The sequence below is a fragment of the Croceicoccus gelatinilyticus genome, from assembly GCF_018398395.1.
Lineage (GTDB): Bacteria > Pseudomonadota > Alphaproteobacteria > Sphingomonadales > Sphingomonadaceae > Croceicoccus > Croceicoccus gelatinilyticus.
The window spans coordinates 334,244-376,040 of the sequence record NZ_JAHCBF010000004.1; the positions used below are offsets into that span (position 1 = coordinate 334,244).

At 63.4% G+C, this 41,797-nt stretch carries 53 protein-coding genes and 1 tRNA gene (1 of these 54 only partly in view); 32 read left to right on the forward strand and 22 right to left on the reverse strand.

The features are described 5' to 3' along the window. Positions 1 to 176, forward strand: partial view of a sterol desaturase family protein gene (locus KIH45_RS11080; RefSeq protein WP_213176046.1) — the end only. 361 nt of this gene lie to the left of the window's left edge; the window shows 176 of its 537 coding nt (coding positions 362–537); the start codon falls outside the window, past its left edge; it ends in the stop codon at positions 174 to 176. 73 nt (positions 177 to 249) lie between these two features. On the opposite strand, the gene KIH45_RS11085 is transcribed toward KIH45_RS11080, so the two are convergent. From KIH45_RS11085 to KIH45_RS11130, 10 genes are all read right to left on the reverse strand, one after another. After that, the gene (locus tag KIH45_RS11085; protein ID WP_213176047.1) at positions 250 to 465 is read right to left on the reverse strand and encodes a hypothetical protein; all 216 of its coding nucleotides are present in this window, start codon (positions 463 to 465) and stop codon (positions 250 to 252) included. A 244-nt stretch (positions 466 to 709) separates the two neighbouring features. After that, positions 710 to 1,132, reverse strand: coding sequence for a SufE family protein (locus KIH45_RS11090; RefSeq protein WP_213176048.1), 423 nt, complete (start codon positions 1,130 to 1,132; stop codon positions 710 to 712). Positions 1,133 to 1,187: 55 nt separating this feature from the next. Next, positions 1,188 to 1,415 carry a hypothetical protein gene (locus KIH45_RS11095; protein WP_213176049.1) on the reverse strand — a complete coding sequence of 76 codons (228 nt, stop codon included), beginning with the start codon at positions 1,413 to 1,415 and terminating at the stop codon, positions 1,188 to 1,190. Between the two features lie 28 nt (positions 1,416 to 1,443). Next, a complete protein-coding gene (locus KIH45_RS11100; protein WP_213176050.1) occupies positions 1,444 to 1,704 on the reverse strand; it encodes a hypothetical protein in 261 nt (86 codons plus the stop codon). Then, on the reverse strand, positions 1,701 to 2,024 hold the full coding sequence (locus tag KIH45_RS11105) for a hypothetical protein (RefSeq protein ID WP_213176051.1): 324 nt from the start codon (positions 2,022 to 2,024) through the stop codon (positions 1,701 to 1,703). The genes KIH45_RS11100 and KIH45_RS11105 overlap by 4 nt, the downstream gene beginning before the upstream one ends. A 6-nt stretch (positions 2,025 to 2,030) precedes the next feature. Beyond that, positions 2,031 to 2,324, reverse strand: coding sequence for a hypothetical protein (locus KIH45_RS11110; protein WP_213176052.1), 294 nt, complete (start codon positions 2,322 to 2,324; stop codon positions 2,031 to 2,033). A gap of 33 nt (positions 2,325 to 2,357) precedes the next feature. Then, complete coding sequence (pspC, locus tag KIH45_RS11115; RefSeq protein WP_213176053.1) at positions 2,358 to 2,732, reverse strand: envelope stress response membrane protein PspC; 375 nt, start codon at positions 2,730 to 2,732, stop codon at positions 2,358 to 2,360. Then, positions 2,729 to 3,022: an envelope stress response membrane protein PspB gene (pspB, locus tag KIH45_RS11120; RefSeq protein WP_213176054.1), complete on the reverse strand. Its 294-nt coding sequence runs from the start codon at positions 3,020 to 3,022 to the stop codon at positions 2,729 to 2,731. The genes pspC and pspB overlap by 4 nt, the downstream gene beginning before the upstream one ends. 4 nt (positions 3,023 to 3,026) lie before the next feature. Continuing rightward, positions 3,027 to 3,914 carry a phage shock protein PspA gene (gene pspA / locus KIH45_RS11125; RefSeq protein ID WP_213176055.1) on the reverse strand — a complete coding sequence of 296 codons (888 nt, stop codon included), beginning with the start codon at positions 3,912 to 3,914 and terminating at the stop codon, positions 3,027 to 3,029. After that, positions 3,911 to 4,069 carry a hypothetical protein gene (locus tag KIH45_RS11130; RefSeq protein WP_156521614.1) on the reverse strand — a complete coding sequence of 53 codons (159 nt, stop codon included), beginning with the start codon at positions 4,067 to 4,069 and terminating at the stop codon, positions 3,911 to 3,913. Before KIH45_RS11130 ends, pspA begins: the two co-directional genes overlap by 4 nt. A gap of 154 nt (positions 4,070 to 4,223) precedes the next feature. Between KIH45_RS11130 and pspF the strand changes: the two genes are divergently transcribed. The 7 genes from pspF (at position 4,224) to KIH45_RS11165 (ending at position 11,995) form a co-directional block, all read left to right on the forward strand. Beyond that, on the forward strand, positions 4,224 to 5,255 hold the full coding sequence (gene pspF / locus KIH45_RS11135) for a phage shock protein operon transcriptional activator (protein WP_213176056.1): 1,032 nt from the start codon (positions 4,224 to 4,226) through the stop codon (positions 5,253 to 5,255). A gap of 44 nt (positions 5,256 to 5,299) precedes the next feature. Further along, entirely contained in the window at positions 5,300 to 5,599 is a 300-nt protein-coding gene (locus KIH45_RS11140; RefSeq protein WP_213176057.1) for a hypothetical protein, read from the forward strand. 146 nt (positions 5,600 to 5,745) lie between these two features. Continuing rightward, positions 5,746 to 6,321, forward strand: a complete 576-nt coding sequence (gene rimP / locus KIH45_RS11145) for a ribosome maturation protein RimP (protein ID WP_213176058.1) — start codon at positions 5,746 to 5,748, stop codon at positions 6,319 to 6,321. 2 nt (positions 6,322 to 6,323) lie between these two features. Next, positions 6,324 to 7,976 carry a transcription termination factor NusA gene (gene nusA, locus KIH45_RS11150; RefSeq protein ID WP_213176059.1) on the forward strand — a complete coding sequence of 551 codons (1,653 nt, stop codon included), beginning with the start codon at positions 6,324 to 6,326 and terminating at the stop codon, positions 7,974 to 7,976. Continuing rightward, positions 7,957 to 8,691, forward strand: a complete 735-nt coding sequence (locus KIH45_RS11155) for a DUF448 domain-containing protein (protein WP_213176060.1) — start codon at positions 7,957 to 7,959, stop codon at positions 8,689 to 8,691. Before nusA ends, KIH45_RS11155 begins: the two co-directional genes overlap by 20 nt. A gap of 87 nt (positions 8,692 to 8,778) precedes the next feature. Then, positions 8,779 to 11,376 (forward strand): translation initiation factor IF-2, encoded by a 2,598-nt coding sequence (gene infB / locus KIH45_RS11160; protein ID WP_213176061.1) that lies wholly within the window; start codon positions 8,779 to 8,781, stop codon positions 11,374 to 11,376. Between the two features lie 82 nt (positions 11,377 to 11,458). Then, complete coding sequence (locus KIH45_RS11165) at positions 11,459 to 11,995, forward strand: DUF1697 domain-containing protein (protein ID WP_213176062.1); 537 nt, start codon at positions 11,459 to 11,461, stop codon at positions 11,993 to 11,995. Positions 11,996 to 12,056: 61 nt separating this feature from the next. Here the strand turns inward: KIH45_RS11165 and KIH45_RS19370 are convergent, their stop codons facing one another. The 3 genes from KIH45_RS19370 to KIH45_RS11180 form a co-directional block, all read right to left on the reverse strand. Beyond that, positions 12,057 to 12,506, reverse strand: coding sequence for an RcnB family protein (locus KIH45_RS19370; RefSeq protein WP_273544181.1), 450 nt, complete (start codon positions 12,504 to 12,506; stop codon positions 12,057 to 12,059). A 298-nt stretch (positions 12,507 to 12,804) separates the two neighbouring features. Next, a complete protein-coding gene (locus tag KIH45_RS11175; RefSeq protein ID WP_225899827.1) occupies positions 12,805 to 13,200 on the reverse strand; it encodes an RcnB family protein in 396 nt (131 codons plus the stop codon). Between the two features lie 101 nt (positions 13,201 to 13,301). Next, positions 13,302 to 13,616 carry an RcnB family protein gene (locus KIH45_RS11180; protein WP_213176063.1) on the reverse strand — a complete coding sequence of 105 codons (315 nt, stop codon included), beginning with the start codon at positions 13,614 to 13,616 and terminating at the stop codon, positions 13,302 to 13,304. A gap of 107 nt (positions 13,617 to 13,723) precedes the next feature. Here KIH45_RS11180 and rbfA point away from each other — a divergent pair, with 107 nt between their 5' ends. Beyond that, complete coding sequence (gene rbfA / locus KIH45_RS11185; RefSeq protein WP_213176064.1) at positions 13,724 to 14,119, forward strand: 30S ribosome-binding factor RbfA; 396 nt, start codon at positions 13,724 to 13,726, stop codon at positions 14,117 to 14,119. Positions 14,120 to 14,148: 29 nt separating this feature from the next. Beyond that, positions 14,149 to 14,727, forward strand: a complete 579-nt coding sequence (locus KIH45_RS11190; RefSeq protein WP_213176065.1) for a thymidine kinase — start codon at positions 14,149 to 14,151, stop codon at positions 14,725 to 14,727. Here the strand turns inward: KIH45_RS11190 and KIH45_RS11195 are convergent. Further along, positions 14,705 to 16,279, reverse strand: coding sequence for an AbgT family transporter (locus tag KIH45_RS11195; RefSeq protein ID WP_337925465.1), 1,575 nt, complete (start codon positions 16,277 to 16,279; stop codon positions 14,705 to 14,707). The genes KIH45_RS11190 and KIH45_RS11195 overlap by 23 nt on opposite strands. Positions 16,280 to 16,378: 99 nt before the next feature. On the opposite strand from KIH45_RS11195, the gene KIH45_RS11200 reads away from it, so the two are divergent. From KIH45_RS11200 to KIH45_RS11225, 6 genes are all read left to right on the forward strand, one after another. Next, entirely contained in the window at positions 16,379 to 17,062 is a 684-nt protein-coding gene (locus tag KIH45_RS11200; RefSeq protein ID WP_213176067.1) for a site-2 protease family protein, read from the forward strand. Then, positions 17,062 to 17,946, forward strand: a complete 885-nt coding sequence (truB, locus tag KIH45_RS11205) for a tRNA pseudouridine(55) synthase TruB (protein WP_213176068.1) — start codon at positions 17,062 to 17,064, stop codon at positions 17,944 to 17,946. The genes KIH45_RS11200 and truB overlap by 1 nt, the downstream gene beginning before the upstream one ends. A 24-nt stretch (positions 17,947 to 17,970) precedes the next feature. Continuing rightward, positions 17,971 to 18,240 carry a 30S ribosomal protein S15 gene (rpsO, locus tag KIH45_RS11210; protein WP_213176069.1) on the forward strand — a complete coding sequence of 90 codons (270 nt, stop codon included), beginning with the start codon at positions 17,971 to 17,973 and terminating at the stop codon, positions 18,238 to 18,240. 177 nt (positions 18,241 to 18,417) lie between these two features. Further along, positions 18,418 to 20,709 (forward strand): polyribonucleotide nucleotidyltransferase, encoded by a 2,292-nt coding sequence (gene pnp, locus KIH45_RS11215; protein ID WP_213176070.1) that lies wholly within the window; start codon positions 18,418 to 18,420, stop codon positions 20,707 to 20,709. A gap of 71 nt (positions 20,710 to 20,780) precedes the next feature. Beyond that, entirely contained in the window at positions 20,781 to 21,452 is a 672-nt protein-coding gene (locus KIH45_RS11220) for a spermidine synthase (RefSeq protein WP_213176071.1), read from the forward strand. Between the two features lie 83 nt (positions 21,453 to 21,535). Then, positions 21,536 to 21,799: a hypothetical protein gene (locus KIH45_RS11225; protein ID WP_213176072.1), complete on the forward strand. Its 264-nt coding sequence runs from the start codon at positions 21,536 to 21,538 to the stop codon at positions 21,797 to 21,799. A 14-nt stretch (positions 21,800 to 21,813) separates the two neighbouring features. Here the strand turns inward: KIH45_RS11225 and KIH45_RS11230 are convergent, their stop codons facing one another. The 3 genes from KIH45_RS11230 to KIH45_RS11240 form a co-directional block, all read right to left on the reverse strand. Continuing rightward, a complete protein-coding gene (locus KIH45_RS11230) occupies positions 21,814 to 22,050 on the reverse strand; it encodes a hypothetical protein (protein WP_213176073.1) in 237 nt (78 codons plus the stop codon). A gap of 89 nt (positions 22,051 to 22,139) precedes the next feature. Next, positions 22,140 to 23,276, reverse strand: a complete 1,137-nt coding sequence (locus tag KIH45_RS11235; RefSeq protein ID WP_213176074.1) for an NAD(P)-dependent alcohol dehydrogenase — start codon at positions 23,274 to 23,276, stop codon at positions 22,140 to 22,142. Positions 23,277 to 23,421: 145 nt separating this feature from the next. After that, on the reverse strand, positions 23,422 to 24,090 hold the full coding sequence (locus KIH45_RS11240; protein ID WP_213176075.1) for a GcrA family cell cycle regulator: 669 nt from the start codon (positions 24,088 to 24,090) through the stop codon (positions 23,422 to 23,424). Positions 24,091 to 24,193: 103 nt separating this feature from the next. Here KIH45_RS11240 and KIH45_RS11245 point away from each other — a divergent pair, with 103 nt between their 5' ends. Then, positions 24,194 to 25,048: an ABC transporter permease gene (locus KIH45_RS11245; protein WP_213176076.1), complete on the forward strand. Its 855-nt coding sequence runs from the start codon at positions 24,194 to 24,196 to the stop codon at positions 25,046 to 25,048. On the opposite strand, the gene KIH45_RS11250 is transcribed toward KIH45_RS11245, so the two are convergent. Both KIH45_RS11250 and hspQ read right to left on the reverse strand, forming a co-directional pair. Then, positions 25,005 to 25,658: a hypothetical protein gene (locus KIH45_RS11250; protein ID WP_213176077.1), complete on the reverse strand. Its 654-nt coding sequence runs from the start codon at positions 25,656 to 25,658 to the stop codon at positions 25,005 to 25,007. The two genes, KIH45_RS11245 and KIH45_RS11250, sit on opposite strands and share 44 nt — an antisense overlap. Positions 25,659 to 25,714: 56 nt before the next feature. After that, complete coding sequence (gene hspQ, locus KIH45_RS11255) at positions 25,715 to 26,149, reverse strand: heat shock protein HspQ (RefSeq protein ID WP_213176078.1); 435 nt, start codon at positions 26,147 to 26,149, stop codon at positions 25,715 to 25,717. 171 nt (positions 26,150 to 26,320) lie between these two features. On the opposite strand from hspQ, the gene KIH45_RS11260 reads away from it, so the two are divergent. The 8 genes from KIH45_RS11260 (at position 26,321) to KIH45_RS11295 (ending at position 29,842) form a co-directional block, all read left to right on the forward strand. Continuing rightward, a tRNA-Ser gene (locus KIH45_RS11260) sits at positions 26,321 to 26,410 on the forward strand. A gap of 59 nt (positions 26,411 to 26,469) precedes the next feature. Further along, positions 26,470 to 26,997 carry a DNA-deoxyinosine glycosylase gene (locus KIH45_RS11265; protein WP_337925466.1) on the forward strand — a complete coding sequence of 176 codons (528 nt, stop codon included), beginning with the start codon at positions 26,470 to 26,472 and terminating at the stop codon, positions 26,995 to 26,997. Positions 26,998 to 27,038: 41 nt separating this feature from the next. After that, positions 27,039 to 27,197 carry a hypothetical protein gene (locus KIH45_RS11270; RefSeq protein WP_337925467.1) on the forward strand — a complete coding sequence of 53 codons (159 nt, stop codon included), beginning with the start codon at positions 27,039 to 27,041 and terminating at the stop codon, positions 27,195 to 27,197. 71 nt (positions 27,198 to 27,268) lie between these two features. Further along, complete coding sequence (gene leuD / locus KIH45_RS11275) at positions 27,269 to 27,865, forward strand: 3-isopropylmalate dehydratase small subunit (RefSeq protein WP_213176079.1); 597 nt, start codon at positions 27,269 to 27,271, stop codon at positions 27,863 to 27,865. Between the two features lie 21 nt (positions 27,866 to 27,886). Further along, entirely contained in the window at positions 27,887 to 28,210 is a 324-nt protein-coding gene (locus KIH45_RS11280; RefSeq protein WP_213176080.1) for a DUF1476 domain-containing protein, read from the forward strand. A 73-nt stretch (positions 28,211 to 28,283) separates the two neighbouring features. Then, positions 28,284 to 28,517: a BolA family protein gene (locus KIH45_RS11285; RefSeq protein WP_066761407.1), complete on the forward strand. Its 234-nt coding sequence runs from the start codon at positions 28,284 to 28,286 to the stop codon at positions 28,515 to 28,517. 34 nt (positions 28,518 to 28,551) lie between these two features. Next, on the forward strand, positions 28,552 to 28,881 hold the full coding sequence (gene grxD, locus KIH45_RS11290) for a Grx4 family monothiol glutaredoxin (protein ID WP_213176081.1): 330 nt from the start codon (positions 28,552 to 28,554) through the stop codon (positions 28,879 to 28,881). Between the two features lie 196 nt (positions 28,882 to 29,077). After that, positions 29,078 to 29,842 (forward strand): NUDIX hydrolase, encoded by a 765-nt coding sequence (locus KIH45_RS11295; RefSeq protein ID WP_213176082.1) that lies wholly within the window; start codon positions 29,078 to 29,080, stop codon positions 29,840 to 29,842. Between the two features lie 111 nt (positions 29,843 to 29,953). On the opposite strand, the gene KIH45_RS11300 is transcribed toward KIH45_RS11295, so the two are convergent. Together KIH45_RS11300 and KIH45_RS11305 are read right to left on the reverse strand one after the other, a co-directional pair. Continuing rightward, positions 29,954 to 30,124 carry a hypothetical protein gene (locus KIH45_RS11300; protein ID WP_170235018.1) on the reverse strand — a complete coding sequence of 57 codons (171 nt, stop codon included), beginning with the start codon at positions 30,122 to 30,124 and terminating at the stop codon, positions 29,954 to 29,956. A gap of 80 nt (positions 30,125 to 30,204) precedes the next feature. Beyond that, positions 30,205 to 31,803: an isocitrate lyase gene (locus KIH45_RS11305; RefSeq protein WP_213176083.1), complete on the reverse strand. Its 1,599-nt coding sequence runs from the start codon at positions 31,801 to 31,803 to the stop codon at positions 30,205 to 30,207. A gap of 187 nt (positions 31,804 to 31,990) precedes the next feature. Between KIH45_RS11305 and KIH45_RS11310 the strand changes: the two genes are divergently transcribed. Further along, on the forward strand, positions 31,991 to 33,400 hold the full coding sequence (locus KIH45_RS11310) for a helix-turn-helix domain-containing protein (protein ID WP_420481935.1): 1,410 nt from the start codon (positions 31,991 to 31,993) through the stop codon (positions 33,398 to 33,400). Here the strand turns inward: KIH45_RS11310 and KIH45_RS11315 are convergent. Then, positions 33,397 to 34,665, reverse strand: coding sequence for a multidrug effflux MFS transporter (locus KIH45_RS11315; RefSeq protein ID WP_225899828.1), 1,269 nt, complete (start codon positions 34,663 to 34,665; stop codon positions 33,397 to 33,399). The genes KIH45_RS11310 and KIH45_RS11315 overlap by 4 nt on opposite strands. A 105-nt stretch (positions 34,666 to 34,770) precedes the next feature. Here KIH45_RS11315 and dinB point away from each other — a divergent pair, with 105 nt between their 5' ends. The 6 genes from dinB to KIH45_RS11345 all read left to right on the forward strand — a co-directional run bounded on the left by dinB (position 34,771) and on the right by KIH45_RS11345 (position 41,387). Beyond that, a complete protein-coding gene (gene dinB / locus KIH45_RS11320) occupies positions 34,771 to 35,892 on the forward strand; it encodes a DNA polymerase IV (RefSeq protein ID WP_213176085.1) in 1,122 nt (373 codons plus the stop codon). Positions 35,893 to 35,959: 67 nt separating this feature from the next. Beyond that, the gene (locus tag KIH45_RS11325) at positions 35,960 to 36,544 is read left to right on the forward strand and encodes a nitroreductase family protein (protein WP_213176086.1); all 585 of its coding nucleotides are present in this window, start codon (positions 35,960 to 35,962) and stop codon (positions 36,542 to 36,544) included. A 172-nt stretch (positions 36,545 to 36,716) separates the two neighbouring features. After that, positions 36,717 to 38,159, forward strand: a complete 1,443-nt coding sequence (locus tag KIH45_RS11330) for an efflux transporter outer membrane subunit (protein ID WP_337925469.1) — start codon at positions 36,717 to 36,719, stop codon at positions 38,157 to 38,159. Then, positions 38,156 to 39,469: an efflux RND transporter periplasmic adaptor subunit gene (locus tag KIH45_RS11335; protein WP_213176087.1), complete on the forward strand. Its 1,314-nt coding sequence runs from the start codon at positions 38,156 to 38,158 to the stop codon at positions 39,467 to 39,469. The genes KIH45_RS11330 and KIH45_RS11335 overlap by 4 nt, the downstream gene beginning before the upstream one ends. Continuing rightward, positions 39,469 to 40,179: an ABC transporter ATP-binding protein gene (locus KIH45_RS11340; protein ID WP_213176088.1), complete on the forward strand. Its 711-nt coding sequence runs from the start codon at positions 39,469 to 39,471 to the stop codon at positions 40,177 to 40,179. Before KIH45_RS11335 ends, KIH45_RS11340 begins: the two co-directional genes overlap by 1 nt. An 8-nt stretch (positions 40,180 to 40,187) precedes the next feature. Beyond that, positions 40,188 to 41,387 carry an ABC transporter permease gene (locus KIH45_RS11345; RefSeq protein WP_213176129.1) on the forward strand — a complete coding sequence of 400 codons (1,200 nt, stop codon included), beginning with the start codon at positions 40,188 to 40,190 and terminating at the stop codon, positions 41,385 to 41,387. Positions 41,388 to 41,797: the final 410 nt, after the last annotated feature.

Sequence of the window (41,797 nt, forward strand, 5' to 3'; positions counted from 1 at the left end):
TGGTCCAGGCGCATAACCTGCACCACGCGACGCACGGCAAGGAAGGCGGAGTCAGCTTCGGCTTCGTGATCGCCCGCCATCCCGACAGGCTGAAGCAGGACCTGATGCGGCAGAAGCGGCTGGGCCAGGCACAACTGCGCAAGTCGCAAGCCAGCGACCAGACCTCATCGATTTGATTGCAAAGGAAAAGGGACGCGCAGGTCCGGCTTGGCTCCGGCCCATACGCGTCCCTTTATAGTGTTCTGCTCGTCAGTGCGTCGTCAGCAGGTCATCGTAACTGTGCGCGTCGAACAGCCGGCGGCCGTTCTGGGCAACTGAACGATACGGAAAGGCATGATCTTCGATCTGCCTTCCGAAGCTTTCCGCTTCCCTGCAATGCTGAACCCGCTCTGCCTGCGTCTTGGCGCATTGGGCGCGGATCAGCTCGACCTGCTCATTGAGCAGGAGGATGTTGAAGTCTTCCATGGTGCCGCTCTCCCTCGGCAGACATGTTGGCATCGGCCCGTCCTTGGGTGAACGGGTCTGGTTGAAGGCTTGCTTGTAAATTGATGTACTCGCGCGCCGATTACCCTTGTAGCACGAATGATGCGCGGAGTCCCGCATTTTGCGCACTTATGTTGCGCGTGCGAGGTCAGGCGCCCGTTTCGCGGGGCAAGGCGTGAAAATCGCCGCTCCAGTTCGCAGGTGCAGCGTGAAAAGCGCGGAAATCCTAGCTTTCCGACGCGATCCGGGCCGCCGTTTCGCGAATCAGGGCGATCATGTTGGGCACGCCCTGCGTCCGGTTCGACGACAGCTGATTCTTGAGATCGAACGGGTCGAGACAGGCGGCAATGTCGGTCCCTGCCACTTCGCTGGCCGGACGGTCCTGCACCGCCGAAATGACGAGAGCGACGATGCCCTTGGTGATCGCGGCATTGCTGTCGGCCAGGAAGTGCAGCTTCTCCTCGCTGCCTTCGCCGACGCGGGTGGGATAGACCCAGACCGCGGCGGAGCATCCCTTGACCTGCGTCGCCTCTGTCTTGAGCGCGTCGGGCATGGGTTCAAGCTCGCGGCCCAGTTCGATGAGGAGGCGGTAGCGTTCGTCCCCTTCGAGGAACTCGTACTCTTCGGCAATGTCGTCGATCGATCGCATGGCCCACCCGCTAGCGAGCCGCGCGCAATCGATCAACGCTTCATAGTTCCCCGCCTTATAGTTCGACGCCGGCCGCGATGGCCTCAAGCTGGCGGACGCGTTCCTTCAGGTCTGCCAGTTCGATGCGGGCGGCAGGCACGCCGTCACCGGGACGGTCATCGGCGCGGCCGATTTCCTGCATCCGCAGCGCAAGATACCCCTGCCAGCCGCGCAGTGCGGCCATGGTCACGATGGCGACAGCGGCAAGGGCGGCGATCGCGATGGTCAAAGTTTCAAAGGCCATGTCCTGTTCCCCTTCCTTGCATTGGCGCTCAGTCGCGCAGGCTTTCGATTTCGTCGGCAAGGCCAAGCCGCTTGCGGTCGTCATATGCGATCCGCTCCAGCACCTTGATCCGCTCTTTCAGTTCTGAAACTTCGTTTTCCAGCTCACGCTCACGCCCGGTATCGGCGCGCGGCACGGCATTGCCGTCCTTGTCGGAGCCGAAACCGGCTGCCGAATTGTGGCGTGAGCGGATGGCCTGGCCGATTGTGACGATGGCCACGATAACGACGATGGCAGTCCAGAAACTCACTGAACTTTCTCCTTTTCGCCCGACAGGCGAAGTTGTTCGATTTCCTGCGTCAGGTGATAGCCGCTGTCGGTGACGATGCGTTCGACATTGGCGAGACGATCCTTCATCGAACCGATCTCGGCGCGAAGCTGGGCGTTCTCCTGCGTCATCAGCTTCAGGCGTTCGGCGGTCTCGGCATCCTTCTTGGGATAGACCGACCGACCCCAGCTGTTTTCCAGCGGATAGCCGTGGCGCACGCGGATCGCGGTGTTGATGATCCAGGCAGCGCTAAGGGCGACGATACCGGTGCCGAGAACGGCGGGTGTAAGCAGTTCGAGCATGTTTGATCAGACCTCGTGGCGGGGACGTTCGATGGGTGCGTTCAGGCGAAGATCGCTTTCTTCGCCGCGCAGCGCCTCGATCTGGTGGGCAAGGTCATAGCCCTTGTCGGTGACGATGCGTTCCAGGACGCGGACCCGTTCTTCAAGCTGCGAAGTGTGCTGCGCGTACTGAGCCGCTTTCTCGGCGGAAAGCTCGCTCGTCATCTGAAGTTCCTTCTGCTTGTGCTTGGTCCAGATCAAAAGTCCGGCCAGCATGAATGGTGCGAGCAGGACCACCATCACTACGGTTTCAGGATTCATTTTTCGATTTCCCCCTCGAAAATTCGTAATTGATCAGCGCAGGCTTTCGATTTCTGCCGAAAGCGCGCGATTGTTGTCGACGTAGTGCTCTTCCACGCGGGCAAGGCGGCGGTCGATCTCGCGGAAGCGGCTGCGCACTTCGCGGGCCGAGCGGGCCGGCGACTGGCGTACGCCCTGCCAGAACTTTTCTTCCTGCTTGTCGGCGTAGAGCGCGGTCGGCTTCTTTTCGGCGAACATGCCGATCGCGAAGTAGACGAAGATCGGCCAGCCGAGCGTGAACATCGCGACCAGGAAGCCCAGACGGATCCAGATGGCATCGACCCCGGTGTAGTCGGCGATGCCGGAGCACACGCCAAGGAACTTGCCTTCCGCCTTGTTGCGATAGAAGCGGGTGCGGGGCGTGTTCATCGTGCGGTCCTTTCCTTCAGCTTGCGCTCGATCTCGGCGAGCGAGGCGTTGTCTTCTGCATTGTCCGCGATCAGGCGCGGGGCATCGAATTCCGGGCTGTCGGCAGCGACAAGGCGTTCGACAGTATCCATGCGGGCATCGAGGCGGCGGGCGAGCTGGTAGAGTTCTTCCAGCATCTGTTCGTCACCGTCGGTCAGCTTCGGTGCGGTCTTCCACTTGGTCACGTAGTGAAGCACGAGCCACGGCAGAGCGATGAACAGAATGGGTACGGCAAGAAATTCGATGTCCATCGGATCAGTCCTCCTTGGCGTCGCCCTTGAGGGCGCGCTTCATGTCTTCGAGTTCGGCATCGACGGTGTCGTCGATGTTTAGGGCGTCGATCTGTTCAGCCAGGCTCATCTCGCCCTTGGCGGCGGACAGGCTGATCGCCTCTGCCCGGCCCTCGGCATAGTCGACGCGGCGTTCGAGCTGGTCGAAACGGGCCATCGCCTCGTCCACCCGCTCGGTCGAAAGCAGCGTGCGCAGCTTGTAGCGGTTTTCCGCGCTTTCGAGGCGGGCCGCGATCTGGCTCTGCCGGCTGCGGGCTTCGCGAAGGCGGCCCTGCAGCTTGGAGATGTCCTCTTCATAGGACCGCAGGCTTTCGTCGAGCAGTTCGATTTCCGCTTTAAGCTGGGTCGACAGGTCGCCGGCCTTGCGCTTTTCGACAAGAGCGGCGCGGGCCAGATCCTCACGCTGCTTCGACAGGGCGAGCTCGGCTTTTTCGCCCCAGTCGGACTGCAGCTTTTCCAGGCGAAGCTGGTGGCGCTGCATTTCCTTCTGGTCGGCGATCGTGCGGGCCGCGCTGGCGCGGACCTCTACGAGCGTTTCTTCCATCTCGACGATGATCATGCGGATCATCTTGTGCGGATCGTCGGCCTTTTCGATCAGGTCGGCGAAGTTCGCGGCGATAATGTCACGGGTACGGGAAAAGATGCCCATCAACGGCGCTCCATACTGGCTAATGTCCATGTTCCTGCGGCTTTCGGGGCGGACGGCGTCCTGTCCCTCGGCCTTGTTTCCGTTGCGAAGACGCGCGACCTCGCTGTCGATCCGCGACGAGGCCCGCTCTTCGCGGTTCGTCACGCGAGCGGCGCGACGGCGACGTTCCTCGCGTTCGGGTTCGAGGTCGAACGGTTCGCTCATGCCAGCGATCCCTCTACGATCGTGGCCGGCGCAGCGAACTGCGGGGCCTCGTGCAGCTGCTGGCTCAGCGCGAAGACGTTGAGCGACAGCATGGCCACCAGGCTGGCCATCGAGGACCAGGCTACGGGGCTTTGCTTTGCAAGACGGTTGAACATGGTGTCCCTTCCTCCAATCGGGTTCACCGAGCATTCAGCAAGAGGTGTGCCAGTTTCAATTTATGTCGGAAAAACAGTGCTTTGAGCAGTTTTTCCGCCATACCAACATCTGGGCATATTGCCATCACTTGGGAATTTTCGCTAATGTTTGGGCATGGAGCGGGAAAACCAGTTCGTCGGCCAGTCGCAGTCGATCCTCGACGCGGTAGAACGCGCCAGCCGCGCCGCCGCGCTCTCGCGCCCGGTCCTCGTCATTGGGGAGCGCGGGACCGGCAAGGAACTGATTGCCGAGCGCCTGCACCGCCTGTCCGACCGCTGGGGTGAACCGCTGGTCGTGATGAACTGCGCCGCCCTTCCCGAGACGCTGATCGAGGCCGAACTTTTCGGGCACGAGGCAGGTGCATTCACCGGCGCCACGAAAGTGCGCGAAGGCCGGTTCGAGGAAGCCGATGGCGGCACGCTGTTCCTTGACGAACTGGGCACGTTGTCGATGGCCGCGCAGGAACGCCTGCTGCGCGCGGTCGAATATGGCGAAGTTACGCGCATCGGCTCTTCGCGGCCCAAGCGGGTCGACGTGCGTATCGTCGCCGCCACGAACGAGGATCTTCCCGCGCTTGCCGAACAGGGCAAGTTCCGCGCCGACCTTCTCGACCGGCTGAGCTTCGAAGTCATCACTCTCCCGCCCCTGCGCGCGCGTGAGGGCGACGTGCTTGTCCTCGCTGACTTCTTCGGCCGCCGCATGGCCGCAGAGCTCCGATGGGAGGAATGGCCCGGCTTTTCCGACAGCGTCATGGACCAGCTCGAAGATCACGACTGGCCCGGCAACGTGCGCGAATTGCGCAACGTGATCGAACGCGCGGTCTATCGCTGGAACATGTGGGACATCCCGATCGGCGAAGTCGTGTTCGATCCCTTCGACAGCCCCTGGGCCCCGAAGTCCTCGCCCGTCGCGCAGGCCCCCGCCGCTGCCGCTGCCGCTGCTCCTGCACCTGCCGCGAAGAAACCCGCCTTCGACTATTCCGCGGTTACCGACCTTCGCCTTGCCGTCGACGGCCACGAAAAGGCGATCGTGGAGGCCGCGCTCGACCGCAATCGCTGGAACCAGCGCAAGACGGCAGAAGCGCTGGGCGTGACATACGACCAGCTGCGCCACTGCATGAAGAAGCACGAGATCACGGCAAGTTAACGCCTTTGCCGTACAAGGCCCGCCGGGGAATTGCGGGGGATTTGATGCGTAGTCTCAGGATAGCCATGCGTGTCATGGCGGTTGCCAGCCTTCTCGTGTCGATCGCGGGCGGCTCGCTTTACATGAAATACAGGGACGATCCGGTCGTCATGCAAAAGCTTCAGGCCGCGGCGATCTCGCAATATGGTGGCGAAAACGCGGGCGAACTGGGCGCGCAGGTCAGCCGCATGGGCGAAATGATGGCTTTTCTAGGCAATACGCCCGCCGATGCGGAGGGTGACGATGATCTGGCCGCATGGTATGCCGCCGATGCCGCTGTGGAAGACCCCCAACCGATCGAATAGGTGATTGCCGCGCGCACTTGTAAATCGCGCGCAAAGCGCCTAATTGGCGACTCATCCCGACATTGTCGCAAGCAAGGCCGGGCCGGAGCGGACACGCCCCGGCACGATTTCTCGCATGCATACGGGACCTGACAACCGGAGACCGAATGACCGACATCGCACGCGCAACCGACCTGATCGAGCAGGAAGTAAAGGCTTCCGGCTTCGACCTCGTGCGCGTGAAGCTGTTCGGTCAGGACGACGAACGCACGCTGCAGGTCATGGCCGAGGACCCGGCGACGGGCCAGCTGGTGATCGACCAGTGCATGGCGCTGTCCCGCCGCATCTCCAGCGCGCTGGACGCCAAGGAAGAAGCCGGCGACGACCTGATCGACGGGGCCTATCGCCTCGAAGTCAGCAGCCCGGGCATCGACCGTCCGCTTACCCGCGCGAAGGACTATGCCAACTGGGCAGGTCACGAGGCGCGGATCAACATTTCCAAGGATGCCAAAGCGCCGACGAGTAACCGCCGCACGTTTCACGGCGACCTCATCGGTCTGGAAGGCGATAACGTTGTCGTCGAAGACCGCAAGAACGGGCGGGTCGAAATCCCGCTTGCCACCATTCATTCGGCCAAGCTCGTCCTTACCGACAAGCTGATCAAGGCCACCGTGCCGCTGGACACGACCGGCGCGGATGAAATCATCGAAACCGAAGACGATCTTCAGGAACAGGAAGACTGATAATGGCCAGCCCGATTTCCGCAAATCGCGCCGAACTGCTCGCCATCGCCAACTCGGTGGCGAACGAGAAGATGATCGACAAGTCGATCGTCATCGAGGCGATGGAAGAGGCGATCCAGAAGTCCGCCCGCAACCGTTACGGTGCGGAAAACGACATCCGTGCCAAGCTTGACCCGAACACCGGCGATCTTCGCCTGTGGCGCGTCGTCGAGGTTGTCGAAGAGGTCGAGGACTACTTCAAGCAGGTCAGCGTCGAGCAGGCCCAGAAGCTTCAGGACGGCGCAGCCGTGGGCGACTTCATCGTCGACCCGCTGCCCCCTGTCGACCTTGGCCGCATCGACGCGCAGTCGGCAAAGCAGGTGATCTTCCAGAAGGTCCGCGATGCCGAGCGTGAGCGTCAGTACGAGGAATTCAAGGATCGCGCGGGTGAAATCATCACCGGCGTCATCAAGTCGGTCGAATTCGGCCACGTGATCGTGAACCTCGGTCGCGCCGAAGGCATCATCCGCCGCGATCAGCAGATCCCGCGCGAAGTCGCCCGCGTCGGCGAACGCATCCGCGCATGGATCAGCAAGGTCGAGCGTTCGAACCGCGGCCCGCAGATCTTCCTGTCGCGCGCCCACCCCGAGTTCATGAAGAAGCTCTTCGCGCAGGAAGTGCCCGAAATCTACGATGGCATCATCGAGATCAAGGCAGCCGCCCGCGATCCGGGCAGCCGCGCCAAGATCGGCGTGATCAGCCATGACAGCTCGATCGACCCCGTCGGCGCCTGCGTCGGCATGAAGGGCAGCCGCGTTCAGGCCGTCGTGCAGGAACTGCAGGGCGAGAAGATCGACATCATTCCGTGGAGCGAGGACACCGCGACCTTCATCGTCAACGCGCTGCAGCCCGCCACGGTCAGCCGTGTCGTTCTTGACGAAGAAGAAGGCCGCATCGAAGTCGTCGTTCCCGACGACCAGCTTTCGCTTGCCATCGGTCGCCGCGGTCAGAACGTGCGTCTCGCATCGCAGCTGACCGACAGCCAGATCGACATCATGACCGAGGCTGAATCGAGCGAGAAGCGCCAGAAGGAATTCGCCGAGCGCTCCAAGATGTTCGAGGAAGAGCTCGACGTCGACGAAACGCTCTCGCAGCTGCTGGTGGCCGAAGGCTTCACCGAACTGGATGAAGTTGCTTACGTCGAGATGGCCGAACTGGCCGGTATCGAAGGCTTCGACGAAGAACTCGCCGAAGAACTGCAGTCACGTGCAGTCGAAGCGCTGGAACGCCGCGAGGCGACCTACCGCGAGGCTCGCCTCGAGCTTGGCGTCGAGGACGCACTGGCCGACATCCCGCACCTGACCGAGGAAATGCTCGTCGTGCTAGGCAAGGGTGGCATCAAGACGCTGGACGATCTCGCCGACCTCGCCACCGACGAACTGATCGCGAAGAAGCGCGAAGCGCCGCGTCGCCGCAACAACACCGACGGCCCGCCGCTGAAGCGCAACGTGCGCGAAGGCGACAAGGGCGGCGTGCTGGGCGAATTTGGCCTTTCGGAAGAGCAGGGCAACGAGATCATCATGGCGGCCCGCGCTCACTGGTTCGAAGACGAGGAGCCGGCCGAAGCTGCCGCTCCCGCAGCAGAGGAGGCCGCCGATGCGGAATCCTCACAATGAGCCGCTAAGCGAAAGCTTCGATGACGGATCGGTGCGCTCTGCCAAGAGCGCGCCGGAACGCCGCTGTGTCCTGACCGGGCGCACCGAGCCGCGTGAACGCCTGCTGCGTCTCGCCATCGGTCCCGAAGGCCAGGTCCTGCCCGACGCCCATGCCAAGGCGCCGGGCCGAGGCGCGTGGATCGGTGTCAGCCGCGAAGAGCTTGAAGAAGCAATGGCCAAGGGCCATCTGAAGGGTGCGCTGGCCCGCGGGTTCAAGGGTGCGCCCCTGTCGATCCCCGCGGATCTTCCCGATCTTGCCGAAGCGGCCCTGCGCCGTGCATTTGCCGACAGGCTCGGGATCGAGTGGCGTTCGGGCAATGTGCTTGCAGGGTCCGATCGCATTGCCGAACAGGCCCGATCGGGCCGCGTCGCCTGGCTTGCCCATGCATCCGATGCGGGCGAGGACGGGTCGAAGCGGCTGGACCAGGCCTGGCGCGTGGGAAGCGATGCGGAAGGCACCGGAAAGACGGGCGTGACCTTGCCTCTGGACCGGGCGGCTCTCTCTGTGGCATTGGGCCGCGAGAATGTCGTCCACCTGGCATTGACCGATCGAGCCGCCGCCGGGCGTGTTGAAGCCCAACTGGCACGATTGGCGCGTTTTCTGACTGCCCGTACCCCGGGACATGACAGCCCGCCCGTCGGTGACGACCCGCCCCGTGAGGGTCAGGCCGTTTAACCGGCCGCGACCGAAGATGGGAAGCGCCGGTCCAGTCCGTTGGACCGGTGGACGAGATGAAGAATATTTGAAGGACGTTTTGACCGTATGAGCGATACCAACGACACCCCCCGGACCCGCAAGCCGCTTGGCCTCAAGCGCTCGGTGGACGCGGGCGAGGTCAAGCAGACCTTCAGCCACGGCCGCACCAACAAGGTGGCGGTCGAGGTCAAGCGTCGCCGCAAGATCCTGAAGCCGGGTGAAGCCCCTGCGGCTGCCCCGACGCCGGAGGCAGAAGCCCCCGTCGCGGCCCCCGCACCTGCGCCCGCGCCGGCCCCGAAGCCCGCGGCCAAGAAGCCCGCCACGCGCGAAAGCCGCCAGGAAATGCAGGCCCGCCTGCTGCGCGAGGCCGAAGAGGCACGCCTTGCCGCCCTGGAGGAAGCCAACCGCCGCGAACAGGAAGAAAAGCAGCGCGCTCTCGACGAAGAGAAGCAGCGTGCCGAAGACAACCGCAAGGCCGAGGAAGAGGCCGAGAAGGCTGCTGCTGCAGAGGCCAAGGCCGCTGCAGAGAAGCCCAAGGCAGAAGCCAAGGAAGAGCCCAAGGCCGAGGAAGCACCGGCCGAGGAAGCTCCTGCCGCGCCTGCCGAAACCGAAGAGACCAGCGACGAGGCATCGCCCGCGCCGCGCCGGTTCACGCCGGTCAAGCGCCCCGAGCCCAAGCGTCCGCCGGCCGAGAAGGACGCCAAGAAGCCCGCTCGCGGCGCCGAAAAGCGCGACGACCGTTCGGCCGAGGCCAAGCCCGATCGTCGCCGCAGCGGCAAGCTGTCGGTGTCGAAGGCCCTGAACGAGGACGAAGGCCGCCGTGCCCGCAGCCTCGCAGCGCTGAAGCGTGCGCGTGAAAAGGAACGCCGCATGCAGGGCGGTGGTGGCGGTTCGCGCGCACCCCGCGAAAAGCAGGTCCGCGACGTTATCGTCCCCGAGGCGATCATGGTGCAGGAACTGGCACAGCGCATGGCCGAGAAGGGCGCCGACCTTGTGAAGGAGCTCTTCAACCTGGGCATGATGGTCACCGTCAACCAGACGATCGACCAGGACACCGCGGAACTTCTGGTCGAACAGTTCGGCCACAACGTGCAGCGCGTGTCCGAGGCCGATGTCGACATCGACACGACCGTGGACGTCGATCCGGAAGAGTCGCTGAAGCCGCGTCCGCCCGTCGTCACGATCATGGGCCACGTCGACCATGGCAAGACCAGCCTGCTGGACGCGCTGCGCGGTACGGACGTGACCCGCGGCGAAGCCGGTGGCATCACGCAGCACATCGGCGCGTACCAGATCACCACCAAGGACAAGCAGAAGATCACGTTCCTCGATACGCCCGGACACGAGGCGTTTACCGAGATGCGTGCGCGCGGTGCCAATGTCACCGACATCGTCATCCTTGTCGTGGCAGCCGACGACGGCCTGATGCCGCAGACGATCGAGGCCATCAATCACACGAAGGCCGCGGGCGTTCCGATGATCGTCGCGATCAACAAATGCGACAAGCCCGAAGCCAATCCGCAGAAGATCCGCGAGCGTCTGCTCGAACACGAGATCATCGTGGAAGCCATGAGCGGTGACGTTCAGGACGTGGAGGTTTCGGCCAAGACGAAGCAGGGTCTCGACAAGCTTCTCGAAGCGATCAACCTGCAGGCCGAACTGCTCGAACTGAAGGCCAACCCCGACCGCGACGCCGAGGCGACCGTGATCGAGGCGAAGCTCGACAAGGGCAAGGGTCCGCTGGCCACCGTGCTCGTCACGCGCGGCACGCTCAAGCGCGGCGACATCTTCGTCGTCGGCACCGAAAGCGGCCGTGTCCGTGCGCTGCACGACGACAAGGGCAAGCAATTGAAGGAAGCCGGTCCGTCCATGCCGGTCGAGGTCCTGGGCCTCGGCGGTGTGCCGAATGCCGGTGACCAGCTTGCCGTCGTCGAGAACGAACAGCGCGCCCGTGAGGTTTCGGCCTATCGTACCGAGAAGGCGAACGAGAAGCGCACCGCGATCGCACCTGCAAGCTTCGAGAACATGTTCTCGGCGCTGAAGAGCAACGTAATCGAGTACCCCGTCGTCATCAAGGCCGATGTCCAGGGCTCGGTCGAGGCGATCAGCAATGCGCTTGCCAAGATCTCGAACGACGAGATCAAGGTCCGCGTGCTGCACTCAGGCGTGGGCGCGATCACCGAAAGCGACGTGACGCTTGCCGCTTCGACCGGCGCGCCGATCATCGGTTTCAACGTGCGTCCCAACGCCAAGGCACGTCAGCAGATGGAGAAGGACAAGGTCCGTCTGATGTACCACGACGTGATCTATCACCTGACGGAAGAGATCACGAAGGAACTTGCCGGCGAGCTTGGTCCCGAGCGGATCGAAAACGTCGTGGGCCGTGCGCAGGTCAAGCAGGTCTTCCCGGCCGGCAAGAAGGACAAGGCAGCCGGTCTGCTCGTCGAGGAAGGCGTCATCCGCAAGGGCCTGTTCGCGCGTCTTACCCGCGACGACGTCATCGTTTCGGCAACGACGATCGCTTCGCTGCGCCGCTTCAAGGACGACGTGGACGAAGTCCGCGCAGGTCTGGAATGCGGTGTCGTGCTGACCGACACGAACGACATCAAGGCTGGCGACCAGCTGGAAGTCTTCGAGGTCGAGGAACGCGAACGCGTCCTCTGATCGCAAAGGTCTGACTGATGAGAAGCGGGGCGCCGGGCTTGTGGTCCGGCGCCCCGTTTCATTTTTACTCGGGAGAGCTTGAATGCCCCGCTACTGCGCCTTCTTCGCCAGCATGAATGTCGGCGGGAATCGTCTGAAGATGACCGACCTGCGCGACGCGCTGGAGCGGGAGGACCTGGAAGACGCGGAGACCGTCGTCGCCAGCGGGAACGTGCTGTTCTCTTTCGACGACCGCCCGTCGGACGGCCTGTCCGAAATGCTGGCCTTCATCGTGAAGGACCGCTTCGGCTTTGCCACCTTCGCCGCCGTGCGCAACGCGGACGAGGTGCGCGCCGCGTTCGAGGGCAATCCCTTCCACGGTGAAGGCGAGGACAAGATGGTCCATACGCTCTTCCTCGACGAACCGGCGGACCCGGCCAAGTTCGAAGCCATGGTCGAGGCCTACGAAGGCCGCGGGCCGGAGCGGATGGCCTTGGGCGATGGCTGCATCTATGTCGATTACATCGAGAGCGTGGGCAATTCGAAGCTGACCGGCGCCTTCATCGAACGGCGGCTGGAACGGCGGGTGACGGGCCGCAACATGAGCTCGCTCAAGCGCATTCACGAAAAGATGGTCTGATACGAAAAAGGGCGAGCCGCGAGGCCCGCCCTTGTCCGTTTGCTCACGCTATTCGCGCGTGTCAGCGATAGAACGCGTTCGACACGATGGCCGAAACGATCCCGCTGGTAATGCCGATCAACAGCGCATCGTCATTCGCACGCACCCAGCGATAGCCGCGCGGCGGAGCGTAAAGGCGGCGATAGTCGCGGTAATAGACCGGACGGTAATGGTGGACATAGCGCCGATCGAACCGGTCGCCGCGGCGCCAGTGTCGCCTGTCGGAATAGCGGCGGTAATCGCGATAATCGCGCCGTGCATACCTGTCGCGCCGATCGTAACGGTGGCGCCGGTCATACCGGTCGCGCTTCGAATAGCGCCGCTCATAGCGGTCGCGGCGGTCATGCCGGCGTTCGTATCGATCGTGGCGGTCGCTGCGTTCGTAGCGGTCCTTGCCGCGCGCTTCGGCAGGGGTGGACACGGCGGGCACGATCATGGCCGCGGCAATCGCGGCAGCAATCAGTTTCTTCATAGGGGTCTCCCTGATGTCTTTCGTCTTTCCAGGTGCCCGGATGGCACCTCGGGAGGTCGCAGAATGTATCATGCATCAAGGAGCCGCGGTTTTCCCGCATTGGGCGGCACGCCGCGCCCCTGTCGGGACGGGTCGAGCCACCCGCACGGCCGGTTAATCCGGCGCTCATTTTCGAGAGCATCCGGACACGCAAAAGGCGGCCCCGCCGTGGCAGGACCGCCCTCCGCCCTCGCGGGCACGATAGTGTGGGCCGGGGCTATCGCACGTCGCCCCGGCCCGGGCCCGCTAACGCGTCTCGTCAGTTCAGCAAATTGCTCACCACGGCGGACACGATGCCGCTGGTGATCCCGACGAGCAGCACGTCGTTGCCCGACTGCACGTAGCGGTATCCGCGCGGCGGCGCCTTGAGCGAGCGGTAGTCGCGGTAGTCGATGACGCGGTAGTTCCTGGCCTGGCGGCGGTCGAACCTGTCGCCCTTGCGGAACTTGTGCGCGGCCTGCGACACGCGCTTGCCGTGGTTGTTCGACGCGACCTTCACGACGCGTACCTGCTTGGTATTGCCACGCGTGTCGCGTCGGTCGTTCTGTTCGTACCGGTCCTTGTCGCGGTTGTTGTCCTTCGCAAAGGCGGGCGCTGCCGGAAGCAGCATGGCGGCAGCGACGGCCGCGGCGATGGTCTTTGACTTGAAGTTCATGGGGTAATCTCCTTTCCTCACACCCTCAATGTAGAGCATCGGGGGAGGAATAAACGTCTCGGATTGCTCGATATTGTCGCCTCCTGATGCTTATCTGGGATTCAGAAAACGCTGCTGACGACGGACGAGACGATGCCGCTGGTAATGCCCACCAGCACGGCATCATTGCCCGAGCGGACCCAGTGGTAGCCCGAAGGCGGGGTGGACAGGCGCTTGTTCGAACGCGCGTCAATCACGCGGTAATTGCTCGCCTTCGACCGGTCGAACTTTTCGCCCTTTGCAAACTTGTGCTGGCCGGCATTACTCTTGGCTACGTGGCTGACGGCGGCTCCGTGGTTGTCGGGCTGCTTGGCAAGGGCCGGCGCGCCCGGAATGGCGAGAGCGATGGCGATTGCGGCTGCGGTAACGGTCTTCATGTCTGGTCTCCTGATTGGTTTTCACAGGACCAACGGGACCGGGCGGGGGATGGCTCCGTCGCAGTTTGTTGCAAATTGTCGCAGCGTCCCCCAAATCGGGGGCAATCATGGCACGCCAGAATTCCAGCCCCGAAGACCGCTCCGTCCGCCTGCTCAAGGTGGGTGAGCGTGTGCGCCACGTCCTGTCGGAGATCCTGACCCGTCAGCAGGTGCACGACGATACCCTGTCCGCGCACACCGTTTCGGTGACCGAAGTGCGCATGTCGCCCGACCTGCGGCAGGCCAAAGTCTATGTGAAATCGCTGATGGGCGCGGACGAGGACAAGGTTCTGAAGGCGCTTCAGACGAACACCGCTTTCTTCCAGCGCGAGGTTGCCAAGCGGCTGGGCCTGAAGAACGCGGCAAAGCTTCAGTTCCGCGCGGACGAGACGTTCGATGAGGCCAGCCGCATCGACCAGCTGCTCGACGATCCGCGCGTACGCCGCGATCTCGAAGAAGAGTGATCTGCTGATCCAGCCATAACGGGGGCCGCGTGGCGAAGCTCTATTTCTACTATGCCAGCATGAACGCGGGCAAATCGACCACGCTGCTGCAGGCCAACTTCAATTATAGAGAGCGGGGCATGAACACGATGCTCTGGACCGCCGCGCTCGACGACCGCAGCACCGGCAAGCCCATCGCCAGCCGCATCGGGCTTGAGGCAGAGGCGCATCGTTTTACGCCTGAGACCGACCTTTATGGACGCGTCACGGCCGCGCACCATGTTGAACCGCTCGCCTGCGTGCTGATCGACGAGGCGCAGTTCATGACGAAGGACCAGGCGTGGCAATGCGCGCGGCTGGCGGATGAGGCGAACATCCCCGTGCTCTGCTATGGCCTGCGCACCGATTTCCAGGGCGAGCTGTTCCCCGGTTCGGGCGCGCTGCTCGGCATGGCCGATGCGCTGATCGAGCTTAAGGCGGTGTGCCATTGCGGGCGAAAGGCAACGATGAACTTGCGCGTCGATGCCAGCGGCGCGGCGGTAAAGGCAGGCGCGCAGACCGAGATCGGCGGCAACGACCGCTATGTCGCGCTATGCCGCCGGCATTTCAGCGAGGCGCTGGGGAACTGAGCGGTTCGATGAAGATCGACGCCCCAGGCCCAGGCGGCACTTCCAGCACGACCCAGCCGACGATCAGCAAGAGCCCCGCCACCATGATGCCCACGCCATAGGGCACCATCGTCGCGGTGAGGCTGCCGATGCCGTAGTCCGCGACCCAGCGGCGGCAGAAGATCAGGACGAGCGGGAAATAGACCATCAGCGGCGTAAGGATATTCGTCGCGCTGTCGCCCACGCGATAGGCCGCCGTGGTCATTTCCGGACTGATCCCCAGTAGCATCAGCATCGGCACCAGCACGGGGGCAACGACTGCCCATTTCGCGCTAGCCGACCCGATGAAGAGGTTGAGCACGCCAGCGAAGACGACGATCGCGGCCAGCATCGCCCATGCCGGAAGCCCGCTGGACCGCAGCAGGTCCGCGCCTTCGACCGCCATGACAAGGCCAAGGTTCGACCAGCCGAACATCGCCACGAAATGCGCCGCCACGAATGCGAGGACGAGGTAATAGGCCATGTCCTCCATCGCGCCGGTCATCATCTTCACCAGATCGCGGTGATCGCGGATCGTGCCGCTGACGCGGCCATAGGCCCAACCGGGAATGAGGAAGACGAAGAGGAAAAACGGCAGCAGGCTATGGAAGAACGGGCTCAACTGCGCCTCGGGCGTGGCGCTTTCATCGATCAGTGGCGTGCCCGGCCCAAACGTGAATAGCGTCCACGCCCCGATAACGGCCAGCGCGGCGAGCCCTGCGTGCACCATGCCCTTGCGCACGACGGCGGGCGGCGTTTCCTCCACCGCCTCTGCATTGTCGGCCAGCGCGTGACCGATCCACGGCCCCATGCGCGGTTCGACGATGCGGTCGGTCACGAACCAGATCACCGGCGTATAGATGATCGCCATCGCCGCGATGACGTACCAGTTGCCCGCGATGTTCGCGGTCCACCCCAGCATCACGGTATGAACCGCCTCTTCGGTAATGCCGAGCAGCAGCGCATCGAGTTGCCCCGGCAGGAGATTGGCCGAAAAGCCGCCCGAGACACCGGCAAAGCTGGCCGCGATCCCGGCCAGCGGGTGGCGCCCGGCGGCGTGGTAGATCACGCCTGCCAGCGGGATCATCACGACGAAGGCCGCATCGGCGGCATGGTTCGCCATCATCGACACCAGCGCGACCGCCGGGGTCAGCAGCGCGCGCGGCGCCTTGGCGACAGAGGCGCGCATGGCCGCGGCAAACAGGCCCGAACGCTCCGCCACGCCTGCGCCCAGCATGACCGTCAGCACGTAGCCCAGCGGCGCGAAGCCGGTGAAGGTGTGCGGCATTTCGGTCAGCAAAAGCTGGATATTGGCGGCGGAGATCAGGCTTTCGACCGCAACGATCAGCGGCCTGCCCGCATCGTCCAGCGCAGTGGGATGCGGCACGCCCCATCCGGCCAGCGCGCCTGCAACTGATATCGCGATCAGGAAACCGATCAGCCAGACGAAGATGAATACAGGATCGGGCAGCCGGTTGCCGACGCGTTCGATCCATCCAAGGATGCCCGAAGTTCCCTGCTGAGTGCTACTCACACACGTTTCTTGGCGTAGTCCGGCACCGCATTGCAAGCCGCGAGGCCGATTGGCCGACATCTCTTTACCCGCGCGGCCTAAATCCCCATCTGTCAGGCGATGTCCGATACCCTGATTCTCGCGGCGATCCTGATCCCGATCCTCGTCGTCTCCATCGTGTTCCACGAAGTGGCGCACGGCTGGGCCGCGCTTGCGCTGGGCGACACGACGGCCAAGGAACGCCGCCGCCTGACGCTCAATCCCGTCCGCCATGCCGATCCGGTCGGCACCGTGCTGGTTCCGGGCGCGCTGGCTTTGTTCGGCGGGCCGATTTTTGGCTGGGCAAAGCCGGTGCCGGTGAACAAGTGGCGGCTGAACAACCCGCGATACGGCATGATGGCGGTCGCCGCCGCAGGTCCGGGTACGAATTTCGCGCTGGCTCTAATCGCGGCGATCGGGCTTGGCCTGCTGGGCCGTGATTTGACCGCAGAACCGACCGGGGCGCTGGAATGGACGTTCCTGGCGCTCAACTACATGGTCATCATCAACCTGTTCCTCGCGCTGTTCAACCTGCTGCCGATCCCGCCGTTTGACGGGTCGCACATCGTCGAAGGGCTGCTGCCGCGAAAGTGGGCCGCCGCTTATGAAAAGCTGCGCCCGATCGGCATGGTCCTGCTCGTGCTGCTGATCGCGGCGACGTGGGCCTTTCCGCAATTCGGGCTGATCGAGAAGATCATTCTGCCACCGGTCGAATGGATCCGGATGCATTTCATGAACCTCGCGCTGGCCATCGCGGAAAGCTGATGCCCAACGGCTGGATCATTCTCGACAAGCCGCTTGAACTCGGCTCGACGCAGGCTGTCGCGGCGGTGAAGCGCAACTTGCGGCAAGCGGGCTTCGGCAAGGTCAAGGTCGGGCACGGCGGCACGCTGGATCCGCTGGCGACGGGCGTCCTGCCCATCGCGGTGGGCGAAGCGACGAAGCTGGCCGGGCGGATGCTCGATGCGACGAAAGCCTATGCCTTCACTCTGGCTTTCGGCGCGGAAACCACGACGCTGGATGCAGAGGGCGGAGTTGCCGAAACCAGCGACGTGCGCCCCACGCGCGAAGAGATCGAGGCGGTCCTCTCGCGCTTTACCGGCCCGATCGAACAGGTCCCGCCCGCTTACTCGGCGCTGAAAGTCGACGGCAAGCGCGCCTACGACCTTGCCCGCGCGGGAGAGGAAGTCACGCTCAAGACACGGTCCATCACGATCCATGCACTGGATATCACGGAGAGCACGCCGGATTCGGTGACGCTGGTGGCAAACGTCAGCAAGGGCACCTATATACGGTCCCTCGCAAGGGATATTGCCCGTGCGCTCGGTTCGGTTGGCCACGTCACGATGCTCAGGCGTGTGAAAGCTGGCCCGTTCACCCTCGAAAACGCGATTTCGCTGGACAAACTGAACGAACTGGGTAAGGGCGCGCCCCTTGAAGATATGATCCTGCCGTTGGAGGCGGGGCTGGACGACATCCCGGCCCTTGAACTCTCCCCGGACGCGGCAGGGGCGGTCCGACAGGGCCGGAAACTGTCCGGGTTGCCAGATCCTGACGGCACCTATTGGGGGCGAGAGGGCGATACGCCCGTAGCTCTCATGGAGGTGACCGATGGCGAGGCAAGGGTCCTACGGGGCTTCAACCTATGACCAGATGTCGCGGAGTATTGAAGTATGACGGTTACCGCCGAACGTAAGCAGGAAATCATCAAGGACAACGCACGCGTCGATGGCGACACGGGCAGTCCGGAAGTCCAGGTCGCGATCCTCACCGAGCGTATCCGCAACCTGACCGACCACTTCAAGGCAAACCACAAGGACAATCACTCGCGTCGCGGACTGCTGGTGATGGTCAACAAGCGGCGTTCGCTGCTGGCGTACCTCAAGAAGAAGGACGTCTCGCGCTACAACGCTCTTATTCAGAAGCTCGGCCTGCGTAAGTAAGCTGAAACCGGAAGGCGGCCCCACGAGGGCCGCTTTTCATATCTACGCCATGCCTCGCAATCCGGTGAGGCGGGCGAGGGGCACGATCAATGGCCCCACACCGGACCGGGACGGTATCCCCCGGCAAGTAGGCCCCGCGCTGCAATAGGGCATCTGCGGGTTCGTAAGGAAAACTGAATGTTCGACACCAAAACTGTATCGCTGGAGTGGGGCGGAAAGACCCTCACCCTCGAAACCGGCCGCATTGCCCGTCAGGCTGACGGCGCGGTCCTCGCCACTTACGGCGAAACCGTGGTTCTGTGCGCCGTCACGGCCGCAAAGAAGGTGAAGGAAGGGCAGGACTTCTTCCCCCTCACCGTCCACTACCAGGAAAAGTTCTCGTCCGCCGGCCGCATCCCCGGTGGCTTCTTCAAGCGCGAACGCGGCGCGACCGAAAAGGAAACGCTGACCAGCCGCCTGATCGACCGTCCGATCCGCCCGCTGTTCCCTGAAGGGTTCTACAACGAAATCAACGTCATCTGCCAGGTCATGTCCTATGACGGCGAGACCGAGGCCGACATCCTTGCGATGATCGCCGCTTCGGCTGCGCTGACCATCTCGGGCGTGCCCTTCATGGGCCCGATCGGCGCCGCGCGCGTCGGTTATGTAGACGGCGAATACACGCTGAACCCGAAGCAGGACGCCGCTCTTGAAGACGGCCGTCTCGATCTCGTCGTCGCCGCAACCAACGACGCGGTGATGATGGTCGAATCCGAAGCCAAGGAACTGACCGAAGACGAAATGCTCGGCGCTGTCATGTTCGCGCACGAGGAATCGAAGAAGGTCATCGGCGCGATCATCGAGCTGGCCGAGAAGGCCGCCAAGGCTCCGTGGGAAATCGACGCTTCGGACGATACTTCGGCGATCAAGGAAAAGCTTCGCGGCATCGTCGGCGACGACATCGCCGCTGCCTACAAGCTGACCGACAAGTCGGAACGCTCGGACGCGCTCAACGCTGCCCGCGCCAAGGCCAAGGAGGCCTTCGCAGAGGAAGAGCCGCAGACGCAGATGGTCGCCAACAAGGCGGTCAAGAAGCTCGAAGCCGAAATCGTTCGTACCGCTATCCTCAAGGACGGCTCGCGCATCGACGGCCGCAAGCTCGACCAGGTCCGTCCGATCGAGGCGACGGCAGGCTTCCTGCCCCGCACGCACGGTTCGGCGCTGTTCACGCGCGGTGAAACGCAGGCGATCTGCACCACCACGCTGGGCACCAAGGAATCGGAGCAGATGATCGACGGCCTCGAAGGCCTGACCTACTCCAACTTCATGCTGCACTATAACTTCCCGCCCTACTCGGTCGGTGAAGTGGGCCGCTTCGGTGCCCCGGGCCGCCGCGAAATCGGCCACGGCAAGCTGGCATGGCGCGCGCTGCACCCGGTGCTGCCGTCGAAGGAAGACTTCCCCTACACCATCCGCATCCTGTCGGACATCACCGAGTCGAACGGCTCGTCCTCGATGGCGACGATCTGCGGCGGCTGTCTGTCGATGATGGACGCAGGCGTTCCGATCGAACGTCCGGTGTCGGGCATCGCCATGGGCCTCATCCTCGAAGGCGAAGAGTTCGCCGTCCTTTCGGACATTCTTGGCGACGAGGATCACCTCGGCGACATGGACTTCAAGGTTGCAGGTACTGAAGCCGGCATCACCACGATGCAGATGGACATCAAGGTCGCCGGCATCACGCAGGAAATCTTCGCTGCTGCCCTGAAGCAGGCGAAGGACGGCCGCGCGCACATCCTCGGTGAAATGACCAAGGCGCTGAGCACGGCCCGCACCGAACTGTCGGCTCATGCTCCGCGTATCGAGACGATGCAGATCGACAAGTCGAAGATCCGTGACGTCATCGGCACCGGCGGCAAGGTCATCCGCGAAATCGTCGCGGAAACCGGCGCCAAGGTGGATATCGACGACGAGGGCGTTATCAAGATCTCGTCCAGCGATCTGTCGCAGATCGAAGCTGCCAAGAAGTGGATCGAAGGCATCGTCGAAGAGGCGGAAGTCGGCAAGATCTACACCGGCAAGGTCGTCAACATCGTCGACTTCGGCGCATTCGTGAACTTCATGGGCGGCAAGGACGGGCTCGTCCACGTGTCGGAAATGAAGAACGAGCGCGTTGAAAAGCCGACCGATGTCGTTTCCGAAGGCCAGGAAGTGAAGGTCAAGGTCCTCGAGATCGACAACCGCGGCAAGGTCCGCCTGTCGATGCGCGTCGTCGATCAGGAAACCGGCGAAGAGCTGGAAGACACCCGTCCGCCGCGCGAACCGCGCGAGCCGCGTGGTGATCGCGGCGACCGTCGTGGCCCGCGTGGTGGCGGTCGTGGTCGCGGTGGTGACCGTGGCGATCGCGGCCCGCGTCGCGACCGTGATGGCGGCGAAGGCAAGTCGGGCGGCAACCCCGACCACATGCCCGCCTTCTTGAAGGACGACTGATCCCATAGGGATTGACTGAAAACGGGCCGTCGGAGCAACTCCGGCGGCCCTTTTCATTTCGGATACCGAATATGCTCAAACGCGAATTGCTGGGCGAGGCGCAAGTGCCGGGCGGCGCCCTGCTGCAGCTCTTTTCCCACGGCACCGACTACATCATCGCGCTCGACCGCAACGAGCTGATGAGCACGCGGATGTGGTTTTCGGAAGAACAGCTGGCCGAACTCACGCTCGACCGGCTGGAAAGGCCTGCGCCGCATATCCTGATCGGCGGCTATGGCATGGGCTTCACGCTGCGCGCCGCGCTGGCACGGCTGGGCGACAAGGGCCGTGTGACCGTGGGCGAACTCGTGCCCGAGATCATCGAATGGGCACGCGGTCCGATGGCTGAGGTTGCGAAAGGCTGCCTCGACGATCCGCGCGTCACCTTGCGCATGGGCGACGTGCGGCAGGTGATCGCCGAAGGCAACGGCACTTACGATGCCATCCTGCTCGATGTCGACAACGGCCCCGACGGGCTCGTCCGGCCCGAGAACGACGCGATCTACGCCAACTCGGGCCTCGCGGCTGCCAAGCGCGCATTGAAGCCCGGCGGCGTGCTTGCCATCTGGTCCGCCGCGCCCGACCCGCGCTTCACGCGCCAGCTGACCAAGGCGGGTTTCGAAGTCGATCCGGTCGAAGTCCGCGCCCGCCCGAACAACAAGGGGCCGCGCCACACGATCTGGTTCGCGCACCGCCGGCTTTAGGGGGATAACCGTCCCCGCCGCGCTCGACTTATCCGGCCAATGCGGCACTCTTCTCCTCGCAGCAGCGACGAAAGGGTGCCCACATGGACCAAGCCGACGAGATCCGCCGCCTCGGCGCGCAGAACATCGCGCTGCAGACGCTTGTCATCGGGCTGATGCACGAATTGTCAGGCGCAGGTCAGGGGAAGATCGCCAAGGGCGCGTTTGAAAAGGCCGATCAGGCGATGGAGATCGCGATCATGGCGATGGGGGAGCGTGCCTCGCCCGAATATGCGCGGCAGGCGATGGAAAGCCTTGAACAGATGCGCCGCATGGCCTTTCCGCAGCGCCCTGCCGACGGCGAATAACCCCGGCCCCTCACTTATCCGATAACGGAGCCGCGTGCGGTGAGGCACTTGCGGGCCAGCCAGAACAGCACGGCGGCAATGACCAGGCCGAACCAGTGGAACTCGCCCGCGTCGTTACCCGGCGGCAGCGAGAAATAGCCCGCCAGAAAACCGATCGTGCCAAGGCCGCCTGCGATAAGGCGGTTCACCCCGCGCTCTATCCGCCGCCCGACCTTGCGCCGATACCAGTTCTCGCCAGCTTCATCGTCCATGCCGCGAAGACTATCACGAAGCCGCTACCAAAAGGAAAAGCCGCCGGAGCATGTCCGACGGCTTTTCGTTTTCAGGTCTGGTGGCGCGATCAGGCGTCGGCCAGTTCCTTGCGGCCTGTGACTTCACCGCGTTCGGGCGCATCGATTTCCTTGGCCGAGGACCGGGCTTCCTCGTCCTTTTTCAGGCTGGCCATGTCGATCACGTGGCGGAAGCGGACATCCTCGCCCTTCATGCGGTCGAAGGCATCGTTGATGTCCTTCATCGCGATCACTTCGATTTCCGGGGCGATTCCGTGCTTTGCGCACAGGTCCAGCACTTCCTGCGTATCGGCAATGCCGCCGATCAGCGAGCCGGCAACGGTGATGCGGTTCATCACCATCGGACCGGTCTGAAGCCCGTCGAAACCCATCAGGTTGCCGACGACGATCAGCTTCGTATCCGGCTTCAACAGCGAGACATACGGGTTGAGATCGTGCGGGTAGGGAATGGTCGAGATGATCATGTCGAGCGACTGTGCCGCGTCCTCGACGACCTTTTCATCGGTCATGTCGATGACATAGTCGGCACCCAGTTCGCGGACCTTGTCCATCTTTTCAGGGCTGTTCGTGAGCGCGACCGGATGCGCGCCCAGGGCCTTTGCCAGCTGGATCGCCATGTGGCCAAGCCCACCGATGCCTGCAATGCCGATGCTCATGCCCTTTTCCAGGCCGAAATGCTTCATCGGCTGATACGTCGTGATGCCGGCGCAAAGGATCGGCGCGGCAACTTCGTTGGACAGGGCGTCGGGAATGCGCAGGACGAATTCCTCGCGCACGACGATGCCGGTGGAATAACCGCCGTACGTGTTGGTCCCATCGGGGATTTTCGGGCCGTTGTAAGTGAGCGTCGCGCTCTTCGGGCCGATGCAGTACTGCTCGTCACCCTTGTGGCACGGATCGCATTCCTGGCACGAATTGACCATGCAGCCGACGCCGACACGGTCGCCGACCGCAAACTTCTCGACGCCCTCGCCCACGGCGGTGACGGTACCGGTAATTTCGTGGCCCGGCAGGCAGGGATAGAGGCTGTTGCCCCAGTCGTCGTTCACCTGGTGAATGTCGGAATGGCAGACGCCGCAGTGCGTGATGTCGATGGCGATCTCGCCGGGGCGGGGATCGACGCGGTCGAAAGTAACGGGGGTAAGATGCGCGCCCTTTTCTTGGGCAGCGTAGCCATGGACTTTCATGATTGCTCCTTGTGGATTGGATTTACCTGACCAACCCACGGGCGCACATCGCTTTCCACCTCTTGTCGCTGCAGTGCAGCATTCCAACGAAAAAAGGCCGCCGATCGCAGGGACCGGCGGCCTTTCGGTGTTGTTTTTGGCTGATTTAGCGAACGCGCGGGCCGCCAAACGGCAGCGGCGGAGGCGGACGGCGCGCACCGCGGGGCAGCTGTGCCTGATACGCGCGGCCACAATGTTCGACGCAGTACGGGAAGCCGGGGTTCACCGCCTCACCACAGAAGTGGAAATCGGGTTCGCCCGGATGGCCCATCGGCCAGCGGCAGATGCGGTCGCTGAGGTCGAGCAGCGAAGTCTTGTCCGCGATCTCCGGGCTCGGCTTTGCGGGCACGAGGCGGCGCGGCGGCGCGGGCGGGATCGGCGGCTGCTGATCGCCGGGGCCCTGACGCAGGAAGCCGCCGGGGCCGACCGAGACGATGCGCGGCTGGTTGCTGCTCGGCTGGGCCTGCGGCGTGGGCGTGGCGGCCTGTGCCGGTGCAGCCGGACGCGGCGCGGGCACAGGCGGTGCCGCAGGCTTGGGCGCTGCGGCCTCTACCTTGGGTTTCGCCTCTGCCTTGGGCTTCGGCTTGGGGGCGGCCTTGGCCTTGGCGGGCTTTTCCTTCACCGGCGAAGGGCGCGCCTTGAGGCCAAGGCGGTGCGCCTTGCCGATCACGGCATTGCGGCTGACGCCGCCCAGTTCTTCCGCGATCTGGCTGGCAGTCGATCCGCTTTCCCACATCTTGGTCAGCTTCTCGATCCGTTCTTCGGTCCAGCTCATGCTTACTCCGTAAAAAATACCGTTCCCTCGGCACCAGTGCCGCACGCATCGATGCGCAGCTCGCTTGCCTTCAGGAAGTCCTGCCGGTAACCGCTGGCGTCACATGACCCAGACAAGCCCCCACGAAAACCAGAAGATCGACTTCAGCCCGCCGGGACAGCCTGTCATGGGCCGGGTCAACCGGCTGGGGCTGTGGACTCTCTATATGAAAGAGGTGCGCCGCTTCTTCAAGGTGCAGCTTCAGACGATTTGGGCCCCTGCGATCACCACTTTGCTGTTTTTGGTGATCTTCACGATCGCAATGGGCCGCGCGGACCGCGAAATCCTTGGCGTGAACTTCGCCACGTTCGTCGCGCCGGGCCTGATTGTGATGGGCATGATGCAGAATGCCTTCGCCAATGCCAGCTTCTCGCTGCTGGGCGGCAAGATCCAGGGCACGATCATCGATTACCTGATGCCGCCGCTGTCGAACTTCGAAATGCTGGTCGGCCTTGTCGGGGCGGCGATGACCCGCGCGGTGCTGGTCGGGCTGGCGGTGGGGCTGGCAATGATGCTTTACCCCGGTGTCGATCTGTCGATGGCGCACCCTTGGGCGGTGGTCTGGTTTGGGTTGATGGGCGCGATGATGCTCTCGTTCCTTGGCGTGCTGACCTCGATCTGGGCGGAAAAGTTCGATCACAACGCGGCGGTGACCAATTTCGTCGTCGCCCCGCTCGCGCTGCTGTCGGGTACGTTCTACGTGATCGACAACCTTGCGCCGTTCTTCCAGTCGATCAGCCGGTTGAACCCGTTCTTCTACGTGATCTCGGGCTTCCGCTTCGGGTTCCTGGGGCAGAGCGACATCGGCGATACCAACATGGCGGTCCTGCACGGGGCGCTCGGCCTTGGCGTGCTGAACGTCGTGCTCGGGCTGTTTACCTATTTCGTCCTGCGCTCAGGCTGGAAGCTGCGCAGTTGAGCCGCATTTCCTCGGCCGCCCGCACGGCGGAGCGGATCGAGGGCAAATGGCGGATCGTCATCATCTGAACGCCTTCACGCTCGGCGTGATGCGCGCGGCGGGCTTTCCGATCGTCCGGTTGTTCGTAGCTGACCAGCAGCGTTCCGCTCCCGTCGAACTTGGTCCTGTGGTTGATGTTCTTCACCCATTCGCCCGGTATCACGCGTAGCGAGGCCTTCCACCCGCCGACGACACGCAAGATGCGGCGATCGGTCACGGCATTGAGCGTGCGTCCCGGCACCGTCATGGCAAGGAAGGGCGAGACCATCATGACAAGGCCGACGATAACGAAAGGCACGCCGAACAGCGGGAACAGCTTCGCCGCGATCAGCATGCCGCCTTCATCGGGCGCGGAGGTCTGCGACAGTCTCCACGTCATAAACACCCAGAACATCGAGAACGCCGTCCAGGGAATGGCGAATAGCCAGATGAAGAAGGCCTTGTAGTCGACGCTAACTGTCGGGCGCCCTTTCCAGAGCACGCGTTCACCCGGCTCCAGAACGCTGCGCAGGGCCGAATCGAGGCTGTCGGCCCCGTATCCCTTGATCTGGCGAAAGGTCTCGCTTGCCATCGGGGGCGAGGCCTAGGGCGAAAGCCTTAAGAAACCTGCCCCGATGCACATGGGCGTCAGTGTTTCAGGCTGCGATGGAGGGCGTAGCGGCCCTCGATTTCCTCGAAGTCGCCGAAGACAAGGTCGATCGACGGATGGTCGACCGGCCCTGCATCGCCATCGATGATCAGGTTCTGCTGGCTGACGTAGGCGACGTAGGTCGAATCATCGTTTTCGGCAAAGAGGTGGTAGAACGGCTGTTCGCGCGCAGGTCGATTGCCGGCGGGGATGGATTCGTACCATTCCTCGCTATTCGCAAAGACGGGATCGATGTCGAAGATGACGCCGCGGAAGTCGTGTTGCCGGTGGCGGACGACATCGCCGATGGCGAAGCGGGCTTCGGCAACCGATGGGGCAGAAACCGCGCGTCCCGCCTGAGGCGAGAAGTAGGTCGATCGATCGCCCCGGGCGTCCTTGCCAGTATGGGGCTGGCTACGGAAAAATGCGGTCATAGGCTGAAATATATGGTTGATGGCCGCTTCAAACAACCGCCCGGCCGCATCCTGTGAACAGCTACGCGCAAAAAGCGTCGTTTTGCCCCTTGGCAAGCCGCGATCCATCGGCTAACCGCCCGGCTTCGTTCGACCCGAGGGGCTTTGGCTCCTACGCGAACCTCGATGAGCGGAGAGGTGGCAGAGAGGTCGAATGCGCTGCACTCGAAATGCAGTGTACGGGCAACCGTACCGTGGGTTCGAATCCCACCCTCTCCGCCATTCATCCCCTTCCTTCGAAATCGTGATCAGGCCGCAGCCGTGATAGGCCGTCGGCCATCGTGACTCGCAAGTCTTCCTTTCCGCCCGTCGTCCGGGCCGATACTCGATTGCTGCTGCTCGGCAGCCTGCCGGGGGAGGCTTCGCTTCGCGCAGCGCGGTACTATGCCCATCCGCAAAACCGGTTCTGGCATCTCGTGGGCGCTGTCATCGGCGTCGACTTGCCCGCACTGGATTATGATGCGCGGCTTGGCGTGCTGCTCGATCACCGCATCGGGTTGTGGGACGTGGTCAAAAGCGGCCGGCGCGAGGGCAGCCTTGATGCGGCGCTGCGTGAGGTAGAGGGCAATCCTCTTGCCGAACTGGTCCAAAACCTGCCCGATTTGGCCGCGATCGGCTTCAACGGGGGCACCGCAGCGCACATCGGCAGGCGTCTGGTCGGGGCCGGAACGCCCCTCACAATGATCGATCTTCCGTCAAGCAGCCCCGCCTTTGCCGCGATGAGCCTTGCGGAAAAGACGGCAAGGTGGCTTGCGCTTCGCCCGTTTCTGACCGAGCGCAAGGACAGCAACCGCGAAACCGGCGCATGACCGGTTCGTGGCCATGGGAAAGACAGACAAGGATCAAGCACGTGAGCGACGACAAGAACTGGACCGGAAAGGCCGCCATGGCCGGTGCCGCGATCGGGTCCGCCGCGCTGACCGCCGCGCTTCTCTATGCCTCGCGCCGCAAGGAACGGGCCGAAAAGAAGAAGGCAAAGCCCGCCGCAGAAACGCCCGAGACCGACTGAGCGCCGATTCCCGCCCACATTCGGGCAGATTCGTGTTGAGGCGCAGGGCCGCTTCATCTAGGCGAAAGTCCATGGAACCGATCCGCGAAATCGAGGGCCGCGCCATCCCTTATGGTGCGAAGAACGTCGACACCGACGTTATCATCCCGGCTCACTGGCTGAAGACCATCACGCGCGAAGGCCTTGGCAAAGGCGCGTTCGAAACGGTGCGCCAGGACCCTGATAATATCTTCGATTCCGAACGGTACAAAGGCGCGCCGATCCTGATCGCGGGCGACAACTTCGGCTGCGGGTCCAGCCGTGAACACGCCGCCTGGGCCTTGCTCGACATGGGCGTGAAGGCCGTGATCGCGCCGAGCTTTTCCGATATCTTTTCGGGCAACGCTTTCAAGAACGGCATCCTCACCGTCGTCCTGCCGCAGGACAAGGTGGACCGCCTACTCGAAGTCGCCGCGGAAGAAGACATCGCGATCGACCTTGAGCACCAGACGGTGACGACCCCGTTCCAGGACCGGTTCGAGTTCGAGATCGACCCGTTTCGCAAGCATTGCCTTCTCGAAGGGCTCGACGAAGTCGGCCTGACGATGACCCGCGGCGACGCGATCGCAGCCTACGAGGCGAAGACCGCGTCCGCCCTTCCGTTTCTTTCCGGGCCGCGTGCAGCCTGATCTGTTTCAAAGGGAACTGTCATGACCGATTTCAATGACCGCGAACGCGCCGAGGAAGCCAAGTTCGCTTTCGACGAGGAAACCCTGTTCCGCATCACCGCGCGCCGCAACCGGCTGGTGGGCGAATGGGCCGCGGCCAAGATGGGCCTGAACGAGGCCGAGACCGAAGCCTATCGCAAGGCGGTGGTACAGGCCGACTTCGAAGAAGCCGGTGACGAAGACGTGATCCGCAAACTGCTGGGCGACATGACCGCAGCGGGCCTCGACGTCGACGACGCCACCGTGCGTGCCGCGCTTGAAGAAAAGATGGTCGAGGCACGCCGCCAGTACCTCGGCGAAGTCTGATCTCTCGCCTCTTACCGGGGCTGTAAGAAATACCGACAGTGCGTCCACCTGGGGCGCGAAAGGCAAGTTCATCATGGCAATGCAGGCCAGCGAGATCGAATCCATGATCCGCGCCGCCCTTCCCGATGCCGAGGTCACGATTACCGACCTTGCTGGCGACGGGGACCACTATGCCGCGCACGTCGTATCGCCCAGTTTTGCGGGCATGACGCGCGTTGCGCAGCACAAGGCGGTGTACGAGGCGCTGGGCGGCCGCATGGGCGGGGAACTGCACGCCTTGCAACTTACGACATCGGTTCCCAAGTGAACTGCACGAAATTCTTCACGGGAAACTGAATTACATGTCCGACGTAAACGACCGCATCCAGGATATCGTCCAGGCCGACGACGTCGTGCTCTTCATGAAGGGCACCCCCCTCTTCCCGCAATGCGGCTTTTCCAGCCGCGCGGTGGCGATCCTTGATCACTGCGGCGTCGCCTTCGGTTCGGTCGACGTGCTGCAGGACATGGAAATCCGTCAGGGAATCAAGTCGTTCTCCGACTGGCCGACCATTCCGCAGCTTTACGTGAAGGGCGAATTCGTCGGCGGCAGCGACATCATGATGGAGATGTTCGAGGCAGGTGAACTGCAGCAGCTGATGGACGAAAAGCAGGTCGCAAAGGCGGATTGATCGTGGCGCTCCGGCCTGTCCCGTTTGCTCGCGGGGCTGTCGGAGACCAGTACGACAACCCCGCGTGTTCTGAGTTTCTTTCGGGTGCGCAGGATATTTTGCACGAAGCGTGCCAAGTGATGCGAAACCGCGGAATTCCGCGGTTTTTGCATATGGGCGGCCCGCGCCTGAAACCGCAGTTGTCAAGAATCCCGACATGACCGGACCTGAAGACCTCTCCCCTGGTATTCCGGCATCGACCCTGATCGCGTTTCGCAACGGATCTGACGGGACGGAAATCCTGATGATCCGCCGCTCCCAGAAGCTGGTCTTCGGCGGCGGGGCTGCGGTTTTCCCCGGTGGCCGCGTCGATCCTGCCGACCGCGATCTGGCCGCTGGCATGGCGGGCGATGCCGAATGGAACGTCGCCCGCGTTGCCGCCGTGCGTGAAACGCTGGAAGAAACAGGCCTGCTGGTCGGTGTCGATGGCCCCGTCGATGCCGCACAGGCGGTTCAGGCGCGAGCAGACTTGTGCGCGGGGAAATCCTTTGCCGATGTGCTGGACAGCCTTGGCCTTTGCATTGATGCCGACGCTCTTGTCCCCTTCGCCCGCTGGTTTCCGCCGCAGAACATACCGCGCCGGTTCGATACCCGTTTCCTGATCGCCGATCTGGGTACCGGCGCAGTCGATCTGTCGGCCGACGGGTCGGAGACGACCGAGCATTTCTGGATCACGCCAGAGGCCATGCTGGCGAGGCAGGACAGCGACGAGGAACACCTGATGTTTCCCACCCGCATGAACCTGATGCGCGTGGCGGCACTGGGCTCGTTCGAAAATGCGCGGGAACAGGCGCTGGCCATTCCGCCGCGCACGATCATGCCGGAGCTGGAGGCGCGGGACGGGGACCGTTTCCTCGTCATGCCCGAAGGCTACGGCTATCCGCGTTTCGAGCAGGCGGTCAGCACGATGCGCCGCTACTGACGACAGCGCCGATTACGCAAAAAAAGGCGCGGGAGCATTGTGCCCCCGCGCCGTTCGGAGTTTCGCGACCCTCTCCCTCAAGCGGGCCGCGTTGTGTTCTATTCTGACCGTTCAGCCGGCGCGGCCGAGACGGTGGAGAAGGTTGGCATACCGGTTCGCCTCTGCCGGATCTTCGCAGGTCCGGGCGTAGTGGGCGACGGCAGTCTTCAGCATCGGGAAGTCCGCGTTGCTGAAGATTGCACGGGGACGCTGTTCGGGACGGGTCGTTTCTTCGGTGCTCATGTCATTTGCTCCTTGGATCTGCCGCCCTTCAAGCGGCCATTCAGTTCTGCACTCTCATCTGGTTTCCGGTTTGCGGCGCGTTACGCAGCCGCAAACTGGTTCATCGTGTTGTCCTTGCCGCCGGCCTTGAGGGCCGCTTCACCGGCAAAGTATTCCTTGTGGTCGTCGCCGATGTCGGAGCCGGCCATGTTCTGGTGCTTCACGCAAGCGATACCCTGGCGGATTTCCTCGCGCTGGACGTTGAGCACGTAGCCGAGCATGCCCTCTGCGCCGAAGTAGCGCTTGGCGAGGTTGTCCGTGCTCAGCGCAGCCGTGTGGTACGTCGGCAGCGTGATGAGGTGGTGGAAGATGCCGGCCTGTGCCGCCGCGTCCTTCTGGAAGGTGCGGATGCGCTCGTCGGCTTCGGCGGCGAGATCGCTGCCGTCGTAATCCACGCTCATCAGCTTGGCACGGTCGTAACCCGACACGTCCTTGCCTTCCGCTTCCCAGGCATCGAAGACCTGCTGGCGGAAATTCAGCGTCCAGTTGAAGCTGGGCGAGTTGTTGTAGACCAGCTTGGCATTCGGAATGACTTCGCGGATGCGGTTCACCATTCCGCCGATCTGGCCGATGTGCGGCTTTTCGGTCTCGATCCAGAGCAGGTCTGCACCGGCCTGAAGCGAAGTGATACCGTCGAGCACGCAGCGGTCCTCGCCCGTTCCCGAACGGAACTGGTAGAGGTTCGAAGGCAGGCGCTTGGGACGAAGCAGCTTGCCATCGCGGCTGATCAGGACGTCACCGTTGCCGAGGTTGCCGGCATCGACTTCATCACAGTCGAGGAACGAGTTGTACTGGTCGCCCAGGTCGCCCGGTTCCTTGGTGAACGCGATCTGCTTCGTCAGGCCAGCGCCCAGCGAGTCGGTGCGGGCGACGATGATGCCGTCATCCACGCCGAGTTCGAGGAAGGCGTAACGGATCGCGCGGATCTTCTGGTGGAAGTCCTCGTGCGGGACCGTGACCTTGCCGTCCTGGTGGCCGCACTGCTTTTCGTCAGAGACCTGGTTCTCGATCTGCAGGGCACAAGCACCGGCTTCGATCATCTGCTTGGCCAGCAGGTAGGTCGCTTCCGGGTTGCCGAAGCCGGCGTCGATGTCCGCGATGATCGGAACGACGTGCGTTTCGTAGTTGTCGATCGCGGTCTCGATGCGCTTCGCCTCAACCTCGTCACCACGCTCACGCGCTGCGTCGAGGTCGCGGAACATCATGCCGAGTTCGCGGGCGTCGGCCTGCTTGAGGAAGGTGTAGAGTTCCTCGATCAGGGCCGGAACGCTGGTCTTCTCGTGCATCGACTGGTCGGGCAGCGGGCCGAATTCGGAACGCAGCGCTGCAACCATCCAGCCCGAGAGGTAGAGGTACTTCTGACGGGTCGTGCCGAAGTGCTTCTTGATGGAGATCATCTTCTGCTGACCGATGAACCCGTGCCAGCAGCCGAGCGACTGGGTGTAGTTCGCCGGGTCCGCGTCATAGGCGTCCATGTCCTGGCGCATGATCTTCGCGGTGTACTTCGCGATGTCGAGGCCGGTGTTGAAGCGGTTCTGCAGCTTCATGCGAGCGGCGCTTTCAGCGTCGATTGCATTCCACGGTGCGCCGTTGGCGTCGATCGTGTCCTTCAGGGACGCGATGGTCTGCTGGTAGGTCATTGTTCAAGCCCTCACGATTCGAAAACGAGTAAATCCGATGGCCTGCTTATGATGCGGATTTGCGGCTCACGGAACGCAGGCCGGTGTCATCATGTCAAACTTTACAAAAATCGGATGTAATGTTGTAATGACGCTGACTCACACGATGTGAAGGGTTTACGATTCGATGGCCCGCAAGGCGCTTTTCATGGGACCGCGGCTGAAACGCGTGCGGCGCGACCTTGGCCTGACGCAGGCGAACATGGCCGCCGACCTGGACATTTCGCCCAGCTATGTCGCCTTGATGGAGCGGAACCAGCGCCCCGTTACGGCAGACCTGCTGCTGAAACTCGCGACGACTTACAAGATCGACATTGCCAGCCTTGCCGACGACGGGGGCGAGGAACTGTCGAAGCGGCTTCAGGCGACGCTGAAGCAGCCGATCTTCGAGGACATCGACCTGCCCGCGCTCGACAGCGCCGATATCGCCACAAGCTATCCCGGTTTTGCCGAGGCGCTGCTGCGCCTGCACACCGCCTTTACCGAGGAACAGATGGCCCACGCCCAGCGGCGCGAGATGGCGAGCGGGGAAAGCGCGCCAGCCGCGGGCAATGACCCCGTGGGCGAAGCGCGCGCGTTTCTTGCGGCTCGGCGCAACTGCTTCCCCGCACTCGACGACCATGCCGCCGAAGTGGCGCAGGAAATGGCGGCCGCCCAGTCGCGCGAGGAATCGGTCTCGACCGACGCCCTCATCGCGCGGCTTGCGCGAAAGCACGGGCAGAAGGTCCGCTTTTCCGACCCCGAACTGATCCTCGGATCACTACGCTGGCACGACCGGCACCGCGAACAGGTGCTGATTTCGAACCTGCTCGACAATCCGGGCCGCCGCTTCCAGCTGGCCTTGCAGATCGCGCTGCTCGAATCGCGGCAGGTCATCCAGACGCAAGTGCTCGAAGGCCGCTTTTCAGGCGAAAATGCCCGCCGCCTCGCCCAGCGTGCGTTAAGCGGATATTGGGCCGCCGCGCTGCTCATGCCCTATCGCCCGTTCCTGCGCGCCGCACGGCAGACGCGGCACGATATCGAGGCCCTGTCCCGCCGCTTTGCCGCCAGTTTCGAACAGATCGCCCACCGCCTCACCACGATGGGCCGGCCGGGAGAAGAAGGCGTGCCCTTCTTCTTTCTGCGCGTCGACCGCGCGGGCAACGTGTCGAAGCGGCTGGACGGTGCAGGTTTTCCCTTCGCGCGCACTGGCGGGTCATGCCCTCTTTGGAATGTGCACGGCGTGTTTGAAACGCCGGGCCGAATCTGCCCGCAATGGCTGGAACTGCCAGAGGGCGAGAAATTCTTCTCCATCGCGCGGTCGGTCGAGGCGGGCGGCGGATCGTGGGATGCACCGCGCGCAACCCGCGCCGTGGCGCTGGCCTGTGCCGCCGAGCATGCCGGCCACGTGATCTACTCCGAAGGCCTAAATGCCGAAGATCCGACGCCAATCGGTGTGGCCTGTCGCCTGTGCCACCGCCCCCACTGCATCGCGCGTTCGGCCCCGCCGATCGGGCGCGAACTGCGGCCGGACGACAATCGCGATACCGGGGTCCCTTTCGCCTTTGCGGGCGATTAGGCCAGTTCTTCGCCTTCGACCTGGACGATCGTTTCCTTGCGGCGGCGGAACAGCTTGCCCCGTTCCGAATAGAGGATCAGCATGAAGCCTGCGAGCGAGAGCCCGAACAGCGCCGCGCCCAGCGGCCGCGCCGTCCCGTCATAAGCCGCGCCGACCAAGGCGCCCAGCACAGCACCGCCGCCGACACGGATCGTCGTTTGCAGCGAGGAAGCCGACCCTGCGAAGTGCTTGAACGGCTGAAGCGCGATCGAGCTGAAGTTGCCGCCAAGGAACCCGATCAGCGCAAGGTTCACCGTCATCAGCGGCGCGAAGAGCCAGAAATTGTCGGGCGCAACCCATGCCGCGATCAACTGCATGAAACCGGTCGCCACGAACATCAGAAGCGCCGTGTGGCTGACCCGCCGTGCGCCGAACCTTTCGACAATGCGTGAATTCACGAAATTCGCCAGCGCCATGAACACCGCCATCGCGCCGAACACATAGGCGAACCGTTCGCCGAGGCCGAAGTGTTCACCCACCAGCTGTTCGGCACAATTGATGTAGCCATAGAGCCCTGCGAACACGAGCGTCGCGCCGAAGATGTAGCCGAACGCGTCACGGTTGGTGATAACCAGCCCGAAATTGTGCGCCACCCGCTTGATATCCAGCGACTGCCGTTCGTGCGCGGCCAGCGTTTCGGGAAGCCGGAACAGCACCCACAGGAACATCGTGATCCCGGTGACGAACATCATTCCGAAAATGGCGCGCCACCCCGCGACCAGCAGGATCATCTGCCCGATCGTCGGCGCCAGCACCGGAACGATCATGAAGACCACCGCGATCATGGACACGACCCGCGCCATGGCATCGCCTTCGAAGCGATCACGCACGATGGCATTGGCAACCACGCTGCCCGCCGAAGCGACCAGCCCGTTGGCAAACCGGAAAACAAGGAGCGCGTTGAAGTCGGTGATCACCATGCAGCCGAAATCGAACAGGCAATATGTACCGATCCCGCCCAGAATAACCGGCTTGCGCCCGAACCGGTCGGCGAGAAAGCCGAATATCAGGGCCCCGACGCCCATGCCGATCAGGTAGGTGCCGACGACAAGCTGACGCTGGTTCGGGTCTTCGACGTTCAGTTCGGCGGCAATGTCGGAAAGCGCCGGCAACATCGCGTCGATGCCCAGGGCCTGCAGCGCCATCACGAAGGCGAGCATCACCGTGAACTCGGTACGGCTCAATTCTTTGGGGGGCTTGGGCAGGCGAAACATCGGCAGCCTCATGCGCCCGTTACCCATTTGCCGCAATGGCAAATCGGGTACCCCGTTCGTCGCGAACGGGACTTGTTCGCCTGACAAGAGGCCACGCCTTGCGCTAAGGCTCCCCCCGTGAGCGAGACGATCCACGACGACGATGACGAGGATGGCGAGGCCGAGGGGCTGCGCAAGATCATCCACGTCGACATGGACGCCTTCTTCGCCAGCGTGGAGCAGCGCGACGAGCCATCCTTGCGCGGAAAACCGGTTGCCGTCGGCGGATCATCGGGACGCGGCGTGGTTGCTGCCGCCAGTTACGAAGCGCGCAAGTTCGGGGTGCGTTCGGCGATGCCGTCGGTCACGGCGAAGCGTCTTTGCCCCGATCTCATTTTCCGCAAGTCGCGCTTCGACGTCTATCGCGAGGTTTCGGGCCAGATCCGCGCGATCTTTCGCGACTATACCCCGCTTGTCGAACCGCTCTCGCTGGACGAGGCCTATCTCGACGTGACCGAGGATTTGCGCGGGCTGGGTTCGGCGACCCGCATCGCGCAGGAAATCCGCCGCCGCATCCGTGAAGAAACCGGTCTCACCGCCAGTGCGGGGGTGAGCTACAACAAGTTCCTCGCCAAGCTGGCCAGCGACCAGAACAAGCCCGACGGCCTATGCGTCATCCGCCCGGGCGAAGGCGCAGCTTTCGTCGCGACGCTTCCGGTCAAACGTTTCCATGGCGTCGGCCCCAAGGGCGCGGAAAAGATGTCGCGGCTGGGTATCGAAACGGGGGCGGACCTCGTCACCAAGGATCTCGCTTTCCTGCGCGCCAATTTCGGCAGTTTCGCCGATTACCTCTATCGCGCCGCGCGCGGCATCGATCTGCGGCAGGTGCGCGCCAGCCGCAATCGCAAGTCGGTCGGCGGCGAACGCACCTTTCATGAAGACCTGTCGAACCCTGCCGAACTGCGCGAGGCGATGGACCGCATCATCGACATCGTGTGGGAGCGGATCGAACGTGCCGAGGCGACGGGTCGCACCGTCACGATGAAGCTCAAGTACAACGACTTCACGATCCAGAGCCGCGCCGCCACCTTGCCGCGCAGCGTCGCCGACAAGACCGAGTTCGGACGCATAGGGCACAACCTGCTGTCCGAAATGCTGCCCCTGCCCCGCCCGATCCGCTTGATGGGGCTGACGCTTTCCAAGCTGGATGGCGCAAAGCCTTCCCGCCAAGCGGATAGCGCGCAACTGGACCTGTTCTGACGCCCTTGCACGCTGCGAATGGATACCCACTTCCCAGCCAGCCCAACTACGCAGGACCAGAACAGGCATGACCGAACGCGACGCGCACGAAAAGATCGTCCCCCTTATCGTGGAGCGCTGGTCCCCCCGCGCGTTCGACGAAACGGCCCTGCCGCTGGAAGACCTCGAAGTCATTATCGAAGCGGCCGGCTGGGCGGCATCGGCCTTTAATGCGCAGCCGTGGACTTTCCTTTATGCCCTGCGCGGGGATGAAAACTGGGATGCGTTTCTTGACCTTTTGATCCCGTTCAATCGCGGCTGGGTCGAGGCGGCGGGCGCATTGCTGTTCATCGTGTCTGATCGCGGCACGACGAAGAGCAAGGACGGATCGCCCAACCATAGCCACAGCTTCGACGCGGGCGCAGCCTGGGCCAATCTTGCCCTGCAGACGACGGCAATGGGCTATCACGCCCATGCCATGACCGGCATCGAATTCGACAAGGCCGTCGCCGCGCTCGGCATCCCCGAAACGCATCGCCTCGAAGCGGCAGTTGCGATCGGCCAGCGCGGCAGTGCGGAAAGCCTGCCCGAAGGTCTGCAGGAACGGGAACAGCCGTCAGGCCGCAAGCCCGTCGGCGAAATCATGCAGGCCGGCCCCTTCAGCGCCGACTGAGCCACGGGCGTGCTTTTCATGCCGCACCGCCGCGACAAATCCCGAAAGCTGATGAAATCTGAGGCTTAGGCCTTTGCGTCCCCGGAAAATGGGGTAACGTCCATTTCGATCGAAACTATTTTACGCACGGTTTGGCGCAGGTTGGCGCCTTCCGTTGCGGATACGAGATCGGGTGGGAAACATTCTGGCCAGCAGGCGCGCATCGATACGTTCGGCGGCACTTGTCATCGCGGCGGCTTCATTGCCGCTGGGTGGCTGTACGTCGTTGCTGGGTGAAAAACCTGCCGAACCGGGCGTTGCAGTCCCCGAAACATGGGCGATGCCGGTCGCCCCGGTCACGGTGGATCTCGCCGAATACTGGACCTTGCTCGACGATCCGCTTGTCACCGAATTCGTCGCTGCCGCGATCGAGAACAACCGCGATCTTGCGGCTGCCGCCGCCCGTGTGCGCATCGCCCGGGCCGGCGTAAAGGCCAGCCGGGCCAGCTATTTCCCGCAGATCGGCGCCAACGCCGGGGTGCAGCGCGACGTCGGCGACTTCGCCAGCGACGTCTATACTTTCTCCGTCGGCGCGGATGCCCGCTGGGAAATGGACCTTTTCGGGTCGATCGGGTTCGACGTCGCCTCCAGCAAGGCTGATCTGCTGGCCGCTGGCTATTCGCTGGCCGACTTGCAGCGGCTGATCGTCGGGCAAGTCGCGCAGACGACGGTTTCGGCCCGTGCACTCGCCCTGCAACTTGCCATCGCACGCGAAACACTGGCCATTCAGGACGAGAACCTGCAGATCGCCCGTTGGCGGCTTGAAGCGGGGCTGGTTTCCAGCCTCGATGTCGAACAGGCCCGCACGCAGCGCGCGCAGACCGCAGCCTCTATCCCCGCGCTCGAACGCGATCTGGCCGCGGCGGCGAACACGATCTCCACCCTGATCGGCGAAGCGCCCGGCCCCGTTCTGGCTCGTTTCGAAGGGTCGGAGACGATCCCCGTGCCGCCCGAACTGCTCGGCTATCCAATGCCCGCCGAAGTGCTGCGCAACCGGCCCGACGTACGGCAGGCAGAAGCGATCCTGATTTCCGACACGGAGCGCATTGGCCTTGCCCGTTCGCAACTGTTCCCGATGCTGTCGCTGACCGGCAATATCGGCACTTCCGCGATCAGGACGGGCGACCTGTTCGACATCATCACCGGCGGCCTTTTCGCAGGGATCAGCCAGCTGATCTTCGACGGCGGACGCACTGCCGCCCAGATCGAGGCTTCGCGCGCACAGGCCGCCGCCTCGCTTGCCGGGTGGGAACAGGCGATCCTGCTCGCACTCGAAGACGTGGAAACCGCCACCATTGCCCTGCGCGCCGCGCGCCAGCGGGTCGGCCTGTTTGCCGAGGCTCTGGATGCTGCCAGCAATGCGGCCCTACTTGCGCGCAGCCAGTACCAGGCCGGCCTCATCGATTTCGAAACGCTGCTGCTGGCCGAAAACCAGCTTCTGTCCGCGCGCAACGCGCTTGCCGCCAGCGAGGCGGAGCGGGCCAACGCCTTCGTGCGCCTGACGCAGGCATTGGGCGGCGGGTGGACCGACGGCGACAACGACATTCCTGAGAACCCCGAAAGGACTGGGCCATGAGCGATGCCGACACCGGGCAAGGGCCCGAAGGTATCGACGATTTCCTCGGCACGAAGCCGAAGCCGCGCTGGCGCAAGTACATGCGGTACTGGCTGCCCGCGCTCATCGTGCTCGCCCTGATCCTGCTGATCGCCCAATGTTCAAGCGGCGACGACAAGCCGCAGTATATTACCGAAGCCGTGCAGCAGCGCTCGCTCGACCTGACGGTCACGGCCACCGGCAACTTGCGCCCGACGAACCAGGTGCAGGTCGGTTCGGAAGTGTCGGGCCGGATCGACCAGATCTATGTTGACGTGAACGATCGCGTCACGCGCGGGCAGACGCTGGCCGTGATCAACACCGACATCATCGACGACCAGATCACGCAGGCCCGCGCCAACCTCAACGCCGCCAGCGCACAAGTCGCACAGGCCCGCGCCACGCTGGACGTGGACGAGGCGCAGCTTGCCCGCCTGCGCAGCGTTTATGAGGCATCGGACGGCAAGGTCCCGTCGAAGACCGAGCTGGAACAGGCCGAGGCCGCGGTAAAGCGCGACCGCGCCGCCGTCGCTTCGGCAGAAGCCAATGTGAAAGCGCAGGAAGCGCAGTTGTCGTCCGCGCTGACCAATCGTGGGCGCGCGCTGATCAGTTCGCCGGTCTCGGGCGTGGTACTCGCCCGTCAGGTCGAGCCGGGGCAGACCGTGGCGGCCAGCTTCAACACACCCACCTTGTTCGTAATTGCCGAAGACTTGTCGCAGATGCAGCTTCGCGTCGACATCGACGAGGCTGACGTGGGGCAAGTCGAAACGGGGCAGGACGCGACGTTCACGGTCGATGCCTATCCGGGCCGCAAGTTCCCGGCAGCGGTGGAACGCGTGAACCGAGCGTCGAGCAACATTGCGACCTCGGCCACCTCCAGCACGACGTCGAGCGCGACGAACCAGGTCGTAAGCTATGAAGCGCGCCTTGCTGTCGCCAACCCCGAAGGTCTGCTGCGTCCCGGCATGACGGCTACCGCCACGATCGCCACGCAGAGCACGGGCAAGCGACTGCTCGTCCCCAACAGCGCGCTGCGTTTCGATCCGGGCGATGTCGGCAAGGACGAAGGCGGCGGCGTGCTCAACCCCGAGATCGGGCTGGAGCAGAACGAACAGCAAGCCACCATCGGCATCGGCAGCCGCCAGCGCGTCTATGTTCTGCAGGATGACGGCTCGCTCGATCCGATCGATGTCGTAACCGGACAAAGCGACGGACGCCTCACGGTCGTGACTTCGGAAAACCTCAAGGCCGGCATGAAAGTCGTCACCGGCGTCGGTGCGAAAGGGCGCTGATGGCGCAGCCGCTCATCGAACTGGAAGGGATCACCAAGACCTTCGGTGAAGGAGCGGCCGCGTTCCAGGCGCTGAAAGGCGTCGACCTTTCGATCGAGCGGGGCGATTTCGTCGCTGTCATGGGCCCGTCGGGGTCGGGCAAGTCGACAACGATGAACATTCTCGGCTGCCTCGATGTGCCGACCAGCGGGGTCTTTCGCTTCCACGGCGTGGAAGTCCAATCGCTGGACCGTGACCAGCGTTCGCTGCTGCGGCGCCGCTATCTCGGCTTCGTGTTTCAGGGGTTCAACCTGCTCGCCCGCACCAGCGCGCTCGAAAATGTCGAACTGCCGCTGCTCTATCGCGGCGAAACCAAGGCGGCGCGGCGCGAGGCGGCGATGCGCGCGCTCGATCAGGTCGGCCTGGCGCCCTGGGCCTCGCACACACCTGCCGAATTGTCAGGCGGCCAGCAGCAGCGCGTTGCCATTGCACGCGCGCTCGTCACCGAACCGGATGTGTTGTTGGCGGACGAACCGACCGGCAACCTCGATACTGAGCGATCTTTCGAGATCATGGAGCTTCTCACCCGCCTCAACGGCGAGGGCATCACCGTCCTGATGGTGACGCACGAGGAAGAAATGGCGCAATATGCGCGGACCATCGTCCATTTCCGCGACGGGCTGGTTGAAAGCATCGAACGGGGCAACGGGCACAAGGTGGAGCCTGCCTGATGTTCGGTATGTTCGGCGCCACATTGCTACTCGCCTTCCGGGAAATCCGGCGCCATCTGCTACGCTCGTTCCTGACGACGCTGGGCATCATCATCGGCGTCGCTGCAGTCATTACCATGGTCACGCTGGGCAATGGCGTCACTGCGTCGGTGAAAGACCAGATCAGCTCGCTCGGCTCCAACGTCTTCATCGTCTTCCCCTTGCGCGGCGACCGGGAAGTGATCCGCCCCTTCAAGGAAGACGATGTCGAGGCCGTCGCCAAGCAGATCGCGGGTGCGCAGGAAGTGGCGGGTAGCGTATCGTCGTCTACCACGGCATTCCACAACGGGGCCGACTGGACGACGAGCGTGCAAGGCGTCAGCAATGCGTTCCTGCGCGCGCAATCCATCGACGTTGAAGAGGGGCGCCCCTTCACCAGTGAAGAGGAAAGCGCCGGCAAGAACGTCTGCCTTCTGGGCACCAAGGTCCGCGACGCTATCTTCGTACCCGACGCCAGCCCGTTGGGCGAAGAAATGCGGCTTGGCGGCGTGTCGTGTACCGTGATCGGCGTTCTGGCCGAACGCGGCCAGGGCGGCGGACCGAACCAGGACCAGGACAATACGGTGATGATGCCGTTGAAGACGGTCCAGCGCCGCTTCACCGGCAGCGACGACTTGCAGTTCTTCGTTGTAAAATACGACAACGCCTATTCCAGCAGCGCGATCCAGGACTCGCTCGTCGACCTGCTGCGCGAACGCCGCCTGCTGCAGGAAGGTGCCGATAACGATTTCAACATCATCGACACGGCCCAAGTGAACCAGGCCCTTGGCGCAGCAACAGGCGCGCTGACTGCGATGGTTGCCGTCATTGCAAGCATCAGCCTGTTGGTCGGCGGCATCGGCATCATGAACATCATGCTCGTTTCGGTAACCGAACGGACGCGCGAAATAGGCATCCGTTTGGCCATCGGGGCCTTGGCGCGGGAGGTGCGGCTGCAATTCCTAACCGAAGCGGTCGTGTTGTGCTGTCTTGGAGGCCTGATAGGGATCGGGTTGGCCTTTGCCCTGTCGTGGTCTCTCGCCTCGGTGATCGACGTGCCTTTCATTTTCAGCCCGGCGATTAATTTCCTGAGCTTCCTGTTCTCGGCCGTTATGGGGATCGTATTTGGCTACTACCCCGCGGCACGCGCATCGCGGCTCGACCCGATCGACGCGCTGCGTCACGAATAGGCGTGCGAGTCCTAGGCGCTCGAGTTGCAATTTAGGTTAGCGTCTGTCGCTTACCAAAGCCTCAGCAAAGCTGATGGTGGCACCAAATCGCAGGACACCCAGCTCGGCATGCCTTGAGTACCATCAGAAGTTTGACGAATGCGCCAAACAGCTCAACCACCATCAATGCCACTGCCGACGTGGAGGGTGGAATAATCGAGCGCGGCCTCAATCGCCTACGCCACACCCGCGCTGTCCCATGAGGTGTGACCAAAGTCCGCTTTCTAAGGGTTGCCCGAGGACCTGCCTGATTCAAACACAAGAAAGCCCCCTTGGCGTTATTGCCTAGGGGGATTTTTTGGTTGCGGGGGTTGGATTTGAACCAACGACCTTCAGGTTATGAGCCTGACGAGCTACCGGACTGCTCCACC

Excerpts from the sequence above, each read along its gene's own strand:
- KIH45_RS11240 (WP_213176075.1), bottom strand. The coding sequence starts at position 24,090 with ATGAGCTGGACCGAAGAACGGATCGAGAAGCTGACCAAGATGTGGGAA.
- leuD (WP_213176079.1), top strand. The coding sequence starts at position 27,269 with ATGGAACCGATCCGCGAAATCGAGGGCCGCGCCATCCCTTATGGTGCG.
- pnp (WP_213176070.1), top strand. The coding sequence starts at position 18,418 with ATGTTCGACACCAAAACTGTATCGCTGGAGTGGGGCGGAAAGACCCTC.
- KIH45_RS11085 (WP_213176047.1), bottom strand. The coding sequence starts at position 465 with ATGGAAGACTTCAACATCCTCCTGCTCAATGAGCAGGTCGAGCTGATC.
- KIH45_RS11280 (WP_213176080.1), top strand. The coding sequence starts at position 27,887 with ATGACCGATTTCAATGACCGCGAACGCGCCGAGGAAGCCAAGTTCGCT.
- rimP (WP_213176058.1), top strand. The coding sequence starts at position 5,746 with ATGACCGACATCGCACGCGCAACCGACCTGATCGAGCAGGAAGTAAAG.
- pspA (WP_213176055.1), bottom strand. The coding sequence starts at position 3,914 with ATGAGCGAACCGTTCGACCTCGAACCCGAACGCGAGGAACGTCGCCGT.
- hspQ (WP_213176078.1), bottom strand. The coding sequence starts at position 26,149 with ATGACCGCATTTTTCCGTAGCCAGCCCCATACTGGCAAGGACGCCCGG.
- pspC (WP_213176053.1), bottom strand. The coding sequence starts at position 2,732 with ATGAACACGCCCCGCACCCGCTTCTATCGCAACAAGGCGGAAGGCAAG.
- KIH45_RS11300 (WP_170235018.1), bottom strand. The coding sequence starts at position 30,124 with ATGAGCACCGAAGAAACGACCCGTCCCGAACAGCGTCCCCGTGCAATC.
- rbfA (WP_213176064.1), top strand. The coding sequence starts at position 13,724 with ATGGCACGCCAGAATTCCAGCCCCGAAGACCGCTCCGTCCGCCTGCTC.
- truB (WP_213176068.1), top strand. The coding sequence starts at position 17,062 with ATGCCCAACGGCTGGATCATTCTCGACAAGCCGCTTGAACTCGGCTCG.
- rpsO (WP_213176069.1), top strand. The coding sequence starts at position 17,971 with ATGACGGTTACCGCCGAACGTAAGCAGGAAATCATCAAGGACAACGCA.
- KIH45_RS11285 (WP_066761407.1), top strand. The coding sequence starts at position 28,284 with ATGGCAATGCAGGCCAGCGAGATCGAATCCATGATCCGCGCCGCCCTT.
- KIH45_RS11175 (WP_225899827.1), bottom strand. The coding sequence starts at position 13,200 with ATGAACTTCAAGTCAAAGACCATCGCCGCGGCCGTCGCTGCCGCCATG.
- pspF (WP_213176056.1), top strand. The coding sequence starts at position 4,224 with ATGGAGCGGGAAAACCAGTTCGTCGGCCAGTCGCAGTCGATCCTCGAC.
- KIH45_RS11180 (WP_213176063.1), bottom strand. The coding sequence starts at position 13,616 with ATGAAGACCGTTACCGCAGCCGCAATCGCCATCGCTCTCGCCATTCCG.
- KIH45_RS11095 (WP_213176049.1), bottom strand. The coding sequence starts at position 1,415 with ATGGCCTTTGAAACTTTGACCATCGCGATCGCCGCCCTTGCCGCTGTC.
- KIH45_RS11140 (WP_213176057.1), top strand. The coding sequence starts at position 5,300 with ATGCGTAGTCTCAGGATAGCCATGCGTGTCATGGCGGTTGCCAGCCTT.
- KIH45_RS11335 (WP_213176087.1), top strand. The coding sequence starts at position 38,156 with ATGAGCGATGCCGACACCGGGCAAGGGCCCGAAGGTATCGACGATTTC.
- KIH45_RS19370 (WP_273544181.1), bottom strand. The coding sequence starts at position 12,506 with ATGAAGAAACTGATTGCTGCCGCGATTGCCGCGGCCATGATCGTGCCC.
- KIH45_RS11345 (WP_213176129.1), top strand. The coding sequence starts at position 40,188 with ATGTTCGGCGCCACATTGCTACTCGCCTTCCGGGAAATCCGGCGCCAT.
- KIH45_RS11105 (WP_213176051.1), bottom strand. The coding sequence starts at position 2,024 with ATGCTCGAACTGCTTACACCCGCCGTTCTCGGCACCGGTATCGTCGCC.
- KIH45_RS11110 (WP_213176052.1), bottom strand. The coding sequence starts at position 2,324 with ATGAATCCTGAAACCGTAGTGATGGTGGTCCTGCTCGCACCATTCATG.
- KIH45_RS11310 (WP_420481935.1), top strand. The coding sequence starts at position 31,991 with ATGGGACCGCGGCTGAAACGCGTGCGGCGCGACCTTGGCCTGACGCAG.
- KIH45_RS11305 (WP_213176083.1), bottom strand. The coding sequence starts at position 31,803 with ATGACCTACCAGCAGACCATCGCGTCCCTGAAGGACACGATCGACGCC.
- KIH45_RS11235 (WP_213176074.1), bottom strand. The coding sequence starts at position 23,276 with ATGAAAGTCCATGGCTACGCTGCCCAAGAAAAGGGCGCGCATCTTACC.
- KIH45_RS11250 (WP_213176077.1), bottom strand. The coding sequence starts at position 25,658 with ATGGCAAGCGAGACCTTTCGCCAGATCAAGGGATACGGGGCCGACAGC.
- KIH45_RS11225 (WP_213176072.1), top strand. The coding sequence starts at position 21,536 with ATGGACCAAGCCGACGAGATCCGCCGCCTCGGCGCGCAGAACATCGCG.
- KIH45_RS11090 (WP_213176048.1), bottom strand. The coding sequence starts at position 1,132 with ATGCGATCGATCGACGACATTGCCGAAGAGTACGAGTTCCTCGAAGGG.
- KIH45_RS11245 (WP_213176076.1), top strand. The coding sequence starts at position 24,194 with ATGACCCAGACAAGCCCCCACGAAAACCAGAAGATCGACTTCAGCCCG.
- KIH45_RS11130 (WP_156521614.1), bottom strand. The coding sequence starts at position 4,069 with ATGTTCAACCGTCTTGCAAAGCAAAGCCCCGTAGCCTGGTCCTCGATG.
- KIH45_RS11220 (WP_213176071.1), top strand. The coding sequence starts at position 20,781 with ATGCTCAAACGCGAATTGCTGGGCGAGGCGCAAGTGCCGGGCGGCGCC.
- KIH45_RS11295 (WP_213176082.1), top strand. The coding sequence starts at position 29,078 with ATGACCGGACCTGAAGACCTCTCCCCTGGTATTCCGGCATCGACCCTG.
- KIH45_RS11165 (WP_213176062.1), top strand. The coding sequence starts at position 11,459 with ATGCCCCGCTACTGCGCCTTCTTCGCCAGCATGAATGTCGGCGGGAAT.
- infB (WP_213176061.1), top strand. The coding sequence starts at position 8,779 with ATGAGCGATACCAACGACACCCCCCGGACCCGCAAGCCGCTTGGCCTC.
- KIH45_RS11155 (WP_213176060.1), top strand. The coding sequence starts at position 7,957 with ATGCGGAATCCTCACAATGAGCCGCTAAGCGAAAGCTTCGATGACGGA.
- KIH45_RS11325 (WP_213176086.1), top strand. The coding sequence starts at position 35,960 with ATGACCGAACGCGACGCGCACGAAAAGATCGTCCCCCTTATCGTGGAG.
- KIH45_RS11230 (WP_213176073.1), bottom strand. The coding sequence starts at position 22,050 with ATGGACGATGAAGCTGGCGAGAACTGGTATCGGCGCAAGGTCGGGCGG.
- KIH45_RS11200 (WP_213176067.1), top strand. The coding sequence starts at position 16,379 with ATGTCCGATACCCTGATTCTCGCGGCGATCCTGATCCCGATCCTCGTC.
- KIH45_RS11315 (WP_225899828.1), bottom strand. The coding sequence starts at position 34,665 with ATGAGGCTGCCGATGTTTCGCCTGCCCAAGCCCCCCAAAGAATTGAGC.
- pspB (WP_213176054.1), bottom strand. The coding sequence starts at position 3,022 with ATGGACATCGAATTTCTTGCCGTACCCATTCTGTTCATCGCTCTGCCG.
- grxD (WP_213176081.1), top strand. The coding sequence starts at position 28,552 with ATGTCCGACGTAAACGACCGCATCCAGGATATCGTCCAGGCCGACGAC.
- nusA (WP_213176059.1), top strand. The coding sequence starts at position 6,324 with ATGGCCAGCCCGATTTCCGCAAATCGCGCCGAACTGCTCGCCATCGCC.
- KIH45_RS11340 (WP_213176088.1), top strand. The coding sequence starts at position 39,469 with ATGGCGCAGCCGCTCATCGAACTGGAAGGGATCACCAAGACCTTCGGT.